Annotated in this window: 48 protein-coding genes, 2 tRNA genes and 3 pseudogenes (2 of these 53 only partly in view); 24 read left to right on the top strand and 29 right to left on the bottom strand. The window is 56.0% G+C overall.

All coding sequences use genetic code 11. From position 1 onward, the window contains the following. Window positions 1-197, top strand: the final stretch of a protein-coding gene (locus F6A13_RS10025; RefSeq protein WP_151528179.1) for a hypothetical protein. The gene continues 247 nt to the left of window position 1, outside the view; the window shows 197 of its 444 coding nt (coding positions 248-444); the start codon falls outside the window, past its left edge; the stop codon is at window positions 195-197. A gap of 176 nt (window positions 198-373) precedes the next feature. Here the strand turns inward: F6A13_RS10025 and F6A13_RS10030 are convergent, their stop codons facing one another. Beyond that, window positions 374-1297 carry a LysR family transcriptional regulator gene (locus F6A13_RS10030; protein WP_151528180.1) on the bottom strand — a complete coding sequence of 308 codons (924 nt, stop codon included), beginning with the start codon at window positions 1295-1297 and terminating at the stop codon, window positions 374-376. A gap of 386 nt (window positions 1298-1683) precedes the next feature. Between F6A13_RS10030 and F6A13_RS10035 the strand changes: the two genes are divergently transcribed. Next, the gene (locus tag F6A13_RS10035; RefSeq protein WP_192796458.1) at window positions 1684-2307 is read left to right on the top strand and encodes a DsrE/DsrF/DrsH-like family protein; all 624 of its coding nucleotides are present in this window, start codon (window positions 1684-1686) and stop codon (window positions 2305-2307) included. 184 nt (window positions 2308-2491) lie between these two features. Here the strand turns inward: F6A13_RS10035 and F6A13_RS10040 are convergent, their stop codons facing one another. The 3 genes from F6A13_RS10040 to F6A13_RS10050 are packed head-to-tail and all read right to left on the bottom strand — an operon-like array spanning window position 2492 to window position 3859. Continuing rightward, window positions 2492-2941 carry a DUF2442 domain-containing protein gene (locus F6A13_RS10040; protein ID WP_151528181.1) on the bottom strand — a complete coding sequence of 150 codons (450 nt, stop codon included), beginning with the start codon at window positions 2939-2941 and terminating at the stop codon, window positions 2492-2494. Next, entirely contained in the window at window positions 2938-3174 is a 237-nt protein-coding gene (locus tag F6A13_RS10045) for a DUF4160 domain-containing protein (RefSeq protein ID WP_151528182.1), read from the bottom strand. Before F6A13_RS10045 ends, F6A13_RS10040 begins: the two co-directional genes overlap by 4 nt. 52 nt (window positions 3175-3226) lie before the next feature. Next, window positions 3227-3859, bottom strand: a complete 633-nt coding sequence (locus tag F6A13_RS10050; RefSeq protein ID WP_151528183.1) for a tyrosine-type recombinase/integrase — start codon at window positions 3857-3859, stop codon at window positions 3227-3229. Between the two features lie 265 nt (window positions 3860-4124). Here F6A13_RS10050 and F6A13_RS10055 point away from each other — a divergent pair, with 265 nt between their 5' ends. Further along, window positions 4125-5459, top strand: a complete 1335-nt coding sequence (locus F6A13_RS10055) for a hypothetical protein (protein WP_151528184.1) — start codon at window positions 4125-4127, stop codon at window positions 5457-5459. Window positions 5460-5569: 110 nt separating this feature from the next. Beyond that, entirely contained in the window at window positions 5570-6013 is a 444-nt protein-coding gene (locus F6A13_RS10060) for a hypothetical protein (protein WP_151528185.1), read from the top strand. Window positions 6014-6272: 259 nt separating this feature from the next. On the opposite strand, the pseudogene F6A13_RS10065 reads toward F6A13_RS10060, so the two are convergent. Next, window positions 6273-6875: pseudogene (locus F6A13_RS10065) on the bottom strand (IS1595 family transposase); the annotation flags it as partial. Between the two features lie 261 nt (window positions 6876-7136). On the opposite strand from F6A13_RS10065, the pseudogene F6A13_RS10070 reads away from it, so the two are divergent. Both F6A13_RS10070 and F6A13_RS10075 read left to right on the top strand, forming a co-directional pair. After that, window positions 7137-7364: pseudogene (locus F6A13_RS10070) on the top strand (Tn3 family transposase); the annotation flags it as partial. Beyond that, window positions 7364-7600, top strand: a complete 237-nt coding sequence (locus tag F6A13_RS10075; protein ID WP_151528186.1) for a helix-turn-helix domain-containing protein — start codon at window positions 7364-7366, stop codon at window positions 7598-7600. The pseudogene F6A13_RS10070 and the gene F6A13_RS10075, both read left to right, overlap by 1 nt. 89 nt (window positions 7601-7689) lie before the next feature. Here the strand turns inward: F6A13_RS10075 and F6A13_RS10080 are convergent, their stop codons facing one another. Then, complete coding sequence (locus tag F6A13_RS10080) at window positions 7690-12258, bottom strand: autotransporter outer membrane beta-barrel domain-containing protein (protein ID WP_151528187.1); 4569 nt, start codon at window positions 12256-12258, stop codon at window positions 7690-7692. Between the two features lie 739 nt (window positions 12259-12997). Between F6A13_RS10080 and galU the strand changes: the two genes are divergently transcribed. The 9 genes from galU (at window position 12998) to F6A13_RS15420 (ending at window position 24949) form a co-directional block, all read left to right on the top strand. Further along, complete coding sequence (gene galU, locus F6A13_RS10085; RefSeq protein WP_151528188.1) at window positions 12998-13984, top strand: UTP--glucose-1-phosphate uridylyltransferase GalU; 987 nt, start codon at window positions 12998-13000, stop codon at window positions 13982-13984. Between the two features lie 38 nt (window positions 13985-14022). Beyond that, entirely contained in the window at window positions 14023-16308 is a 2286-nt protein-coding gene (gene bcsA / locus F6A13_RS10090) for a UDP-forming cellulose synthase catalytic subunit (RefSeq protein ID WP_151528189.1), read from the top strand. Between the two features lie 26 nt (window positions 16309-16334). Then, on the top strand, window positions 16335-18416 hold the full coding sequence (locus tag F6A13_RS10095; RefSeq protein ID WP_151528190.1) for a cellulose biosynthesis cyclic di-GMP-binding regulatory protein BcsB: 2082 nt from the start codon (window positions 16335-16337) through the stop codon (window positions 18414-18416). Beyond that, on the top strand, window positions 18413-21259 hold the full coding sequence (locus F6A13_RS10100; RefSeq protein WP_151528191.1) for a cellulose synthase subunit BcsC-related outer membrane protein: 2847 nt from the start codon (window positions 18413-18415) through the stop codon (window positions 21257-21259). Before F6A13_RS10095 ends, F6A13_RS10100 begins: the two co-directional genes overlap by 4 nt. 29 nt (window positions 21260-21288) lie before the next feature. Further along, window positions 21289-22539, top strand: a complete 1251-nt coding sequence (bcsZ, locus tag F6A13_RS10105; protein ID WP_151528192.1) for a cellulose synthase complex periplasmic endoglucanase BcsZ — start codon at window positions 21289-21291, stop codon at window positions 22537-22539. Between the two features lie 44 nt (window positions 22540-22583). Beyond that, a complete protein-coding gene (locus F6A13_RS10110; protein ID WP_151528193.1) occupies window positions 22584-23930 on the top strand; it encodes a GGDEF domain-containing protein in 1347 nt (448 codons plus the stop codon). After that, complete coding sequence (locus F6A13_RS10115; protein WP_151528194.1) at window positions 23927-24250, top strand: hypothetical protein; 324 nt, start codon at window positions 23927-23929, stop codon at window positions 24248-24250. The genes F6A13_RS10110 and F6A13_RS10115 overlap by 4 nt, the downstream gene beginning before the upstream one ends. After that, window positions 24247-24696: a hypothetical protein gene (locus F6A13_RS10120; RefSeq protein ID WP_225981797.1), complete on the top strand. Its 450-nt coding sequence runs from the start codon at window positions 24247-24249 to the stop codon at window positions 24694-24696. The genes F6A13_RS10115 and F6A13_RS10120 overlap by 4 nt, the downstream gene beginning before the upstream one ends. 103 nt (window positions 24697-24799) lie before the next feature. Next, the gene (locus F6A13_RS15420) at window positions 24800-24949 is read left to right on the top strand and encodes a hypothetical protein (protein ID WP_192796459.1); all 150 of its coding nucleotides are present in this window, start codon (window positions 24800-24802) and stop codon (window positions 24947-24949) included. A gap of 168 nt (window positions 24950-25117) precedes the next feature. On the opposite strand, the gene F6A13_RS10125 is transcribed toward F6A13_RS15420, so the two are convergent. Together F6A13_RS10125 and F6A13_RS10130 are read right to left on the bottom strand one after the other, a co-directional pair. After that, entirely contained in the window at window positions 25118-25900 is a 783-nt protein-coding gene (locus F6A13_RS10125; protein ID WP_151528196.1) for an HNH endonuclease, read from the bottom strand. Between the two features lie 230 nt (window positions 25901-26130). Beyond that, complete coding sequence (locus tag F6A13_RS10130; RefSeq protein WP_151528197.1) at window positions 26131-26448, bottom strand: HigA family addiction module antitoxin; 318 nt, start codon at window positions 26446-26448, stop codon at window positions 26131-26133. Between the two features lie 1700 nt (window positions 26449-28148). Here F6A13_RS10130 and F6A13_RS10135 point away from each other — a divergent pair. After that, window positions 28149-28385, top strand: coding sequence for an antitoxin (locus F6A13_RS10135; protein WP_054608893.1), 237 nt, complete (start codon window positions 28149-28151; stop codon window positions 28383-28385). After that, on the top strand, window positions 28382-28774 hold the full coding sequence (locus tag F6A13_RS10140; protein WP_215878407.1) for a type II toxin-antitoxin system VapC family toxin: 393 nt from the start codon (window positions 28382-28384) through the stop codon (window positions 28772-28774). Before F6A13_RS10135 ends, F6A13_RS10140 begins: the two co-directional genes overlap by 4 nt. 189 nt (window positions 28775-28963) lie before the next feature. Here the strand turns inward: F6A13_RS10140 and purL are convergent, their stop codons facing one another. The 16 genes from purL to F6A13_RS10220 all read right to left on the bottom strand — a co-directional run bounded on the left by purL (window position 28964) and on the right by F6A13_RS10220 (window position 47096). Next, entirely contained in the window at window positions 28964-32818 is a 3855-nt protein-coding gene (gene purL / locus F6A13_RS10145; RefSeq protein ID WP_126604279.1) for a phosphoribosylformylglycinamidine synthase, read from the bottom strand. A 70-nt stretch (window positions 32819-32888) separates the two neighbouring features. Then, window positions 32889-33611, bottom strand: coding sequence for a phosphoribosylaminoimidazolesuccinocarboxamide synthase (gene purC, locus F6A13_RS10150; RefSeq protein ID WP_113526534.1), 723 nt, complete (start codon window positions 33609-33611; stop codon window positions 32889-32891). Further along, window positions 33608-34915 carry an adenylosuccinate lyase gene (gene purB, locus F6A13_RS10155; protein ID WP_126604280.1) on the bottom strand — a complete coding sequence of 436 codons (1308 nt, stop codon included), beginning with the start codon at window positions 34913-34915 and terminating at the stop codon, window positions 33608-33610. Before purB ends, purC begins: the two co-directional genes overlap by 4 nt. Beyond that, entirely contained in the window at window positions 34912-36045 is a 1134-nt protein-coding gene (locus F6A13_RS10160) for an outer membrane protein assembly factor BamC (protein ID WP_126604281.1), read from the bottom strand. The genes purB and F6A13_RS10160 overlap by 4 nt, the downstream gene beginning before the upstream one ends. Before the next feature lie 37 nt (window positions 36046-36082). Further along, window positions 36083-36958: a 4-hydroxy-tetrahydrodipicolinate synthase gene (gene dapA, locus F6A13_RS10165; protein WP_113526531.1), complete on the bottom strand. Its 876-nt coding sequence runs from the start codon at window positions 36956-36958 to the stop codon at window positions 36083-36085. 141 nt (window positions 36959-37099) lie between these two features. After that, window positions 37100-37175, bottom strand: a tRNA-Glu gene (locus tag F6A13_RS10170). A gap of 55 nt (window positions 37176-37230) precedes the next feature. Beyond that, complete coding sequence (gene trhA, locus F6A13_RS10175; protein ID WP_126604282.1) at window positions 37231-37884, bottom strand: PAQR family membrane homeostasis protein TrhA; 654 nt, start codon at window positions 37882-37884, stop codon at window positions 37231-37233. 73 nt (window positions 37885-37957) lie between these two features. Beyond that, window positions 37958-39286: an N-acetylmuramoyl-L-alanine amidase gene (locus F6A13_RS10180; RefSeq protein WP_113526530.1), complete on the bottom strand. Its 1329-nt coding sequence runs from the start codon at window positions 39284-39286 to the stop codon at window positions 37958-37960. 84 nt (window positions 39287-39370) lie between these two features. Then, a complete protein-coding gene (gene trxC, locus F6A13_RS10185) occupies window positions 39371-39805 on the bottom strand; it encodes a thioredoxin TrxC (RefSeq protein ID WP_113526529.1) in 435 nt (144 codons plus the stop codon). A gap of 30 nt (window positions 39806-39835) precedes the next feature. After that, a complete protein-coding gene (gene grxC / locus F6A13_RS10190) occupies window positions 39836-40120 on the bottom strand; it encodes a glutaredoxin 3 (protein ID WP_113526618.1) in 285 nt (94 codons plus the stop codon). After that, window positions 40120-40545 (bottom strand): rhodanese-like domain-containing protein, encoded by a 426-nt coding sequence (locus F6A13_RS10195; RefSeq protein ID WP_113526528.1) that lies wholly within the window; start codon window positions 40543-40545, stop codon window positions 40120-40122. Before F6A13_RS10195 ends, grxC begins: the two co-directional genes overlap by 1 nt. A gap of 3 nt (window positions 40546-40548) precedes the next feature. Continuing rightward, complete coding sequence (locus F6A13_RS10200) at window positions 40549-40770, bottom strand: DUF2892 domain-containing protein (protein WP_113526527.1); 222 nt, start codon at window positions 40768-40770, stop codon at window positions 40549-40551. A 6-nt stretch (window positions 40771-40776) separates the two neighbouring features. Continuing rightward, window positions 40777-44052 (bottom strand): efflux RND transporter permease subunit, encoded by a 3276-nt coding sequence (locus F6A13_RS10205; RefSeq protein ID WP_126604283.1) that lies wholly within the window; start codon window positions 44050-44052, stop codon window positions 40777-40779. Next, complete coding sequence (locus F6A13_RS10210; protein WP_126604284.1) at window positions 44045-45127, bottom strand: efflux RND transporter periplasmic adaptor subunit; 1083 nt, start codon at window positions 45125-45127, stop codon at window positions 44045-44047. The genes F6A13_RS10205 and F6A13_RS10210 overlap by 8 nt, the downstream gene beginning before the upstream one ends. After that, window positions 45124-46545, bottom strand: coding sequence for a TolC family protein (locus F6A13_RS10215; RefSeq protein ID WP_113526524.1), 1422 nt, complete (start codon window positions 46543-46545; stop codon window positions 45124-45126). The genes F6A13_RS10210 and F6A13_RS10215 overlap by 4 nt, the downstream gene beginning before the upstream one ends. A 248-nt stretch (window positions 46546-46793) precedes the next feature. After that, entirely contained in the window at window positions 46794-47096 is a 303-nt protein-coding gene (locus F6A13_RS10220) for an ArsR/SmtB family transcription factor (RefSeq protein WP_012537155.1), read from the bottom strand. Window positions 47097-47209: 113 nt separating this feature from the next. On the opposite strand from F6A13_RS10220, the gene F6A13_RS10225 reads away from it, so the two are divergent. Next, window positions 47210-47283 (top strand) — tRNA-Gly (locus F6A13_RS10225). 112 nt (window positions 47284-47395) lie between these two features. On the opposite strand, the gene ubiD is transcribed toward F6A13_RS10225, so the two are convergent. The 5 genes from ubiD to F6A13_RS10250 form a co-directional block, all read right to left on the bottom strand. Next, complete coding sequence (ubiD, locus tag F6A13_RS10230; RefSeq protein WP_126604285.1) at window positions 47396-48868, bottom strand: 4-hydroxy-3-polyprenylbenzoate decarboxylase; 1473 nt, start codon at window positions 48866-48868, stop codon at window positions 47396-47398. Window positions 48869-48892: 24 nt separating this feature from the next. Next, window positions 48893-49765 carry a phosphate/phosphite/phosphonate ABC transporter substrate-binding protein gene (locus tag F6A13_RS10235; protein WP_113526522.1) on the bottom strand — a complete coding sequence of 291 codons (873 nt, stop codon included), beginning with the start codon at window positions 49763-49765 and terminating at the stop codon, window positions 48893-48895. A 12-nt stretch (window positions 49766-49777) separates the two neighbouring features. Then, complete coding sequence (locus F6A13_RS10240) at window positions 49778-50170, bottom strand: SCP2 sterol-binding domain-containing protein (RefSeq protein WP_113526521.1); 393 nt, start codon at window positions 50168-50170, stop codon at window positions 49778-49780. A 110-nt stretch (window positions 50171-50280) separates the two neighbouring features. Continuing rightward, window positions 50281-51027 carry a ThiF family adenylyltransferase gene (locus tag F6A13_RS10245; protein WP_113526520.1) on the bottom strand — a complete coding sequence of 249 codons (747 nt, stop codon included), beginning with the start codon at window positions 51025-51027 and terminating at the stop codon, window positions 50281-50283. Beyond that, window positions 51027-51842, bottom strand: a complete 816-nt coding sequence (locus F6A13_RS10250; protein WP_113526519.1) for a TatD family hydrolase — start codon at window positions 51840-51842, stop codon at window positions 51027-51029. The genes F6A13_RS10245 and F6A13_RS10250 overlap by 1 nt, the downstream gene beginning before the upstream one ends. Window positions 51843-51971: 129 nt before the next feature. On the opposite strand from F6A13_RS10250, the gene F6A13_RS10255 reads away from it, so the two are divergent. The 6 genes and pseudogenes from F6A13_RS10255 to F6A13_RS10280 form a co-directional block, all read left to right on the top strand. Then, window positions 51972-53204 carry an FAD-dependent monooxygenase gene (locus F6A13_RS10255; protein ID WP_225981799.1) on the top strand — a complete coding sequence of 411 codons (1233 nt, stop codon included), beginning with the start codon at window positions 51972-51974 and terminating at the stop codon, window positions 53202-53204. Then, window positions 53194-54381: an FAD-dependent monooxygenase gene (locus tag F6A13_RS10260; protein ID WP_126604286.1), complete on the top strand. Its 1188-nt coding sequence runs from the start codon at window positions 53194-53196 to the stop codon at window positions 54379-54381. The genes F6A13_RS10255 and F6A13_RS10260 overlap by 11 nt, the downstream gene beginning before the upstream one ends. 11 nt (window positions 54382-54392) lie before the next feature. Further along, window positions 54393-54656, top strand: coding sequence for an accessory factor UbiK family protein (locus F6A13_RS10265; protein WP_113526517.1), 264 nt, complete (start codon window positions 54393-54395; stop codon window positions 54654-54656). Window positions 54657-54659: 3 nt separating this feature from the next. After that, window positions 54660-55550, top strand: coding sequence for a YifB family Mg chelatase-like AAA ATPase (locus tag F6A13_RS10270; protein WP_151528198.1), 891 nt, complete (start codon window positions 54660-54662; stop codon window positions 55548-55550). A 71-nt stretch (window positions 55551-55621) separates the two neighbouring features. Beyond that, on the top strand, window positions 55622-57466 hold the full coding sequence (locus F6A13_RS10275; protein ID WP_012537166.1) for a hypothetical protein: 1845 nt from the start codon (window positions 55622-55624) through the stop codon (window positions 57464-57466). Window positions 57467-57628: 162 nt separating this feature from the next. Next, window positions 57629-57671 (top strand): annotated as a pseudogene (locus F6A13_RS10280) (transposase); its annotated part runs 904 nt beyond the window's last position; the annotation flags it as partial.

Consider the following 57671-nt stretch of genomic DNA (forward strand, 5'->3'; position numbering starts at 1 on the left):
GTTATCGTGACGAAAAGGATGCAGTAGCCGCATCTGACCTTTCTCAGGCAAAATGTAAGAAAAAACGTTTAATCAACACTTCGTTTCTGGACACTTTCGGGGCCATTTCTGACCCTGATTCTGTCCATCAACTTGTCGATTTTTCTATGCGCAGCGAACGTCACCGGGCGATTTACGTGCTGCCCACCAATTTCTGAATGACTGCAAACGCTGCCCTGCCCCCGTTGAGTCCTGTTGGACGGCAGCAGACTGGAAGCAGTCATTCAGCAGCAGAAAAAGCCGAGCTTTGGCGCATGATCAATGGTTGGCGCTGATTGACAAGCGACCGAATGGCGTGGAGTACGCAGTGCAGCGCTGGCAGTGTGTCGTCGGATTAATTATCTGCCATATGTTCCCAATATGGAACATCACCAAATTTATCAATCAGCAAATCAATAAAAATTCTAACCTTTTTCGGCAAATGCCGGCGACTTTGATACACCACTTTTATGTCAAAGGAATGCGGCTTGTATTCAGGGAGTAGTGCAATCATCCTCCCTGATTCTATATCACGCCATATATCCCATTTTGGACGCAATGCGATTCCAATGTCTGCTAATATTGCTTCACGCAAAGCGTCACAATTATTTGTTTCAAAATTCCCTGAAACGTTCACCGTATATAATTTTCCTGATTTATCGTAAAATCTCCACGGGCTAGGCTTTCCGGAACTGCAAAAAAGTAGCGCATTATGATTCAATAGATCATCAGGACTGTTAGGTTCACCAAATTTTCTTAAATATGATTTGGTTGCTACAACAAGACGGTTGTCAACACATAAATTCCTTGCTATGAGTTTTGTGTCTTTCATTTCTCCGATACGAACCGCGACATCATATCTATCCTCAATAATGTCAACGACATCATCGGATAAATGTAAATAAAGGTCCAGGTTGGGATGACGACTCAGGATCATGGGGACCAGCGGTGCGATGTGGAGCCGTCCAAATGCTGCAGGGGCAGTAACACGTAGCGTCCCCTTCAGCTGCTGACTTCCAATCGTTATCAGCGATTCAGCTTCTTCGAGATCAGCCAGAACTCGCACGCAATAATCAAAAAACTCCGCGCCTTCATCGGTTAATCCGATTTTCCTTGTCGAGCGATTAAAAAGCCTAACCGACAACTGATCTTCAAGCCTCTGCAGACGTTTACTAACCACGGCGGCTGAAAATCCCAAGTCTCTGCCTGCTGCCGAAAAATTGCCGGACTTGGCCGCATGAACAAAAATCACAAGATCAGAAATATTTTCAACAAGCATAAATTATGGCTCTACGCTGTTTCATGTGGGTAGTTTGAGATCCAGATTCTCCAGGATCAGGTTTTCTTGGCAGCTCGCTTCTAGTAAAGTGGACGACAGGTCCAACCGTTTCGCTTCACCAGAGAACTCACCCCCGCTCCGCCATCCACGGTGGAAGCGGCCCCAGAGCTGCCAAGAAAACCTGCTTCTGAACCATCGTTCCATCTACCTCGCTCCTATCTACCTACCATACCCTGCATTGTGCACCTGACCTACCTCGAACATCAAGGAGCCACATTCACATTATCAACAATCAGGAGAAACAGCTTATCTCTAGGCGTACATTGTCAACCCATGAGAAGCAATATAACATAATTATTAACAACTATTTTTGAAAGGCTCACCTAATGGCACCTACCGATAAGATCGCAGACAATAACAATACTGTCGAATTGACAAGAGACATTTTTAACGAATGGTTTAAAGAAGAATTCACAACAACAATGGCTGAGCGGGAAGAAACTAGAACTCGTTCCATAGTTATCATCGCAACAAAAGGAACTATTGATTGGGCATATCCACCATTTATACTGGCTACCACAGCCGCAGCAATGGGGTGGGACGTCACAATATTCTTCAGCTTCTATGCGCTAGAGCTGCTTAAAAAAGAGATGTCGCTTGGTATAACTCCAATTGGCAACCCTGCTATGCCAATGAATATGCCTGTCGGACCGACGTGGTTCCGTGATATTAAGTGGCGCATCCCTAATGCTATTATGAGTAATATCCCATGGTTTGAGGAATTCACAAAAGGGTTATTTGAAAGAACGCTTAAACAACATGGCGTTGCTACAATCTCAGAATTGCGCGAATTAGCTGTTGAAGCCGGGGTCAATATTGTTGCATGCCAAATGACCGTTGATCTATTTGGCTATAAGAAACATGATCTTATTGAAGAAATAAGTGAGTGGGGCGGTGCGGCTACGATGTTGCCGGTAGCAGCTGATGCTGATATCTGCATGTTTATATAACATTTAGTCGACAGAGAACGTTACACTGGTGTACCGAGTAAAAAAACGCCACTGATTGGCCTTAGGCCAGTTCCGAGGCCAGTTTTGGCGTTGAGTTTCTACGACTTTGAAATTTGGTTGATGTGTTTCTACAACACATACGGATGACCGCTTACGCTGCAAAATCGCCCATTATTCACCTTAATCAAGCTGCGTGGCGTTCAAGCACCTCATAGCCGATGCAGGCTAGCCACACGGTCTTTGGTATCGGGCGAGAGCCGTTTTTGTAGTAGGCTATCATGCGTCGAGTCATACCGATGGCTTCTGCCGCATGGCTTAGACTGAGATTGTTCCGCTCCATCCACTGGATGAAGTCCTCACGCGTTGGTAATCCTGTCTGTTTCCTCCCCAGGGCATAGAGACGGTCTGCGCCCAGATCCAGTCCGCCGGGCCAACTCAGACCGTCGCCCCAGTCATCTGCATGCCCCTGAGCAAAGAAGGCCGGATCATGAAGCGCGCAAAAGGGATCTTCCTTCCGTGGCGGGCCAATAAGATCCTTGAGATCCGTGGTAAACACTTCGCCAGTGGACCAATGGATTTCTATCTGGAACGGGCCAGTAATCGTCGCCGTTTCAACTCTGGGTGCTTGATTCATGGGTTCAACCTCCGATATTCCGTCAATAGGGCATCCCGATGCGCCTCAATCCAGGTCCGCACCGGTTCCAATCGCTTCCGGGGCGAGACATAGCCGACCAAAAGTGCACCTGTCTCAATGGCCAGCGACACACGGGATCCGTCACGAAACTGCACATGGACGTGGGGAAGCGGATGCTGCTCCCGGCCGTTGATGCGTATACGCCAGTCATCCCCGACTGAGTAGTGGGTCATGACTTCATGATAGGGAAATCATTGCACCATATCAAGGTTGACATCAATTTCGCTACACTTCGGTTTGCTCGGCTATTTCCAGGGCATCGTCGACCTCGATGCCCGGATAACGGACGGTGCTCTCCAGCTTGGTGTGCCCCAGCAGAAGTTGCACGGCGCGGAGATTCTTAGTGCGCGTGTAAATCAATGTGGCCTTGGTTCGGCGCATGGTATGCGTGCCATAGGCGGACGGATCCAACCCTATGGAAGTAACCCAACGTTCTACAACACGCGCATACTGCCGGGTGGAAAGATGAGGTGATGCGTGTTTCCTGCTGGGGAAGAGAAACTGGTCATCCTTGAGTTTGGCATGGGCGATCCATGTGGTCAGGGCCTTTCGGGTTTGCTCGGTGATCTCAAATTGGACGGGCCTCTGAGTTTTTTGCTGGAGCACGATGGCGCGGTGCATGACGGTGTGACCATGTGCGATATCGGAAACATGCAGTCCCACAAGGTCGCAGCCCCGCAATTTGCTATCGATGGCGAGGTTGAAGAGGGCTAATTCGCGAATATATTGGGCCAATTGCAGGCGAATTCTAATGGCCCATACCTCTTGCAGTTTCAAGGGCCGTTTCTGACCTATGACTTTGCCTTTGTTCCAAAGGATTTGTGGGTGCTGGGGGGTGCCGTTGAGTTCTGTTAGCATGACACGGTCTCCATGGTTGTGAGAAGAAGACCATTTTTTGCGAACTCAAACGGCGGCGCCAGACTGGTTGTGGACGCAGGATTCGGCTAGAATGGTCGAGTTCGTATCCGACCTAAAATTGGAGAAATCCGCTGTTTTGTCTGATGGTTGGTCGCAAACAGAAATAAATCAGAAACAATAGGATAGGATCGTTTTGGCAATACGAATATGAGACAGAATGACGCCTTATGGCTGATATCTTGATAAATTGAAGCGAGCAGAAGAAATGATCCATCCCGAAGCCTCATCCGGCACCGGCATCATGACCATATCGCGTGAGCCGGTCGTCTTTCACTGCAACCACTACAATCGCTTTCTTCAATTGGTAATCGAAGACTGCCATTACATTGACCGCGAACCAATTCTGGTAGGCTCTGCTACCGAAGTCAGCTTTCGACAACTTCGGGCGGCCTTTCGGGAACACCCAGAATGGTCCGTTGCAAATCGCCTCAAGTATGCCGAATCCATATATCGCTTTTGCGGATTTGGAGACCTACCCTTGGGCGCGCTGCCCCATTCAGGCGAACCAGAGTTTGTACTCGTCGAAAATCACTCCCATTACGGGGCAGCACTACGCCTGAATTATGGTAAGCGGCGCTGGCCTGGCGAGCATTTTGATCTTGGCTATGCCATAGGTGCCATATCGGCCATTTATGGACAATCTTATGGGGGCAAAATCGATGGAGATGCTCTCTCGATGGGGGCAGAGACGACCCGCTTTCATCTACATCTTTGCAACAGTGGGGATCAATTCCCCTTGGACATACCGGATATCCCCCAGGCAGTTCTGCCTCAGGGTGCCGATCAGGTTCCCCCGCGACATATCGGTCTGCATATAGATGAAGACGCCATTATGACTGCGGTGCGCACTTTGCCATTGACCGGGGATGCTGACGGATTGATTCCTGCTTTTGGCGTCTACCTGACGCGGCACTACGCGGACTACTACAATTTGGTGTCTTTTCGCTTTGAACGGGCTCTTCAGGAAGCACTCAACACGCATCGCTATTTGGGGGAGATGTTGTGGTACGAGTACCCAACCCTGTTTTATTATAAGGAGAAGTTCAAGCATCTTCAGGGCCAGGAACTTGCCAGAACCTTGCTGATTGAAGCGGGCCATATATGTGGGTTCAGTACCATGGGTGGCATCATGCGCTCGGACCCTTGGTATCAGCTGATTGTGCCTCAACTGCAATGCCGTGAAGACTGGTTATCCGGCATCATTGCCTGCATCAATGCGCTCGGTTGGGGCGTATGGCGTATTCAGGAAATCATTCCTAATGAGCGTCTGATACTGCGTGCCTGGTATCCCTACGAGTCGCTTGGACATCTGCGTGCTTTCGGGCAAGCAGACCACCCCATTGATTATTTGATGACGGGCATTGGCTCCTCTCTGATGAACCTGCTCTATACGGCAGACATTACCACAAGGCCCGATCTCACTTTGGAGTTTTACTATCAGGTGAACCGTTCCAAAGCCGGATTCTGGGCCAGACAAACGCGTTGTCTGGCTATGGGAGACCCCTATTCCGAGATTGTGGTGGAGCGCAACATTTTATAATTCCATGTTCTAACAATAGGCATTATCCCAAACGATCGTTTGTGAAACTATGCAGAGTGCCAACATGCAGCGAGGAAAAACGAGTACGATCGAATGGAGGAATGCCCGTTATGAGTGAAAAAGTTTGCGCCATGGATACTCGGGATATTGTCGAATTACTCTGTGATATTGCCACTGAGGTCGGTTCTTTAATTGGCGATAAAGGTGCCGTTAGCGTATTTCGCTATGCCGGCAAGAAAATGGGGAGTAAAATCGGTAAATCGCATAATGGCGGAAGTGTCGATGACGCCCGTGCGATTGTTCAGAAATTTTTTATTGATAAAGAATTTATGAGAAATATAGAACTGGATGGCGACTGCGCACAACTCATGAACTGCAAAATTGGTCTTGTATTACGTGATCGTGGAATCGATATTGGCAAGCACGCTCTGTGTAATTTTGGTTTTGGCCTTATCGACGGTGTCGTCGAGGCCGTGACACAAAAGAAAATTGTTACCATGCATGTTCATTCTGAGCAGCAGGGTGATGTGGTATGCTGTTCTGAAACATGGTAAAAATAACGGTTCATGGTCAATAACAAAGTTCATTGCTGTTGTGAGCAGGTAGATCCGACGTTATCTTCTTCCAGACCACAGTTTTCGAGAGCCTTCAGATAACGGCGATTGTTGCACGGTATATCAAACGGTTGTAATTATCTAAAATTATTCTCAAAAAACTGCTACGGTTCGCAGCCATGGTGACGAGTTTCGAGAACATGATGATCAGTCCGCTGGACGGCTGCTTACGCTGCAAACTTGCCATTGGAAAGCTCACCCGGGAGGCAGCCGCTGGAACCAAGGCAAGCCGAACGCGGCCAGCGTACCGTCCGGTCTTTCGCTTGTTGGAGCTGCTGGTACGCTTCCGCTGCCGAACCTCGACAGCGCCGGCCACCAAGACCATGTCGTGGACGCCACGCCCCTTACCGCGGGTACGCCCGCCCACGTAGGTTTCATCGGCCTCGCCAAGTTCGTCGAGCTTACCACCGATCCGATCCTGGTCAGGGCGCACCATGCCGGCGCGCAGCTTGTGCAGAATCTGAAATGCCGTTTCGTAGCACGACAGTCCCAACTATCGCTGGAACTGAACGGCCGACATGCCAGGCGTCTCACTGGTAACCAAGTACGCCGCCCAGAACCAAATCGATAAGGGTGTGTACGTGCGCTCCATGACCGTACCGGCGGTGAGACTCGTATCGCATCGGCACTCCCGGCAACGCAGTACACCGGGGCGAGTGGCGATACGGTAAGACTCTCCAGATGTGCCGCAACGAGAGCAAGCAAACCCGTTGCTCCATCGGGCGCGCTCAAGGTAGGCTGCGCACGCCGCCTCATCTGGGAACACCCGCTGAAACTCCGGCAGCGAGCGTGGAAACGGCAAATTGGGAGGTTTCTATGTATGATCCTTTTCGGCAGATCAGTCCCTGTCGGCATCCTTTTACTGGTTCAGTGCCTATCGCTCTCTTCGGTGGCGGTAAGTGCCGCGTCACTCACGTCGGCGAAACGGGTCGCACGCATCCAATCCCACCTCGGTCATCTCGAGCATCGGGAAGCCCTTTTGCGGTCCAAAGGCAAAACGCAACGCCTCGCCAAGGTGGATGCGCGGATCGCGAACCTCCAGACGCGGTTCGGCAAATTGCAGGGCCAGTGCGCCATGCTGATCGCCAACGCGGTCATCTTTTACAACTCGGCCATCCTGTCGAGGCTGCTGACGAAGTGCGAAGCGAGTGGGAACGCCAAGGCGCTAGCGCTCATCACCCAGATTTCACCGGCGGCTTGGCGGCACATCCTGCTGAACGGGCATTACACCTTCCAGAACGACGGCAAGATGCTCGACCTGGATGTGCTCGTGGTGGGGCTGGAGTTGGGATGGCGGAAATTTCGGCGGTTCCGGCTTACAACCCTTATCACCAGCTTCTGCAAGTCCTCGCGGAAGGGAAAAAGAGATATATCGCACAGAATACGCTGGTAGTAAAAATTTACCGTTTACGGCGGATATTGGAGGATACGGGGGCACATAGATGGTTGGAAACCATCCCCGGCTTTGGTTATCGCTTCTGTCCACCGAGGCATGTTGCCCGCTTGGCTGAACAGTCAACCCAGTAAAAACGTGGCAAAGCCATACGACACCCAACGGCCGGGGACAGGACCAACGCCGACACGCCATCAAGCAGGAATAGTATCCCCACCCCAGGCTACCAGCGCCAGACTCCTCCTGCCGCAAGTCCATTGCTGCTAATGTTCCCGGCATAACATCCCTCATATTCAGCATACAACGACAGACTATTTGCGATGCGAATGCTGGTCCCCACATTGGTAAGCAATGCTGTCTTATCGGGTGCTACTCCGGTTTCACTCACCGGTTGCAAGTTGCCGAGAGCCTCCCGGATGCTTCGCCTGTTATTGTCCAGATTGCGCTGTACGGCAATATCGGCGTAGGGAATAATCTGCATGGATCCCAGATGGTAATGACGACTCAAACTAAGGCCTGCGCTCACCTCCAAAGCGCTCACGGTTTGATGCAGGTAGTGCAGATCAAAGAGTGTGGTGGCGCCAGTTTCGGAGAATCCGGGTTGTGTTTGCCGATACCAGGCAATACCCAAATTTGGCGTTACAGTCACCACGGGCGTAGCGATAGCATAGCCTCCCTGAAACAATGCGTGGATCATACTGCCGTGGTGGTCACTGATCGCCGCAAGGCCGGTATTCGGCAGGTTGCGCACTCCGTGAATTGCTTCACTGGTATAACCCATCAGGCCTTGCAGTCGCAGCCCTTGGTCTCGATATTTCCCATAAATCATCGTGGTGACGCTACCGATAGTAGATTGGCTTCCCCCGGCATAACCCGTGGTAGGAAGATTTAGAATGGTATGGACATAGCCCAGAGCAATTCCTGCGGTGAGTCCGCCGTCCTGCATATCGGCTCCCCCATACACTCCACTATTCTGGTCATTAAATCCTGAAACCGCTTGCGTCCCCCGCGCATTGCTAAAATCGCCAACCCCCTGCATCCAAAGATGGGGATGATATCCCGCACTTTCATTTTGCCGTGCATGCCTAGTGGTGGGTGCAGAGAATCGTGCAAGTTGTCCGGCGGTGACGGTGTCTGTTGACAGCAGCATGGTACGCGCTATAGCCACTCCGCTGGAGCTCTCGGCATGGTTAAGAACGAGTGCATCCGCTTGTGCAGTCGTACCGATCAGTGCGGTAGGGATATCCGCATAGATTTGCCCGCCCAAATACGCCGGATCCGCATTTCTTCCTGTGGCGTCCGAAGTGGCATACAAACTAATGTTGAGGGCATTGCCATTGTTGGTGAGGGTTGGTGTGACATACGCCGGAAATGGATCATACACTGTCGTGGAGAATGCCCCGGTCACGCCGCCTGCGGCTTGCAGGACCTGATATTGATCGCCAGCCACATAGCTGGCACCGGGATCGACCTGTACGAGCAGTCGTCCGGCAATCGCGGCTGTGCCGGACACTTTGAGGGTGTCATAAGCCGTGGGGGTAACCTCAATAGCGAGGGTGCCATCAGCATTTTGTGTATAGTTGCCCTGAATGGTGAGAGTGCCAATGCTTCCGCCCGGGAATATGGTGCCATCGTTAGTCACGTTTCCGACGATCGTGCCGTGTCCGCGCAACTCGCCTGCCGGGGTGACCAAAACCGGCCCCTGTAAAGATGCTGACGGATGGCTGATGTCGCCGATTTCCAGCAGGGTAGGTGTAGTTGCGGAGGAAACTGCCGATGGACCACCAATAATGGTCTGGGAAGCGCTGTTCGCGGCTCCATCGAGGATCAGTGAACCACCACCGACTATGGTCAAGGGGCCTGCCGTATGGTTGCCGCCACTAACATCACTACTGAATATATCAGCACTCCCATCGGTATCTATGATCCCGCCTGATGCGCCCAGATTGACAGAAAAGGCTTCGTTCTGTGCCGCTGTGGTGATCAGGGTGCCGCCGTTCAGGTTGACAGGACCAGTCCCCAGGGCTGCGGCCGAATCCACCGCCAATGCACCTCCGGCGATAGTGGTACCACCCGCGTAGGTATTATTTCCATTGAGTATCAAAGTTCCCGGGCCTTGCTGCCAGAGCATGCCATAGCCGCTGATCTGGCCTGAGACATTGAGGGTGTCTGCCGTGTTGAAAGTCAAGGTACCATTATCTGTAACATTGCCCGGCAGTGTTCCCGCAGCACCTCCGTCTCCAATCTGCAGGTTGGTATATCCCGCAATAGTGGTGCCGCCCGTGTAAGTGTTGTCGCCAGTGAGCACGGCCGTTCCACCGCCTGTCACGGTAAGCCCACCATCAGATCCGCTATTCATGGGGATGATATTCCCGGTAAAAAGATTGTTGTTCCCATCATTGTTGATGGTTCCCCCTTGAGGACCGATGAAAAATGCCCGGCCATCCAGTAAATCTGATGTTGTGAGGAGAGTCCCTCCATTCAGGGTAATGTTGCCGCTACCCAAGGCGCTCTCCGCCCTCACCCCCAAAGTTCCCCCGGAAATCATCGTTCCACCGGCGAACGTGTTGGTCCCCGTTAATAGCAATGTGCCCGGCCCTTGTTGCCAAAGCATGCCATAGCCACTGATTTGCCCCGGAAAGGTGGTCGTATTGGTGGTGTTGAAGGTAAGCGTTCCATTATCGGTCACATTGCCAGAGAGGGTCCCATCAGAGCCGCCGTCCCCAATCTGGAGATTGGTATATCCAGCGATGGTCGTCCCACCCAGGTATCTGTTATTGCCAGTTAGTACAGCGGTGCCACCACCCTCTACGGTCAGACCGCCGTCGGGGATGCTATTCATGGGCATAAAGTCACCGGCGAACACGTCGTTGTTCCCGCCCGTATTAAGAATGCCTCCGTTGGGGCCAATGAAGAAATCCCGGGCATCGTCCAGTGCTGCTGAAGTTTCAAGCGTTCCGCCATCCAGGGTAATGTTTCCGCTTCCCAGCGCGCTTTCGTTGCCGACACTCAGCGTACCGCTGGTGATGAGCGTACCGCCTGAGTAGCTGTTGTTGCCGGTCAACTGAAGCGTTCCCGGGCCTTGTTGCCAAACCAGTCCAAACCCGCTGATTTGGCCTGGAAAGCTGATGTTGTCAGCGCGGTTGAACGAAAGGACGCCATCAGTAAGAACATTGCCAAGAATGCTGCCCGTGGTACCACCATTGCCCAGCTGTAGTAAGGTGGAGTCTTCGATATAAGTATTCCCGGTATAGGTGTTGTTGCCGGTAAGCGTCGCACTTCCCCCGCCCACCACAAACAAACCGCCCAGGCCCGAGAGGGTACCCGTGAAAGTGTCGGCATTACCCTCCGTATCAATGGTACCGCCATTACTAATGTCCTGTAGGGTTCCAGCGTTGGCGGTACCGTTAACCCAGGCTTGCCCGTTTGCATTGAGTACATAAGGCCCATTCCCGATCGCTGCGGTATTCGGTGCGCCATTACTGTTTACCAGGCCGAAATAGTCGGAAGAGGTGCCAAAATAATCGACGCCGTTGATGGTCGAGTGATTCATGTCATTGAAGAGCTCCATGGCCATGCTGCCAAAGACACCCTGCTGTGCAAGCTCCGGGGAGATCTGCAGTATCTCGGCATAGGCTTTGGCCGCGATAGCACTCCAGTTTTCAGTGTCACCCGCTGGGGTGTAAGGGTTCATCATCATGTATCCCAGCAGCAATGGCTTCCCATAGGCCGCCTGTAAATAGCGGGAAAAGGCGATAACCCGACCGGCGATGGTGTTCATCCCCTCCTGCTGGGCGGTCATGACGGTTCCACCCGTGTCGGCACCGCGCATTTCCTGAAAGGTGATGAAATTCAGATATGGTGCAGCCACGCTCAGCGAGGGATAAAAGCCAGACCACTGGGAGGCACTCTCGGTGCTGCCACTGTAAACCCCAAAATCTCCGACACCGGCACTGGTGAGGATGGTCAAGCCGGGATGCTGTGCGTGTTGAAGTATCTGGGATGCCTGGGCAAGCCACTCGCCGAACTGTGTCTGATTCCCAACCCCGGGAACATTGAATTCAGGTTGCAGTACCACTGACACAGTACCATTTAGTGTGGACAGGTAGTTGGCAAGCAGTTGGGTATTCGCGAGCCAGGCCTGGGCATTTTGTTGAACGTAGCCCCAGGCTCCGGAACCCATTGAGCCGAGGTCACCCAAATAGTAATCGAACAGAACCGGGGCATATCCCTGTTGCATGGCGGTCTGCATTCCGGCCATCCAGTCGGGCTGCCAGCCTTGGGTGAGCCATATTCCAAGAGCCTTGTTGTTGCTGGGGAACTGCATTTGAGTAAGCAGGGAAGGGGTGCTGACGTAGGCGTTACCCACGGTGTTCAGTGTCATGCTACCACCAACCCCGAAACAATAAGCACCACCACATGGAGAGGTCATGGTAACCGGTGCCGCACCCTGATCCAGCTCGATGTTGTTATCGATGGTGGCATTACCGGAAGTGCGTAATGCGCCATTTTGCAGGTCCAGTAATCCGCTGCCCAGACCCGATCCGGATTCCACGTCGAGGGTGGATTCTTCAACGGTAATCCCGGCATTACTGGTATTTCCTAAAATTTCGGTGACCGTGCCACCGCCACTGATGATCTGCGGGTTTGCCAGAGCCGTTACGGGAGCTAGTAAGAGGGGCAAACAGAGACTGCGAAGAAAGGAGCGACGAACCGCCATAGGTGATGTCTTGGCAGAGGAGAGAAAAGCACGATGGGCACGATCGCCATGCTGTCCAGGTGACGCTGACATGGGAGTACTGCTCCTTTCTGGTGCACGGCAGAACGAGTCTGCTGGCGCAGATCTCAGAATTGAAATGAATGACTACCACTGTGCCTCGAAACCCAGTCGAAGCACTTCGAATGTAGTCATATGTTGTGTGACAAGCATCTCATTTATAAAACGATGTGTAACATACTTGATACATCAATTCGATGTCAACTGAAAAATAATGTTTGTAATTTATGTGTTATGTTTTTATTAAATTCTTATTAGCTGACCATCAGCAGACTATACAATCGGGATGAATAACACGTCTGCCAATTGGTATATGGCTCGTAACAGTCATAATTTAGGTCGTGAACGCACGCACCACACTCGCCCACTTTTGGTGCAATCGTTAAAGAAAACACCGATACACGTCAGTGATCGTTTCGAGCTTCATAAAGGAGCTATACATCAGGGAGTTGCAAATTAGTTACAAACATATATACTTGTTTCCAAATAAGAAATATTCACCATCATAAATGAGTAATAGACTTTTGTAGCCAGTCGTCTACAGCAATGGCTTCCTAGGGATGGCATTCAGATGCACGCCACCACCCCAATTTCTGCAAACCATAGATAAAACTTAATATGGCACGGATGTTGCTGGAGAAGGCAGATCATCCTCCTCAGAATGCTTAACTCTGAAAGCAGATGGTTCTCATATCCTGTGATTAACACGAGGATCCGCAGGTACACGATAGGATCAGATCAAGAGAGGCGCGCCATGGAAAATAATGCTACAACTGCTGCATCCAAGAAGGCTACATCCGCAGTGAGGACCGCGGTCTTCCCGGTTGCAGGAATGGGAACACGTTTCTTGCCAGCCACCAAAGCTACTGCCAAAGAGATGATGCCTGTTGTCGACAAACCGCTTATTCAATATGCCGTAGAGGAAGCATTAGAAGCTGGTTGCGATCGTTTGGTCTTTATAAGTGGTCGCGGCAAACGCGCGATTGCCGATCATTTCGACGTCGCGTTTGAACTGGAGCATGAACTGGAGCGCCGAGGGAAGGGGCAACTTCTGAACGAAGTGAGAAATATTGTCCCACAGGGTATTAGCACGGTATTTTTACGGCAACCCTACCCATTGGGGCTCGGTCATGCGGTACTAATGGCCCGTGATGTTGTCGGAGACAGTCCTTTTGCCGTCTTGTTGGCCGATGATTTAATTCTGGCCAGGAAACCCGTTCTTGCGCAGATGATAGAGCAGTATGATCGATATCATACCGCAATCCTGGCTATTCAAAGAGTCCCTGATGAAGAAACGAACAAGTACGGGATTGTCCAATGCAAGTCTTGGGAAAACCAGATTCATCAGGTATCAGGTATTGTTGAGAAACCCATTCCTTTCGATGCGCCATCCAACCTTGGAGTAGTCGGACGATATATTCTTCCCGCAAAAACCTTTGCGTATCTGGACGCACTGCCGACTGGGAGTGGTGGCGAGATCCAACTTACGGATGGCATTGCAAACCTGCTGCACGAGCAACAGGTCATCGGCTATGAGTTCGACGGCAGACGCTTTGATTGTGGCGACAAGCTGGGATATTTGCAGGCGACCATTGAAGTTGGTTTGCGTCATGCGGGTGTTGGCAAGTCATTCTCCGAGTATTTGCATCACCTTGCAACCAATGGAATATGCTCTTATATCAGCGATAAACAACCGCTTAGTCCCTTTTCAGCCCGCAGCGAAGAAACGCGCGCTGCATGAATATGTTACCGGAAAAAATAACGTTAAAGGGGAGACTTATGTCGATCAAAAAAACGATTAGATCCCTGATGACCACTGTGATCATGCTCTTTATTCTGGCAGGACTGTGCGGTGTGTGGTTATTGGCAGCCAGCCCCGTTTCGACCATAGCAGAAGGCTATATTGGCGGTGTCATGCTCTTGGCGATGATCATCATTCTGCTCCTGGGACGTAAACTTCGTTTTCAGGAACCTTGGGTCGGACCGCTGCGCATTGTCAGTATCTTTCTCGCCATCTTTCTCACCGCGCGTTATTTGGTGTGGCGTATTGAATTTACCATTGGTGGTTATGGAATCATCAGCCTTATCACCGGACTCACCCTCTTTGCCGCCGAAGTATACTCAGCGGGATTTGCGCTGTTGGGTTATTTCGTAAATGTGAACCCGCGTCGCCGCACCTCAGTATCGTTGCCTTCGGACAAGTCGCTGCTCCCGTCAGTGGATATTGTCATCCCGAGCTACAACGAGCCTGCAGGTTTGCTGGAGGTTACTCTACTGGGCACATTAAATATTAACTATCCGCCAGACAAGTTTCAGGTCCATCTCTTGGATGATGGAGGTACGGATGATCGATGTAATAACCCGAAAATTGCGGAACAGTCGCGTGCGCGGCGTCGCACTCTTCAGCAACTCTGCCAGAAATTAGGTGTTGTTTATCATACGCGGGTGCACAATGATCATGCCAAAGCGGGCAATATTAATGCCGCCCTGGATACTCTTAGCGGCGCGTTGATGGTAATCCTCGATGCTGACCATGTTCCTACTAAAGATTTTCTGAGGAAAACGGTCGGTTTCTTTCTGCAGGATGATAAATGTTTTCTCGTGCAGACACCGCATAGCTTTATCAATCCGGATCCCATTGAGAAAAATCTGGGTACGTATAAGGACTCGCCACCGGAAACCGAACTTTTTCACAACGTCATTCAAACCGGCCTGGATGGCTGGAATGCGTCTTTCTTTTGCGGATCTGCCGCAGTCATGCGCCGCAGCATGCTGCTAGAAGTCGGTGGTATTCAGGGCGATACCATTACGGAGGATGCCGAAACCGCGATGATTCTGCATGCCAAGGGATATCACAGTGTTTTTCTGAATGAGTCACTCAGCATTGGTCTGCAACCGGAAACCGTTATGAGTTTCATCGCACAGCGGGTACGCTGGGCTCAGGGTGCGTTGCAATTGCTGCATTTCAAAAACCCCCTTACGCTCCCGGGCCTCAAACTGACACAACGTATCTCCTATCTGGCGAGCTTTTCCTACTGGTTTTTCCCATTCTCACGGATAATTACCATTTTGGCACCCTCCATGTTTCTCTTGTTCGGGATCATGGTCTATAACGCGACCACGGAACAGTACGCGATATACGGTGTACCTTATTTTCTGTCCACCATGATTTTCTCCGATTTCATCTTTGGGAAAATCCGCTGGCCACTGATCTCCGACGTATACGAAATGGTGCAAACACCGCTGGCAGCACCGGCACTTGCTGCAACCATTCTACGGCCTGGAAAACTTACGTTCCGGGTGACTCCCAAAGGTGAGCAACTGGATCAGGATTTAATAGCCCCTACCGCGTGGGTGCAGTATCTCCTGTTGCTAATTGTTTTCGTATCATTGATTGCCGGTGGCTGGCGTTGGCTTGACCATCCCGGCGAGCGCCCGCAACTCATCTTCACCATGATGTGGGAGGGGATCAACTTCATGATCGTGGCGGCAGCAGTGGGCGTCACCCTGGAGCGCAAACAGCGTCGGGAGGTGTTTCGTATTACGCCTCGAAATCCTATTCCCGCAGTCCTGCACGCGGCGAATGATCGGCGCGTGGTGGTACGCATCACCGATCTGTCCACCGGAGGGGCCTCTTTGCAGATTACCAGCCCGACAGGTGCCCCTGAAAATTTCCGGCCACAAGAAAAACTCGTGCTCTGGCTGGAGAGTTCGCGCAAGAAAGGGCGGGTCATTTACGTGCCTGCAACAGTAAAGAACGATGTTGCCGGGCATGTAGGCGTGCAATTCCAGTACCAGGATATGCAACAGAAGGCGGAGATAGTCGACCTGATTTACGGCGACAGCCAGCATCTTGAAGCGCGTCTTGAACGGCGTCGCAAGCGCATCTCTTTTTTCGCAGCCTATCTTTATATCGCCAGAAAATCAGCTGCCGGCCTCGGAAATAACCTGCAGTTTGTACTGAACCAGGGGGTACATGGGGTGCTGCACGGAGCCCGTCAACTGTTCATAGTAGGGCCACGCTCGTGGTGGACGCTGGCTTTTTCCGGCCGTTCTGACCGCTGATAAAACGATTAGGGACGAGAATCTCCATGAAACGCAAATACATCATCGCGGTGTGGTCTGCAGGCCTTGCCTGCCTACTTTCAGGTACCGTGCCCGCGATCGCGCAAACCACCGCTGATCCAGTAAGCCTGCCCCTATCGGCGCTGACGCCGGGTAAAAATGTGGTCGTACTCCGTTCCGGGCATGAAACCACTCAGATCATCTGGAAGGTGCGGCCCCATTACACCGCACAAAACGCCGCTCTCCAGGTCCGTTATCTGACCAGCCCGGATACCACGGCGGGGTCCCAGCTGGTGGTCTCCATGAATCATAAGATTGTCGGTGCGGTCTCCCTGAACGCCCAGCTTCCGCGGGGGAGTTTCACGGTCCTGCTCGGCCATCAGACCTTTTCTGCAGGCCGTTACCTCCTGCAGATACAGGCCATCCCCGGACCCGCTGCAGCGCACTCCAAAACCACTCCCCCGGGGGCCTGGACCCAGATTGACTACAGCGCCTCACAACTGACCTATACACCTCAGCGCTTACCGTGGCAGCATTTGGACTTTGCGCATTTGCCGATGATTCTGAGCGAGTCTGCGGCAAAAGGTGTTTTACCCTTACCGATCCAGTTGTATGGGACCCCCAACCCCACGCTGCTCACGGCCGCGCAAGAGGCGGTGGCGGGCCTGGCGCTGCGCTCAGCCGCCGTGCTTCATGTTGAGGCGCACATGGGTCCGTCCGTGATCTTGCCTACGGTATCCGGCGATTCTGGCGTCTCTGCCTGCCTTGCCCCAGCCTCTGATTTACCCGCCTTGGTGCAGCCGCACACGCCCATTACGGGTCCGACGGTGCTCCTGGCGCGCAATCCTGGCAATCCGCTGGGCGTCATTGTGATTTTCACCGGCACCGACGATGCCCAGGTGCTCGAGGCCGCCCGCGCCTTTGCCATGAATCGCAACATGCTGCCGCTCGATCATCGCTGGAGCGTCATCGGTAGTGCACCGGTGACGGCCATGAATTTTGGTCCCCGGAATGCCGTGTATCCGGGACAGGTGGTGAGTCTGCGTGCGCTTCAGGGGGCCAGCTCCGTATTGAACACGCCCCACGGTACCGCGGATATCGGTTTCTGGATGCCCGGAGGGCTCTTTGCCGCGCGGCAGAGCAATTTGAAAATGAAATTGACCATGGCCACGAAGCCGCTGACGCAACCTGTCACCCAGCCCATCATCACCGTCATGGCCAATCACCACTGGATATCCGAGTGGAAACTTACCCCGGGGGTGGCCGATTACCAAACCACCATCCCCTTTTCGGCATTGGTCGGCGGCGAAAACCATGTCACCTTTCAGATTGCGGGAGGCAAGGTATCCATTTTTCCTGATTCCACCCTGCAGTTGCCCACCACGCACCGTTATACGGTGTTGCCCGATCTGGCCCTCTTCCAGCGCACCGGCTTTCCCCTGGTGGTCCATGGGGTAGGACGCCATCTTTCCGTATGGTATAGCGAAAGCACTCTGGCGAACTGGTCCGCGGGCTTGACCTTGTTCGCACGGCTGGCCCAGTCCGCGCACTCTCCTCTGCCCGGCGCGCAGGCGACCTTTTCGATGCCCACCAAGGGCAACGTTCTGGCCGTTGGGACACTGGCCTCCATCCCGGCATCCTGGCTTTCTGCCAGCCCCGTGCGTCTGCGGCAAAATGCCATTCAGTGGCAGCTGACAGCCCGTCAGGGTACAGTCCATCCGTGGATGGGGGCGACGCAGTCCCCGGCCACTGCCTATCTGGTGGAAGCCCACACGCCCTATAAGGATCACGTGGCGGTCACCTTTCTCACAACCAACACCCAAAATCTGCAAGCGGCAGCCTGGTATCTGGCGGCAGCGCCCAACTGGAATCGGTTGCAGGGGGATTTCGCCTGGCAGAACCGTCAGGGAATTTATCAGTCCACCATGGTGGGTCCGCATTTCATGTATGGCAACCGGCACAGTAGCTGGTTCTGGATCTTTCTGTTCTCGGCCAGGCCCTGGCTTTGGGTGCTGGCGGGCTCGTCAGCGGTCTTGTTTGCATCGCTGACCGTGTGGATATACACCCTTCGTAAAAAAGCACAATGGCGCGCTGAGGAGGCCCTATGAAAAAGAATAACCGCAAAATGTCCAGTATCCGCGCGTGGGTCACCCTCATCGTTGCCGGTGGTGTCCCTCTCTATGCCGCCGGCGCCTATGCCGCACCGGTGGCGGATCAGACCCGCGCCGCCAGCAATGTGCTGCAGTCTCGGCAAAGCCGGCCCAACGATGTGATCAGCAACATCTACACCCAAAAGAACCGTTCACTTGCCGCCATCGGTACGGCTGAACAAAAGATCTGGGCGGCCATCAACAGTAACCACCTGCGTACGGCGCAGGCGCTGATACAGCGGACCACGACGCAATTTCCCGGCTGGCAACCGCAACCGACCATGGGTTTTGTGCTCCTGGTAAAAACGATCTGGGCGGAAATCCGGGTGGGTCAGGTCGGGCTGGCGCGAATGAATATGGAGCAATTGCAAACCCGTTACGGACAGGGTGCCCTCGCCGATAAGACGCGGGTCTCGCTCGTCTCCATGCGCAATGTGCTGGAAGAGAACCGGCTCTGGCACCTCTTGGGTGAAGGTCATCTGCAGGCCTTGCAGTTCGCCATACAGCAAATCCAGAGCGAAGATCCCGGTTATCAGCCGCCCCAGAAAATGCTGGAGATGATGCATCAAGGGCTGGCCGCTCGCGCGGTAGGTCGACTGGAGCGCCAAAAAGCCTGGACTCAGATTGTCGCCCTGCACGATCAGACCCCCAGCGTGTTCACACTCGCTTATTCAGGCAACCGGCAGGCATGGGCAGAGGCCCTGGCCGCGACCGGCCATCCCCGCCACGCCACTCTGATCTATATTTCCCTGCTGCAGCACTGTCAGCACGCCGCACAGGCCCAGGGTATCCTGAATCAGGCCGCCAATCGGTTGCCGCCTCAGGAGATGCAGGTGCTCTATACCCGGGCACAGGCACAGTTCCGGGGCCATCAGCAGACCTTGGAGAAACAGCACCTACAGTACGTGCTGATGATGGCTTCACGAGCGCACAGTGCGCATCAGAACGCCGAAGCAGCCGCCTTGGTAGTCCCCGAGTCCGTGGCCATCAACCAGTTACACAAGGCGTCTGATGCGCGGCTAATGGGCGCTATATTGGGTGCCAACCATCAATCGCATGAAGCCTTGCAATGGTGGATACGGGCGGCGCGATGGTCGGGCAAAGCCGCCGACTGGCAGACGGTGGGCAACATCGCCATGGCCGACAATGATGTGCCCGTCGCGCGCGAGGCGATGGCCCATCTGCCGGCAGGCACCCCGGCATCGGAGCATTTTCGCCGTCATAATGACATCATGGCCGCACTGCGCGATTACAAAAACCGTGATTATAAGGGTACCCTGCAACACCTGCATGCCGCGCAACAGTTTGGTCCTTTGTCTCCGGGCATGGACACCATCAAAGCCTGGTCTTTGGTGCATACCAAAGACTACGCGGCCGCCAGTGCCTTGTTCACGGCACTCTACCGGCAGGATCCTTCTTCGGGCAATGCCGTAGGGGTGTTGATCGCGGATCAGCAAACCCACAATCTGGCCCACACCTACCAGCTGGCGGCCACGACCAAGGGTCCCCTGGCATCGCATTTGCCAATGACGACCATGCGCGATCATCGGGCCGATATCAACACGATTCCCTGGCGTTTTATGCCGCCCGATCAGATCGTGCCGCCCCTTGCCCGCTCAAGCTACCTGGCCTTGGGCGGCGCCTGGGAAGAGCGAGGTGGAAGCAACAGCGGCATGACCAAAATGACCGAATACCTGCCTTCCCTGCAGGCCCAGTGGGGGATCAATTGGCATCTGGCGGCTTTTGCCCAGTTGTCATCGCCTAACCTGTATGGTGGCCAGCCGACCAGCGGACAATTGCCGACCTTGAATGTTGCCTCAACGACTTCGGGAAATGCGACCGGGCATGTCTGGCAAACACCCCAATTCCTGCTTGGAGTGGATAACCGTGAGCCCCATCAACACTGGCGTGCAGCTCTGGGTTGGACATCACCTTCGGGCATTGGGGGTGGAACCGTACAAGGCTTGCTGCGGTATACCTTTATACCCTCCAGCACCGGAAGTAACTGGAGCGTTCACCTGCTCCGTGACAGCGTGCGGCAAACCCTCTTGTCCTACAACGGGGTGCAGGAAAATATTCAAACCACCACCACCGCTGGCCGCACCTTGGACCTTCCCTATACGTGGGGAGCTGCCATTCGCAACCAGGTTGGAGCCAGCGGATATCTGAGTGGCGGGAAACATGGCTGGTCTTTAATTGGTACCTTGCACCTCAATGCCGTCACCGGGCAAAACATTCAGACCAATTTTGGGGCCAGTACTTATCTGGCCGCGATGAAACCGGTATTTACCGGAGCTGGTTGGTGGGTCACGGTAGGACCTTCTGTTTATGCCGAAACTTACGCGCGAAACGCGGATTTCACCTCACCGGGATATGGCGGCTACTTCAGCCCGCAAATGATGGTACAACCCTCCCTCAGCGCGAGTGCCAGCCATTGGTGGCATGGCGGTGGAGTCAATATAAGCGCGGCTGTCGGCTATCAGTGGCTGCATCAGGCGGGTGGACCATACCTCGGTTTCAGCCCCTTGCGAAGTCAAGTGGCCGCTTCGTTGGGAACGCAGGGGCTGGTTTTATCCCCATACGCGAGTTCCAGCGGGCACAATATAGCCGGATCGGTCAATGTCGTGCTAACGCAGCGGCTCTCGACCCACTGGTATCTCGATGCCGGCGCTGCCTATCAGGCCAACCCCGCTTTTCAGCAGGCCCAGGCGGGCCTCGATATCCGTTATGTCTTTGGCGAAAACCATGCCCGCACGTTTATACCCGCTCAGTATGTGGCCGGGATGGGGCGCTATGAATAAAAGCCACGACATCCATAGGGAGAACCGCCATGCGTGAGTGGAACCTTCAATCGGAGCCTTCCGGGAGTGCGTCCTCATCCTCAACGCGCAGCAGGAATCTGCGTCGTTGGTTGCAGTCGCGGGCCCGGTGGCTGGGACTGGGGTCGCTGGCCATGCTGTTCGCGGTGGAAGGCTGCGCGATGCTGCCCACCACTGGCGATTCAGCGCCCAATCCCGCACCTTGGTACCAATTTTGGATCAGCTATCAGGCTAAGTTTATTGATCCGCAGGGACGGGTCATCGACTGGGAAGACGGCGGAATCACCACGTCAGAGGGGCAGTCCTACGCCTTGTTTTTTGCACTGGTAGCGAACAATCCCAAACTGTTCCAGAACATTCTGAGCTGGACCCAGGACAACCTCGCGCAAGGAAGCCTTGCCGCGCACTTGCCCGCCTGGCGCTGGGGCGAGCGCCCCAACAAAACCTGGGGCGTGCTCGATACCCACTCGGCAGCGGACGCGGACTTGTGGATCGCCTACACCTTGATTCAGGCCGGGCGCCTGTGGAACCGCAATAGCTACACCGCGATAGGCACGCTGCTGGCCAAACGCATCGCCCAGCAAGAGGTCGTCACCCTACCGGGCACCGGACCGATGCTTATACCCGGAAATATGGGATTCCACATCGCCCCGAATACCTACGTCTTCAACCCCAGTTATCTGCCGCTGCCCGTCGTGGAGGGCTTGGCCCACGCCTTGCCGCACGGCCCCTGGCGCAGCATGGCCGCGCATCTGCCCGACTTTATCAAAGCGGTCAGCCCTCATGGCTTCGCGCCAGACTGGGTGGCCTATTCCCCGCAACAGGGGTACCACATAGCCCCCCAGGGACCCAATGGCAGCTACAACGCCATCCGCGTATACCTCTGGGCCGGCATGAGCAACCCCGACACCCCGGGCGCCCAACGTATCCTGGACAGTGTTTCGGGCATGGCGAACTACCTGCAATCGCATCTGCTGCCACCCGTGAGTGAAAACTGGCAAACGGGCACCACCACCGGGACGGGTCCTGCGGGCTTCTCTGCAGCCCTGATCCCCTACCTGATGCAAAAAAACAGGAACACGGAAGCGCACAACCAGTGGCTCAGACTCAATGCAGACTATGACCGTGCCGATGGTCTCTACGGCAAAACACCCCACTACTATGATCAAAACCTCGCCCTCTTCGCCCTGGGATGGGCCTACCACACCATACACTTTAACCATAACGGCGAACTGAAGCCTTCTTGGTTAAATCTGAAATAGTGAAAATACGCCACGTTGCATGACATAAGCTCAATGGAGGCACCATGACTATTAACAGGCACCCGACACACAGGCAACAAAAAAAACCAAGCGCCCACATAAATACGCTATCTTTGGTAGGCGTACAAATACCTATTATCCAGCCATCCTGGACGGCAGTTCCTGGTTGCTATCAATTTCAGAAAGATGAAAGTGGCTATGGGTCCCGATCCCATGGTACAAATCAGGACGATGGAAAATGTCAAATGGGAACAGGTGCATCAAGGGTAGGACCGACGACAAATCGCCACATTGGAAATGCACCCAAGTTGATTGACCTTGGTCATCTCACACATAGGTGGACCATTTTACGGTCCCCTTCCACCGATGAGCGCCCTGTAACTGGTGAGGATTATCACCAATTCTATGATCTGCTAGGTGATGTTTTTCGAACTGCGGTGCACCTCGACGTAAATAACGAGCGATTGTTTAATGATTTTTGCAGAAGGCTGTTGGGTGCAATGGCTCCTTTGAAATGGTCCAGCCTTGTCAGTTTAACTGATACACAAAAACCGTCGCAGGTAGCACATCGCATGCTCACCTTGCGCAGCGATGCCCACAATAGACGACCGATTACCCCAGTGATTGGAGAGAAATTACCTGAAAAAGCAGATATATACGATTTGTCGCTGCCAGAAACTCCCGCCGGCTTACGTATGCTGCGTGATCTTGTCCAGGAGGCGGCCATACTTCCCGTTCGCCTGGACCACCAGAGAGCGCTATGGATACTTGGAAGCAATCAGTCTGGATATCTTAACCGCCTTGGGCTAAAGCATCTACTCATGGTGCCGAAAATGCTGGAATTGGTGGCGTCCGCCAAAGAACAGGCTCACCGTGATCCGCTGACAGGATTACCTAATCGGGCGTACCTAAAACCACGACTGGCGGAAGCTAAAGCCCGAAGCATTCGCCAGAATACATTATTTGCGCTGGGTGTACTTGATCTGGATGATTTCAAGAAAGTGAATGATACACTCGGCCATAAAGCCGGAGACTGGATATTGCGGGAGATGGCGAAGCGACTGAAAAAAGTACTGCGGTCATCCGATGCCTTGATTCGGCTTGGTGGTGATGAATTTATCATACTATTGGAAAACATCAATGATTGTGATGGCCTGGATATCATATTGGATCGCATCAAGAATGTGATGAATGAATCCTACATTTATCATGATCATAAAATGCAAATAGATGTCAGCCTGGGCTTAACCATATATCCTTTCGATAACAGCCCGGATGACACCTTAGTACATCATGCAGATCATGCACTTTACGCCGCGAAAGCCACCAAAACGACCAGGAGGCGGTTTTTTACGTTATACAGTGAACTATATGGGAGGTCAGTTTCATGAAAACTCAAGCAATGCATACGAGTCGCCAGAATAACGGGCAATCGGTAGCGCAACGACTCGGCGCACAAAGAACATCCTGCAGTGATGCATCTCAACCTGAGTCCGCACTAAATGCTTTGCCAGCCGAGTTGATCAAAGTCTGTTTTTCCCTGGAAAACGCTCGCTATGATCTAGGCAATGGACACCATGGCGCTGCGGAGGCCACACTCACCAGGCTAATTATTCGACTGACAAGCCTTCTAGAACATTTACCACCATCAAAAAAAGAGATTCAGTTGAAAGATACCAATACAACGGAGCTTATTGGCAATGCTCTATGATGCACGATCAAAAAATGTGGACACCCATCCTGTTCATTAAGGAGATAAAAATGCGTTCAATTACATTGCCGACAACAGTTACTCGCGGTGTTTTCCATGTGGGTCTGGTTGCGCGTATGCATGAGGATAGTTCACTGATTCTGATCAACGCACTGCGCGAACTGGCTGCTGGACTTAACGATATAATTAGCGCTTATCCGGCGGATGTTGAGATCTCCAATGCCCATGACTTGACTAGAGACCTACTGGATATGGAGTATTTACTGCTATTGATGCTGGAGGAGGCCCGTACCCAGGGACAGAACATTCATAAACAGTGTTCAGTAAGTCAGTTGCTTGATAGCCTCATGGGGTTACGTTGGGAGATTGGGAGGAGGTCATCTGATCATGACATGATGGCAGCTGAAGATCGCGTGTATTCGCCTGTAGCAAAGTTTCTTCAGTAAATAGGTGGGAACGCAGGCAACGATCGCCAACTGCTATTATTGTAACCACTTCGTGGAAATCTGTATTAAGAAATTACCGGCTGGTAATAAGCACGGTGGCCGGATGTTCATGGAATCGGTGGCCGGATCACCGTGGAATCAGTGGCCGGATGCGCCAGAATACGCACGGCTGTCCGTGCAGATCAAAAACGCCAGATTATTCCTGATGATGTTCTACATTGAGGCTATTGCTGGACTGGGTGGGCTGGACTGACTTCTTGTTTCTGGTTGCTGCCCTGGCCTAATACTGGCCCTGCCTTCCGCCCACGACGGAACCGCACCAGAAAACACAGCCCAGGATTTATCCTCGCACCATCACCCCATCTCTCCACCACGACCAGCCTATCCAGCGCCGGTTAGCACCTAATTAGCGGTCCAATTCCTATTGGATTGGTTGGGAGTGCTCCTGCATGCGCGCACGGTGAAATTGCAAATAGGATTGATGCTCGGGGGCGAGCCAGCGTAGTCGGAGTTCCGGTGAAATGCCCAGCAAGTGCAGATCGGCAGTTGCCAGTACTGGGGATAGTAGCAGGCGGCCCTGCGCATTGAAGCTGATCAGGAAGCGGTCGAAAAGGGCATCGAGGTTGGTGGTTAGCAAAAAACCGTTGAAGACATCCAGCCGTTCCGCATCTGACTCGCATTCTGCCCAGGGTTTGGCATGGCTGGCGCGGAGCACGTCGGGCAGGGCCAAGCCGGTGACCGCGCAGGTGCCGCCCCAGTAGGACAGCATCGCTTCGCGGAATTTTTGTTGGCCGATGCGCTGGCGGACCATGCGTTCGACCTCCGTGTGCAGCGTCTCTGGCGGCAACGCGGCTAGTTCCTCGCTCACGGCATTTTCGTAGCTGCGGGCAACCTGATTGGGCAAGGCCCGCGACAGACCGGCGGCACGCAGCAGCAGGGTGGCGAGTTCCGTATTTCCGGGGATCAGAAAATGGTTATCGACCGGCGTCCACTGAGGAAAACTACGGGCCAACTCTCCCGATAGTGTGGCTGACGTTGTCTCGAAATAGACTTGGTACCCGTCATCCGCAGTACCCGTAACCGTGACGCGGGTGGGGTGTCTGGCAGAGGCGAGGCAGACGGCTTGCGGGTTGGCGGACAGGACATGCTCAAAGCCGTGGTCATGGCCGGTTTTTTCAAGCAGGGTTATTTTCAGCGAGTCCATCTCCAACGCTCCGGAGCGGTAATGATCTGATCCAAGTTTACTTTCTTCCATTACCCAGCGGTGCGAGAAGCCCTGCCTGAAATCCTGGTTGTTCACCTGAAATAGCTATTACAATGGACGCACTCATCAACCCAAGGCTGAGGGAGTTGGGCCAAGGCCATGCGCGTTGGCCTTTTCGTTTTCGGGCAGCTATAACTGTCTATCGTATTTTTGTGCGCTCGGGTTGTCGGTCAGGCGGCTTGCTCGGGCTTGTGAATGGCCGCCAGTTCTTCGACCAACCGACGTTCCGCAACGGTCAAATCGTAAGCCTGTTGCATGCGTAACCATATCCCCGGCCCGTTACCCAGATACTTGCCGATACGCAAGGCCATCTCCGGGGTGATGCCCTTGCGCTCAGACAGGATGCCGTGAACGGTCTGGCGCGAGACCCGCAGGCCACGGGCAAACTCTGCTACAGAGATATCCAGTGCAGGCAGTACCTCCTCCCGCAATATCTCGCCAGGATGCGTCGGTATCCGGTCCATCTGCTCAACGGTCATTTCGTCCATCGGACACCCCCGATCTAGGGCATAGCGCAGATGCTCGGAGGTGAATCTCACGCCGAGGGCTGTTTTGATCGGAGGGGGAAATTCGCCGCGACTGACTTTATTGCGGAGCGTTTTCGGAGATGAGCCGAAAAGGTTGGAGAATTCGTTGTACGACCAACCGATTCTTGGGGATGCTTCTAGCTGCTGGAGCAGTGCTGATGGGATGAGCGATCGCGTGGGGTCGCTGTCCCCACCATCGCCGTCTGGATCTGAAGACGACTTGGTGCCGCTGGCTTGGCGTCTGGACTTCGATGCAGGGCCAGTTTGTCTTCCGCAAGGATGGCTCGTCACCGCTTCCGCCTTGGCGCGAGCCTTCGAGAGGTTTCCAATAGCGCCAAGCTCGCAGGATGGAGATCTTTCCCTCCATCGCATGAAGACGGCAGCACGCGTCCTGCGGGCATGCTCGGTCACTATTCGAACAGTGCGAGACATCTCCGAGGCGGCCACCTCTCTAATCTCGGGGTCATCACCAGCCCCGGACCAATATGTCCGCATGGCGTGCAAAGCGAAGAATATAGCCAGCAGGTTTATGCCTATCATGGGGGCCAAAACAGTGTAATCCCCAGTAACCGCATTGAAGATGCCATGTAGGGCAGACAGGGAACCACACACCCAGATGCCAATCATGGACCTAAATAACCTAATCCCGACCAACCTTTTCTGTTTCGTCATCGTCGTCTCCTTTCTGACGGGTTGCAGGTGGGGATGTCCCAGGATATCCCCTACAGTGAGGGTATAGATCGGGACTGGGCCAGATAATGATTTGACTTATAAACGCGGGGGTGTAATTGGACAGCCCATAAATATAACTAACTGATTATGCTTACCTTGTAGATTTCACGGGTACCGATGGAGTTCCGAGGCTTGCTCACACCCGATTGGCGCACTGCACAAGGTCCCGATGGCCTACCGGCCCTCGTCACGCGACTACACACGTTGGCCAGGTTGCCGAAGGCTCCAGGTTTATCAGATTTATGCATGTCGAAGGATGCGATTCTGCGGCGCAGAACTTCCTTATATAACATGCACGAAGAGGCTCGTAATAGCGATATTCGCGCTGCAATTACGCTGCACCAAGAGGCAGGATAGGGCGTGATCCCTTGGGATATGGCGGGATATTACGGTGTTCAACATATTGAGTATAAATAATAATGAAAAATGCTTATATTTCAAATATCCGCGAAAACCGTCTGTTTTGCATTCGCAATGCGAAGGTCGGGAGTTCGATCCTCCTCTGCTCCACCAAAATTCAGCGCCCAACTGTTCTCAGTTGGGCGTTTTTATCTGTGCTTCCCGCATGACACGCAGGGTTCCCGGTCATTCTGCGTGTGCGACCAGGGGTCTGTGGCCTGGCGGGAACATCCCCGGTTGCCCTCCGTTCCGCCCTCTCTTCTCTCGAAATCGGCGCTAACTTCTTCGCCTTGGCACACGCAGACTCCGGGAGACCTACTCCCATCTTCAGTACAACACCGCAACCTCGCGTTTGCGTTCGTAAAACACAACCGACGGGCGGCTAGGAATCCAGAACATGAAAACCAGCAAGGAATCGGGCTCATGCTTGGCAAGCGTCTCCCAACCAGCCGTTTTTGAGAAAACGTGGCATGCCATTGCGACGGCCCCATCGTCGTGATAACGTGACGTTATCACCTCTGGAGATAGTTATGCGTAAAGTCTTCCATACCAGCCAATTCATGGCAGGTAATTCACCTGCCGTCCGCATCCCTGTGAGCATGGCATTCCCGAAGCAGACCAAATTGGTCGTGATTCGAGAAGGAAACAGGCTCATCGTGGAGCCTGAAGAAGATTCGCTCGAATCGCTTCCGGCGCTGTTCGCTGCGCTGCGTCCGCAGCACACCGGCGAGCGCCCAGAGTTTGTCGAAACGGAAAGATCTTGGTGATACTGCGCTACTTGCTGGACACCAATATTTGCATCTACCTCATGAAGGAGCAGCCCGCATCAGTCATCCCGCGGTTCGCGGCCTGCAAGCCCGGTGAAATTGGGATCAGTTCGATCACCTGGGCTGAATTGTGCTGTGGCCTAGACGTGCATAACAGCCAATTGGAAATGGCCACGCTCTTGGGCAGGCTGATCGTCAAGGATTTCGACGTGGATGCAGCGGCCCTCTTTGGAAAACTCTCCCGGCGCTTCCCAGCCAGAAAGAGCAGCTTTGACCGTATGATTGCCGCGCATGCTTTATCGCTGGGGGTCACGCTGGTGACCAACAACAGGGCCGATTTCGATCTCTATGCCGGTGCAGGACTGGTCGTCGAGAACTGGGTGACATGATGGCGAAGTTGCACTTCCTGATCCTCAACGGGCCTTTTTGCCAGGCAAGTTTGGATCATATCCGCAGAAAGCCACACCAGGCGTCCCCGCGTAATCGACGAGGCGCAAGAAACCAGCGGCAGGTGGAGGTCGGGCTGACGCCTTCTATCCGATTCCGCCTGAACCATGAGATATCCCTTGCTCCAAACATTACTCCAACGCCTTCCGCGCGTTGACAAAAATCTGCATCCAGGGTGTAGCCTCACCCCACTCCGGCGGCCGCCAGCTCATCTGCAGGCTACGCACGACCCGCTCCGGGTGCGGCATGAGGATAGACACTCGGCCGTCCTCATTACAGAGGCCGGTAACGCCTTGCGGGGAGCCGTTGGGATTGGCTGGATACTGCACTGCGGGCTGTCCCTGGGCATTCACAAAGCGCATGGTAACAGGCCCCCCTGAGCCAGGCTGATCCCCGGCGAAGTGCGCCCGCCCTTCGCCGTGGGCAATAACGATGGGCGCATAAGTGCCCGCCATACCCGCAAATAACAGCGACGGCGAATCCACGACCTCGACCATGGCCAACCGCGCTTCGAACTGCTCCGAGCGATTGCGCGCAAAACGCGGCCAGTGCGCCGCGCCGGGGATAATGTCGCGCAGCTCCGCCAACATCTGACAGCCATTACAAACGCCCAGGGCGAGGCGCGAGGTATCGGCAAAGAAGGCGGCGAAATCGTCCCGCAGACGATCGTGGAAAAGGATCGATTTGGCCCAGCCCGCACCGGCGCCCAGCACATCTCCGTAGGAAAAGCCGCCGCCAGCAGCCATTGCCTGGAAATCCGGTAAGCGATGACGACCGGCCGCAAGGTCGCTCATATGCACGTCCACGGCGGTAAAACCAGCACGATGGAAAGCCGCCGCCATCTCGATCTGGCCATTGACACCCTGTTCGCGGAGAATGGCCACACGGGGCTTGACCCCAGTTTGAATCATCGGCATCTGCGGGGTAAAAGACAGATGGGAAAACAACGGTGCGTCCTCGCTGGCCACCACAGCAAAAGCCTCCTGGGCGCAAAGCGGATCATCGCGCAGGGCCTGCATCCGGTTACTGGTCTCCGCCCAGACACGCAGTAGATCAGCGCCAGCTTCCTTCAGGACGGATTGGCCATCCTGCTGTATTTGTAAACGCCAGTGGTCGGCCTTTACCTGACCAATGACCTGCGCCCGTCCAGCGAGGCCGGCATCGGCAAAAATCTGCATCATTCGCTCGCGCTGGGCGGCTGGGGTCTGAATGACCACCCCCGGTTCCTCGGCAAAGAGGAAGGACCAGCTATCCGCTCCCGAAGGCAGTTGAATGTCCGCTCCACAACGGCTGGCGAAAGACATTTCGCAGAGAGTCGCCCACAGACCACCGTCGGAGCGGTCATGGTAGGCCAGCACCAGTTCCTGCATGCGCAACACCTGCAATGCGGAGAACAGGCCGCGCAACCACTCGGGAGCATCCAGATCGGGCGTACTATCGCCCATCTGCCCCAAAGTCTGGGCCAGAATGGAAGCGCCGAGCCGGCCGCACCCCAAGTCCACCAGCCAGAGATCCGTATCGGGTTGAGCAGACCACTGGGGGGTCCAGCTCTTCCGCAAATCCGCCACTGGCGCGAAGGCCGAGATGATCACCGACAGGGGCGACACGACGGTCTTTTCCACGCCCTCCTCTCGCCAGATAGTGCGCATGGATAGGGAGTCTTTGCCCACCGGGATGGCAAGGTCCAGCGCCGGACAGAGTTCCAGTGCCGCCGCGCGTACCGCGTCATAGAGTGCCGCGTCTTCTCCCGGATGATCCGCCGCCGCCATCCAGTTGGCCGAGAGCTTGATATCTCCCAGCGCGGCCACATCGGCGGCAAAAAGATTGGTGAGGGCTTCGGCAATGGCCAGCCGGGCGCTGGCTGCAGGATTCAACACCGCCACCGGGGCACGTTCGCCGATGGCCATGGCCTCGCCGTGGTTATTCCAGAAGTCCGCTGCCGTAACGCCGCAATCGGCCACCGGCACCTGCCACGGCCCCACCATCTGGTCGCGGTGAATCAGGCCGCCGACACTGCGGTCACCGATGGTGATCAGGAATTCCTTGCTGGCTACCGAAGGATGGCGCAGGACGGCATAGGCGGCAGCGCGCAGGTCGGCGCCGGACAGGTCCAGTGGCCGCAAATCGGGCCGCACATGCCGGCTGTCCCGCTCCATGCGCGGCGGGCAGCCCAGCAGGGCGCTGAGGGCCATATCCACCGGCCGGTCATGGAGCAGGGAATCCTCCAGAATCAGGGCATCCTCCGCCGTGGCTTCTCCCAGGACCGCACAGGGGCAGCGCTCGCGGGCGCAGATCTCCGTGAAACGCGGCAAGTCTGCTGCCGCCACGGCCAGCACATAACGCTCCTGCGCCTCATTACTCCAGATCTGCATGGGCGACATGGCCTGTTCTTCATTGGGTACCGCCCGCAGTTGCAAACGGCCTCCACGACCACCATCATGCAGCAACTCGGGAATGGCGTTGGAGAGCCCGCCCGCCCCGACATCATGGATGGACAAAATGGGGGAGTCCTCTCCCAGGGCAATACAGCGCTCGATCACTTCCTGGGCCCGGCGCTGCATTTCCGGATTGCCGCGCTGCACCGAGGCAAAATCCAGTTGCTCATCCCCTGCCCCGCTGGCCACACTGGATGCGGCGCCCCCCCCCAGACCGATGAGCATGGCCGGGCCGCCGATAACCAGCACCTTGGCGCCTTCCGGCAGGGGCTTCTTCTCCACCAGCGAGGGGCGAATCTGCCCCAGACCGCCGGCCAGCATGATGGGTTTGTGGTAGCCGCGGTGCAGCCCGTCCTGATCACATTCGAAGACCCGGAAATAACCGGCAATGGCCGGGCGGCCGAATTCATTGTTGAAGGCCGCAGCACCCAGGGGGCCTTCGCGCATGATGTCCAGCGCCGAGCGGATACGCGCCGGCTTTCCGTAAGGATTCGACTCCCATGACTGGATATAGCCGGGAATCCGCAGATGCGATACCGAGAACCCAGTCAAACCGGCCTTGGGCTTGCCGCCCCGCCCGGTGGCGCCCTCATCGCGAATCTCGCCGCCACTGCCCGTAGCCGCTCCGGGAAAAGGCGAAATGGCCGTCGGATGGTTGTGGGTTTCCACCTTCATCAGAATGGCGGTGCGCTCTTCCGCTACGGCATACGCTCCCGACACGCCCACCGCGAAAGGCCGGCTCAGCGCGCTACCCGCCATGACCGCGGCATTGTCCTTATAGGCGGATAGCGTACCCTGCGGATGCAGGCGGTGAGTTTCGCGAACCATGGCGAAGAGGCTGAGGGCCTGATCCTGGCCATCCAGCCGGAAAGCCGCATTGAACACCTTGTGCCGACAATGCTCGGAGTTGGCCTGCGCAAACATCATCAGTTCGGCATCACTGGGATCGCGGCCCAAGCCGGAAAAATAATCAAACAGATAATCCAGTTCCGCCGGAGCGAGAGCGAGCCCCATACGGTTATTGGCCGAAAGCAAGGCGGCACGCCCCTCTTTGTGCAGAGGAATGCGGGTCAGCGATGCGGGTTCCGGGTGCGCAAAAATGGTCTCTGCCGCCGCCCAGTCCGGCAACACCGACTCGGTCATGGGATCGTGCAAAAGCCCGCTCATCGCCTGTAACTCCGCCACGCTGAAGGTCGCACCGCCGACTTTGCGCAAGCGATATGAAACCCCCCGTTCAATACGCCGCACCGCACCCAATCCACAGCGTCCGGCAATATCCGTCGCCTTGCTGGACCATGGCGAGATGGTCCCGAGGCGGGGCACCACACAGACTTCCGCTGCGTCCTCTGCACGTCCTTCCGCAGCTTCCCCGTAATGCAGCAAAGCCGTCAGCACCCCCATTTCTGCCGACGTCAGGGGCGCGCCGAGATCCATCAGATGGACGTATTGAGCGACTGCGCTCTGGACGGGAAAGCCCTCGGCAACGAGGATGCGTAGCAAGTGTTGCACACGAAAGGCGGACAGCGCCGCAGGGCCGCGAAGCAGCAGCATGGGATGGTCCCTCATTCAAGAAACGCGGCAGGACGAGCCAGAAGACTATCCCGCTGGAAAGATTACGACTTTATGATGTTGCCGGAAGCGGCACACCCAGGCGGCGCGCGACTTCCACATAGGCTTCCACCACCCCGCCCAGGCCGCGACGAAAGCGATCTTTATCCATTTTCTCCAGACTCCGGGCGTCCCAGAGTCGGCAGCCGTCGGGGCTGAATTCATCGCCGAGATAAAGCTCACCGTCAAAACGCCCGAACTCCAGTTTAAAGTCCACCAGAATCAGGTTCGCTTTTGCAAATAGTGCGGACAGCAGCACATTGACCCGCATCGTCCACCGGCGCATGGCCTCTACTTCTTCTGCCGTCGCCCAGCCAAAGGTGCGAATATGGGACGTGTTGATCAGGGGGTCGTGCAGCGCATCGTTCTTCAGGAAGAATTCCAGCGTCGGCGGCTCCAGGACCCGGCCCTCCTCGATACCCAGGCGCTTGGACAAGGACCCCGCAGCCCGATTCCGCACCACACACTCCACCGGGATCATCTCCAGACGGCGCACCAGGCTTTCTCGCGCATTGAGGCGGCGGATAAAATGGGTCGGCACACCCTCACCCTGCAAATACTCCATGATGAAGGCATTGAACGCATTGTTTATCTCTCCCTTATGGGCGAGCTGCTCGACCTTTTCGCCGTCAAAAGCCGAAGTGTCATCCTTGAAATGCAGGATCAGCGCATCGGGTGATTCGCTGGCATAGACGATCTTGGCCTTGCCTTCGTAGAGAGCGATGCGTTCATTCATTGGGGTTGTCCTTCCGGGAAAACGCGAGCGAAAATGGCGTCCACATTGCGGGTGTGATAGCCAAGATCAAACAACGCCGCCAGTTCCGGCGCGCTCAGATAAGGCTGAATCTGCGGGTCCTCTGCCAGGAGAGATTTGAAGTCCGCATTCGCCTCCCAGACCTGCATCGCGTTGCGCTGCACCACCCGGTAGGCGTCTTCGCGCAGCATGCCCTTTCCGGTGAGCGCCAGCAGCACCCGCTGTGAGAAAATCAGGCCATGCATCTTGTGCAGGTTATCCAGCATCCGCTGCGGATAAACCACGAGCCGTTCCAGCAGGCCGCTCGCCCGATGGAACATGAAGTCCATGATGATGCAGGCATCGGGGCCAATCACCCGCTCCACACTGGAGTGGGAAATATCGCGCTCATGCCAGAGGGCGATATCCTCCAGCGCCATGCCCGCATAACCACGCAGCAGGCGGGCGAGACCGGTCAGGTTCTCGGAGAGGATGGGATTGCGCTTGTGGGGCATGGCGGAACTGCCCTTCTGCCCGGCGGAGAACGGCTCCTCCGCCTCCAGCACCTCGGTGCGTTGCAGATGGCGGATTTCCACGGCGATCTTCTCGATGGATCCGGCAATCACCGCCAGGGTGCCGAAAAACTCGGCATGACGGTCCCGGGAAATCACTTGCGTACTGGCCAGTTCGGGGGCCAACCCCAGATCCGCACAGACCGCTTCTTCGACACCGGGGTCGATGTTGGCGAAGGTTCCGACGGCGCCCGACAACATACCCACAGACACTGCGTCTATGGCACTGATCAGGCGTTGCCGGTTGCGCTGCGCTTCGGCACACCACACCGCCACCTTCAGACCAAAAGTGATGGGCTCCGCGTGAATGCCGTGGGAGCGGCCGATCATCACCGTGTCCTTGTGCTTCCAGGCCAGATGCACCAGTGCCTGATACAGGCGATCCATCCCTTCCAGCAGCAGTGCCCCGGAACGCTTCAACTGCAGCGCAAAACCCGTATCCACCACGTCCGAAGAGGTCAGGCCAAGGTGGATGAAGCGGCTGGACGGTCCCACATGCTCGGCCACGGACGTCAAAAAGGCAATGACGTCGTGTTTGACTTCCCGCTCGATTTCCGCAATACGGGCGCTATCAAAAGCCGCTTTCGCCTCGATCTCGGCCAGGGCGTCGGCAGGAATCTGTCCCTGCACTGCCAGCGTCCGGCAGGCCGCCAGTTCCACGTCGAGCCAGGCCTGATATTTGGCATCCTGCGTCCATAAGGCACCCATTTCCGGGCGAGTGTAGCGCTCGATCATGCCTTATCTCCGTTTTTGGGAGACAGGCCCGACTGCAGCTTGTCGAGAATTTCTGCAGACCATTTGGGCGCATCCTTGCCCACGCCCGGCGTCGTCTCCAGGACGCTGCCCGTATCGTCTTTCATGCGCAACAGCGTCACCCGGACAGAAACGGGCTTCTGTTTCTCCCGACTGCTCCAGATTGCCTTGATATTATCCCAGGTCCGCTGGAAGATGCCGCCGATGAAACTCTGTTTCTGGCCTGCCTGTGCACCGCCCTCCCGGACTTGCACTTTCCATACCCCCGTGCCTTCCCTTTGCACGGGATAGCCCAGACCCTGCAAGACCACTTGTACTGCGGGCTCCGCCTTGGCGGGGACGGCATTCAACACCAGATAAGGGCCGCGGTCATCCCGGTAGCGGGTCACTTTGATCTCCGGCATTTCTGCGAGAATGGATTCCTCGCTCAGACGTTTTTGCACCGCTTCCATAAGCTGACGATTATGCCCGGCGTCGGCGGGCACCTTCTTCCACCCCACGCTGCTGCCGTTGGGATTATTCCAGAGGCGTTCCTGTTGTATCGTCAGGATTTCCGCGCCCTTTTCACCAGCACTCAGGTGAAAGGTGTATTTCTCCCGATAGGTTGGTGCGACAGTATGCCCCAGCACAAAGGCCAGACCACTGCGGAAATCACGCCAGTCAGTGACCAGTTCACCTTGTTCAGGAGAAAATTTCGCCACCGAGGTATCATCTGCCGCCAGTACCGCTTTCAGAGCGGCCCAAATCCGCTCTGGCCGGGCGGTCGTGCTCAACCGTAAGTCCGCGCCGCTACCCAGAATCTGCGCCCCCACGCCAGCGAGGGTTTTTTCCTCTACCGGCTTCTGCCCGGCCGCCTCGTGAGGTTGAAACAGTCCATAGCCACCGGAGGCGCTATTCGTATTCGTCGGCAACTCGCTGGAAGTTACCGCTCCCCCCGGTATGGTAACCCCCGGTTGCGGCGCGTGGACCAGTAGGTCCGGCGGGATCTTCAGGGGTTCCATCACCTTGGAATCCTGGTATTGGGGCCCGTTGTTGGACTTGAAGAAGGGAATGTACGAGCACCCCCCCAAACCCAGAGTGGCAACCACGGCAAGAGCTACGTAACGGCGCATGCAAAACTCCACTGAACGCGACCAGGCGCGAGAATGATCAGATACATTGCGCCCGGCGCAAACTTTCGCGCAGACGCTCATGATGAACGGTCGAAAGGGTGGTCAGGGGCAGGCGCAGAACGGACTCCATGCGGCCCATTTCGTGCAGGGCCCACTTGACCGGGATGGGGTTGGACTCCAAAAAGAGATCCCGGTGTAATCCTGTCAATTGCACGTTGACCGCACGGGCGCCCACAAAGTCTCCAGCCAGTGCCAGGTCACACATCCGTGCCATCAGTCGGGGCGCCACGTTGGCGGTAACGGAGATCACGCCGCGCGCACCTAACGCCATGGCGGCAAGGGCAGCACCATCATCACCGCTGTAAACCTGCACCTGATCCCCGCACAAGGCCAGAATTTCGGCGACCCGTTCGACTTTGCCGCTTGCTTCCTTGATGCCGACGATATCCGCACGCGGCGCCAGGCGCGCCACCGTCTCCGGTAAAATATCACCAGCAGTGCGACCAGGAACGTTGTAGAGGATGATGGGGAAATGGCAGTGCTCAGCGATCGCCGAATAGTGTTGGAACAGTCCTTCCTGAGTGGGCTTATTGTAATAGGGGGAAACCAGCAGCGCTGCATCGGCCTTGACTTCCATGGCCGCACGGGTGAGCTCTATGGCCTCATGGGTCGCGTTGGCCCCGGTTCCGGCGATCACCGGAACGCGCCCCCTGGCCTGTTCCACCACCGTCTGGATCGCCGCCACATGTTCCCTCATTTCGAGGGTGGCGGATTCTCCCGTAGTGCCGACGGCAACCAGCGCGTGCGTCCCTTCGGCGATGTGCCACTCCACCAGTTCGCGAAGTGCAACATCATCTATTGCCCCGTCCACCTGCATGGGCGTCACCAAAGCTACCATACTGCCATGAAACATGATCCAGCTCCCGCTTTATCGCATGCCATTTCTGCCAGGGATGGTACTTGCCCGACGGCGGGCTTGGCAAGGCAAGAAACCCGCACCGTCCGCGGACGGCCATTCAGCGCATTCGGAATGGGACGATCAGAGAAAAGAAAGTGGCGCTCCCAAGGGGGTTCGAACCCCTGTTACCGACGTGAGAGGCCAGTGTCCTAGACCACTAGACGATGGGAGCGGAGCGCAGATTATAAGCTCTTCTTCCCCAAAAGCAAGACCAAGCCGATGCTCCTTCAGCCAGCATATTGAAGAATAGCCCAGAACTGCAACGCCGTACCGGCGATGACAAAAACATGCCAGATAGAATGGAAATATTTCCAGCGATCCAGCAGAAAAAAGAGGACGCCTATGGTATAGGCCAGCCCGCCAGCGGCCAGCCACCACAAAAACCAGCCGGGTGCGGAATTATAGAGCGGCACGGCGGCGAATACCGCCAGCCAGCCCATGATGAGGTAGAGCCAGAGAGAAATCGATTGCGCGCGCGTCCCAGCCATCGCCAGCAGAGAGATGCCCAGCGCCGCCAGGCCCCACTCAACAATCAGCAGCGTCCAACCCCACGAGCCATGGAGCACCATCAGCGTCACCGGGGTGTAAGTGCCGGCAATAAGGAGGTAGATGGCGGATCGGTCCACCAACTGAAAAGCCCGTTTAAGTCGCCCCGACGGCAGAATGTGATAGACGGTCGAAGCGCCGTACAGCATCACGATGGTAACCACGAATATACTGATAGTGACTACCGCGAGAGGGGTGCTGTGGAGACCTGCGCCAACGATCCACAGCACAAAAACCAGCGAGGCACCGACCGCGCCTGCGCCGTGCAGCAGACTGTTAATCCATTCTTCAACACGGGTCTGATCCCGCACCATACCGCCCGAATTCAGCTCCATCACCCGTCCGCCATTCTGCATCATGCATTTGGGTTAGTTATAACATAGTCACCCGGATTCCCGCCATGACGCGTCAGGCTCCCATGATGGGAACACGCAGATGTGCTCCCGGCTGACCCTCTCCGTGCGGCAGATTGTTGGCCAGACGCAAAGCCTCTATGCTCAGCCCGTAACGGTGCGCCACATCCGCCAGGTTTTCCGCTTTTCCCAGCACATGCCGCGTCGCAGACCACGCGCTGTCCGCCGGTGGTGCGTTCACGAAGTGGGCGAGGACCGCGTCATGCATGGTGCGCGCAAGCAGTTGACGGAAATCCGGATCACGCAGGCGTTGTTCCTCCTGCGGGTTGGAAATAAAGGCAGTCTCCACCAGCATGGACGGCACATCCGGGGCGCGCAGCACTACGAAATTGGCGTGCTGCACGGCCGCGTTGTGCAAATCCTCCACCCCTGCCAACCCGCGAATCATCATATCCGCAGCCGCAGCCGCCGCGTTCATGGCAGCCGTCTGGGTCATATTGATGAGTACCTCGTTAAGCATAAGATCATGCACCCCCGATTGTACGTGGCCGAGGAGAGGATCAGCGGCATTCTGCGTTCTGGCCAGCCAGCGGGCCGCCGCACTGGTCGCCCCCGTTTGCGACAGCGCCCAGACCGTCGAACCGCTCACTGTTCGCTCCGGAAAGGCGTCCGCATGAATGGAGACGAAGAGGTCGGCACGCTGCGCCAAGCCCAGGTGCATACGATCCATGAGCGGCACATAACGATCGGTATCACGGGACATGACCAGACGCATTCCGGGGGTGCTGCGGATCAGTCGGGCCAAAGACAGAGCAACATCCAGCACGACATCCTTCTCGCGGGTCCCCCTGGCGCCGATGGCACCCGGATCGTGGCCACCATGGCCAGGATCCAGGCAGACCACAATGGGCCGCCCCGCCCCGGCAACGGGATACGAACGGGAAGACTCCACCGCAGTTCCAGCGACGGGCATCAAATCCAGCACCAGGCGATGTGAAGCACCACCACCAGGCCCCAGAGAGAAACTATGCCAGCGTACCGTTTCCCGCAAAGGCAAGCGCAGCACCACCCCGGCGGCGCTCTCGTTCATCTCCGCGCCGCCCTGCAGTGGTCCCAGCGCAGGCACCACGGGACGGCCAAGCCAATGCTGTATGCCGGGCAACTCGATATGCAGCACTTCACCCACGCTACGGATCACCGGTGCAGCCGACAAACGCCGATTGAGATCAAAGACCAGACGCACACCGTGCCCGTAGCGGCCCACCCGCAATCCACGGAGCTGCGCAGCGGCGGCAAGATTCCAGCCGCACAACAATGCGCCGCCCAGCGCAGCCTGTCGCAGGAACTGCCGCCTTGAAGAACCCGCATCAGACATCCCGGCCATAGCGCCCCCACTATCCTTTATAAATGCTGAGTTATAGTGGTAAGTTAGAGCTTATCCGGAAGAAGTCAAGCTAATGCTTGGGTCTCAGACTCCCTGTCCTGCCAACCAACGCTGAAGTTCCGCTGCACTCATGGCGCCGCTCATCCGCGCCAGCTCTTTTCCGGCCTTGAAAAGCACCATGGTGGGGATGGAACGAATCTGAAAGCGACCACTGATTTGCTGTTCATCTTCGGTATTCACCTTGGCAAAGAGCACACGCCCCCGCATCGCCCGACCCGCCTGCTCAAACTGCGGTGCCATGGTTCGGCACGGTCCGCACCAGGGGGCCCAGAAATCGACCAGCACCGGCAATTCGTTTTTCTGAATATACTCGGAAAAACGGCTACTGCCGAGATTGACGGGGTGGTCAGGAAAAATCTGTGCGTGGCATTTGCCACACTTGGGGTTTTCCCCCAGACGCTCTTTGGGCACCCGATTGACGGCGCCACAGGCAGGACAAAGCAATATCACGGATGTCATAACTTCCCCCGATGTTTCATCGAACCGCTATTATCCATCCCCCTGGCCATCTTCCTGCAACAAGGCATCCAAGGCACCGCGACGATCCAGTGCGGCAAGGTCATCATAGCCGCCGACATGTCGGCCATTGATAAATACCTGCGGCACCGTATGCCGCCCATGTGCGAGTTTGAGCATGCTCTGGCGCAGCGCGGGGTCCCGGTCCACCCGGAGGATTTCAGGTGTGACCCCCTTACTGCACAGCAGCGCTTCGGCGCGTCGGCAATACGGGCAGGTGCCCGTCGCGTACATTCGCACTACCGCCCCTTTCACGATCACTTCTCTATCGGCAGCCCGGCACTCCGCCACGCGCCGATCCCGCCTCTCAGACTGTAAATCTTATCAAAACCGGCTTTTTTCAGGCTCGCTGCGGCGCGCGATGAACGCATGCCACTCGCACACTGACAGATGACATGATGGCCACGATGCTTCTCCAGATCCTGCATATATTTGGGCAAGTCACCCAGAGGAATGTGCCGGGCACCGGGCAGATGCCCCTGCGACCACTCTTTCTGCTCCCGCACATCGATGATCACCGCATCTTCATGGTTGATCAACTGTACCGCGGTCGCCGGGTCTACTTCATGGATACCGACCGCCCTTCGCGTCAATGGCCCCTTGAAAATCATGATGATCAGCGCCACGGCCCCAAGCAGCAAGGGCCACTGCGACTCGATAAAGAAAAGAATTTTATGCTCCATGGCTTAGCGTCCGCAGGTCCCGGAACCAGGCACTCCGAACTTGAGCAGAATGCGATCCAGTGGGCAGAAACAGGTGAAACCACTTTGCAGCAGGTTGAAACCCACAAAGAGGGTGACGACCAAAAACCACTCGCTCACAAAAATCGGGCTGCCCGAAGCCCCCAGCGCCACGCTGAGCAATACAAAAAAACCGGCAACCACCCGCACCCAACGTTCCGTATTCATCCGCAGTCAAACTCCTTGTGTATGTTTTTCCAAGCGCCGCTCCCAAAGGAAATAGAGCAGCGGAATCACGATCAATGTCAGCAATGTGGAGGCGAAAGTGCCAAATATCAAGGAAACTGCCAGCCCGCCGAAGACCGGGTCGGTCACCATGATGGCAGAGCCGAACATGATGGCGAGTGCCGTCAGGAGAATGGGGCGGAAACGCACCGCACCGCCCTGTAGCACAGCCTCTTCCAGGGTGTAGCCCTGGCGCCGGTAGTCTATAATAAAGTCAATCAACAACAATGAGTTGCGCACAACGACACCGGCCAGGGCGATGACCCCGATCATGGAGGTGGCGTTAAACGGCGTGTTCAGCAGCCAGTGCCCGGGGAAAACCCCGATCAAGGTCATCGGAATGGCGCCCATGACGATCACCGGCATCATGAAAGACTGGTAGTAGGCCACCAGCATCAAGTAGATGAATACCAGGGCAACGATAAAAGCGGCGCCGAGGTCACGGAAGACGTCGAGGGTCAGACGCATGTCACCGCCCCAGAGAATCTGGTAATGGGTAATATCATCGGGCTGGGCGGGCGAAAAACCCAAATTGGCGGTACTGAGATGCACACCGTCGATGGTCTTGCCGTCCAGCCAGTGATTCAGCGATAACACCGCGTAGACCGGGCTGGAACCCATCAGATCCCCGGTCACGTATACCACGGGATGTTGATCACGGTCATAAATTGGCTTGGCCAGCGTCGTCCGTTCGATCTGCACAATACTCGCCAGAGGCACCTGCTGCCCGCTTCGGCTCTGCACATGCAGGTCGAGTATCTGCTGCCGCCAGGCGCGATCCGTCGGAGGCATGCGGAGGACGATATCCACCGGCTCGCGGGCATTTTTCACATGCAGGGCACCCAGTTTGGTACCCGCCACGTAATCATGCACCAGCGCCGCCACCTGAGCCGGTGCGACCCCGGCCAACATGGCCTTCTGCCGATCCACATGCAGCAGGTATTCAGGTACCGTCGCCGTCACCGAGTCATCCACATTGATCATGTCGTAGACTTTACGAAAATATTGCTCGACCGAACCCGCCACCTGACGCAGCTTCTCATAGTTGGGCCCGTAGAGTTCCGCCACCACCTGAGCACGTACCGGGGGCCCCGGCGGCACCTCGAAAATCTTGATGACGGTGCCCGGGAAACGCTCCCGGACGGGTTGCAGCGCCTTATAGATTTCCACGGAAACGGCATGGGACATGGGTCGCTCATCCCGCGGCACCATGTTGATCTGGATTTGAGCGTAATTGCTGCCTTCGCGCATCATGTCACCGCGCACCAGTCCCGCGAAATCCACAGGTGCAGAACGGCCCAGGTAGGTCTGAAAATTTTCGACATAGCGATTGCGGCTGAGCACATTGCCGATCGCTTCCGTGACCTGTCCGGTCTCGGCCAGCGCAGTACCCGCTGGGGTATCTACCTGTATCATGAAATCACTGACATTACCCTCCGGCAGCATCTTCAGGTTCACCCCGAGGGCACTCAGGGGACCATTCATGCCCTGAGGGCGGATGAACTGCCACATCGGCATCAGCATCGCCAGCAGAAGTAGCACGACGACCACAATGAAAAAGACATTGCGACGCACGGAGGATTTCAGCAGGGGCGTAAACACCCGGAGGTAACCACGCTGCAGGGCGTCCGGCAGCATCGCATGCCCACTTTTCTCAGCGCTGGCCTGCCGGTCGGCTTTACTCCGCAGAAACCGGTACGCCCCCCAGGGCACCACCGTATAGGCGAGCAGAACCGACGCAATCATGGCAATTGGCACAAAAATAGGGATGGGCAACATGAAAGGCCCCATCATCCCCGTCACAAAGGCCATTGGCACGAAGGCGAGAATCACCGCCAGCGTCGCTATATTCGTTGGATTGCCGATCTCATTGCTGGCATTGATGATACAGCGCGCGAAACCATCCTTGCCGCAGCCATGCAAATGGCGATGTATGTTTTCGATGACAACGATACCGCCATCCACCAGCAACCCCAGCGACAGAATGAGCGCGAACAGGGTGATCCGGTTGATGGTCTGCCCGAGCAGCCAGCCGATGCCCAGCACCATACCCAAGGTAAGCGGCACCGTCAGAATAACGATCCCCGCCTCCCGCCAGCCGAGGAATATCATCAGGATAACCGCGACGACCGCGACGGCGATGCTGAGGTGCTCGAAAAGGGTACTGACCGCATCATCGGCACGGGCGCCGTAATCACGGGTGACGGAAACATGCACACCCTCCGGCAGTGCCTCCCGCTCCAGACGATCCAGTTTCGCCTTGATCGCGTCCGCGACGGTCACGGCATTGGTCCCCGGGCGTTTGGCAAGGGTAATGGTAACAGCCTGCATGGTCGTGCCCGCAGGCAGGCCGACCCGGTTTGCACGCCCAAGGGTATTGCTGGTCGCGATGTGATTTTCCGCGGCCCCTTCTTCCACCCGGGCCACGTCCTTCAGAAATATCGGTTGCCCGTCATGGCTGCCGATAATGAGGTTACCGACCCCCCGCGCCGAACCTATCGCCCCATTGATACGCAGGGGAATTTCCTGATTGTCGTGCACTAGGTGGCCACCCGGAAGAATGACGTTGCTCCCCCTCAGCGCCTGCTGGATATCCTGCAGACTGAGGCCGACACCGGAAAGCTTGGCCGGATTCAGCCACACATTGATGGCCAGAGGACTGCCGCCGATCACTTCGGCGTTCGCCACGTCCGGCACACTCTGCAGCCGGTTCATCAGCCGCACGCCGACCTGGCGCAATGCCAAAGGCGTCATCTGGCTGGAGCTCAGAGTCACCGACATGATCGGAACATCATTGATGCCTATGGATTTAACCAGGGGTTGTTCCGTACCGGGGGGCATTTTGTCCATATTTCGGCTGAGCTGGTTGTAGACTTCCAGCAGGCTTTTTTCTTCGTTGGCACCGACTTGGAACTCGACGGTGACCACCCCCATATCATTGATTGCGTAACCATAGGTGTGATGGACACCAGGCAGGGAAGCCATCAGGGCTTCCAGGGGCCGTATCACCAGATGGTGGACTTCCTCGCTGTCAGAGCCGGGTCGCATGATGAAAATTTCAGCAGCGGGCACTACGATCTCCGGGTTATACAGACGCGGCGTGACAAGAATCGCCAAAGCCCCGAACAGGGCAATGGCCACCATGATCAACACCGTGATCTTGGACTTATAAAACGACTGAGCGAGCCGCCCTGCCAGATTTTGCCGCTGCTCGGACTCAGCCATGGGTAGCTCCCGCTGGCTCGATGTGATCTCCGTTATTCACGGCGGCGAGATTGCCCACGACCACCGTCTCTCCCGCACTCAGCCCCGACAGAATTTCCACACCCTCCGGCGTGCTCGGACCCGGTCGCACCATGCGATAATGCGCGACACCTTGCGCGTCAACGACAAAAACACCGGGGATTCCGGCCCGATCCAGCAAGGCAGCCGCTGGCACTGTCATCACCTGCCGCTGGGTGACCGGCACTTCCACGCTGACATAGTCGCCGGCCTGTAGTGCACTGTCGGCGGGTAGGCTGAGTTTGACCGTATGGGCATGGGTCATCGCGTCCGCAGCCCCGACCAAATCCAGAACCGTTGCGGGAACACGTTTTCCCTCGGCGAGGACCGCGACTTTCTGACCGATCTGGAGGCTGCGATACAGCGTCCCGCTGACACTGCACTGGACTTCCAGTCGGGAGGTGTCCGCGAGCGCCAGAATGGGCTGACCAGGTGACGCGAGGTCTCCGTTCTGCAGGAACTTACGGGTGATGATCCCGGAGAAGGGCGCCGTTACCCGGGCATAGCGCAGTTGTGACTGCGCCGTGCCGACCCCGGCGCGGGCGGCTGCAACACGGGCCTGCGCCATGCCATAGGCCGACTTTGTCTGGTCCCACTGTTGCTTGGGAATCGCCTTTTGAGCGTACAGGACCTTGAACCGCTCATAATTGGAGCGGGCGTCGGTGAGCGCCGACTGCGCCTCAGCCAGCCCCGCCTGCGCCTGTTGCACCTGCCCCACGACATCCGCCGGATCCACCTCAAAAAGCAGTTGTCCCGCCCGTACCGGCTGTCCGTCCCGCACACTCATGGAGTGGATGTAACCACTCAGACGCGAGCTGAGCTGCACCTGCTGATGGGCAACGACCGTACCCGGCACACGGGCGAAGGCAGCCATACTTTGATTCCGCATCTGCAGCACGGGCGCAGAAACTTTACCCTGCGCCAGGGGCGCCTCGGGAGGCGATTTACTGCAGGCGGCGAGGCTTGCCATAGCGAATATCAGGGCCGCAATCCGCGCGGTTCGCTTCGGGGTGTTCATTGGGAGACTCCTTCTGCGGTGGGCACACTGCTCACACCGACGATTTCCTGAGGGTTCAGTTTGCCGATGGCCAGCAACAGGGCGCCACGGTCTGTCGCTTCCGCATAACGGGCGGAGACGAGCTCGGCACGCGTCTTATCCAGTTCCGCCTGTCCGCGCAGCAGGCCCGTCACAGTCTCTATGCCATTTTCGTAACGCAGGCGCACCATATGCTGCGCCTCCTCCATCTGCCTGACCGCAAGCTCCCGCATCCTGACACGCAACGCTGCCTCCCGCGCACTACGCCAAACCTGCGCCACCTCCAAACGCAACTTATCTTGCGCTTCCTGTAACGCGGCCAGAGTCTGCTCATGTTTCGCCCGTGCGCGATCCAGACTGCCGCCCCGCGCGAAGTCGAGCATATTCCAGGTTACTTCTCCACCTACCGTGTAGGACGGCGCCGCATTGCCGAGAGTGCGGCCATTCCATTCCTGATTGGCCATCGCGTTGATATGCGGCAGATATGCGGCGCGGGCGATGCCGATACCTTCCTGCGCCGCTTTGACCTGATGGCGGAGGGCGACGATACCCGCATTCTGCGCCATCGCATCGCTCTGCAGGCTGCTGAGCGGCGCCGCAGGCAATATGGGCCGGACAGGGCCGTTCACGGTGAGCGTCTTTTCTTCCGGCCAGCCGATCAACGTGGCAAGATTGTCCAGGGCGTTAGCCCGAGCATTCCGCGCACTTTCGACGGCCAGTTCCGCCTTTTCCAGATAGACTTCCGCGGACAACAGATCGCTTTTTATCAGTACCCCGCGCGCCAGCAGGGAGCGGCTGGTTTTGACATACGATGCGGCTGCCTGCCTGGCTTTATCCGCTACCTCAATAGACGTGTCCGCGGCGACCACACCGTCATAGGCCTTGAGGACGGCATAAACCAGCTTCTGCCGGGCCATGGTATTTCCGCTCTGGGCGGCCTCCAGCATGGCCCGCGCCTGATCGATGCGCCCCCGGATTTCCCCGCCATTCCAGATCGGAATTTCCATTTGCAGCTTGGTACCGAAATTATGGTAGCCACCCGGTTGATCCAGCCCTGTCGGCGCCACACCCAGCGCATTCGGGTTGAACTGTCCCGCGCCAAAATCGTTGAACGTTGCCTGCCGCTGCGACAGCTTCATGCCGAACACCGTCAGGGCATTGTTCGACTGGCTGGCAGAGAAAGAGGCCGCGAGTTTAGGAAGCAGATGACCACGCGCCTCGGAAACTGCGCCCTGGGCTTCTGCTTGTCGGGCATGGGCCACGAGCATTTCCGGATTTTGTCTGAGGGCAAGATCAACGCACTGATTGAAGTCGAGGGCTGCGGCGGGTAGCGACGCACCGGTAGCCATGAGCAGAACGATTGAAATGGAGCGTATTTTTTTATGAGGACGAAAGGGCATATCTTTCCTCGCCGCGACAGGCGACACCAAAGCTCGGACAACCCAATGTTGCAAGGTCCGCGCATACCAGCACGAATCCCCACCGTGGACGAACCGTCGATTCCGACCGGGCATCAATGGCTGCGCCCACAGTGGCGAACATAAGCACATCAGAATATTATTCTATAATGTAACTCATGCACATTCAAGTGCCTCCCTAATGGCCAGGGTTCCATCCTTCCCGCCATTCGGTACTGATGCGGCAGCGTTCAACGGACGCTGCAGAAAACATCGCTCATCATGGAAATCAGCCGCAGGGTACGGGGGTCACCCACACGGTAATACACCTTGTTGGCATCCTTACGGGCACGAAGAATGTCTTTCTCACGCAAAATGGCGAGATGTTGGGAGATGTTGCTCTGGGTAGTGCCGACAGCGGACACGATATCCTGCACACTCATCTCTTCCGATCCCAGCACGCACAAAACCTTGAGGCGCAGCGGGTGCGCCATAGCCTTCAGGGAACGGGAGGCCTGCTCAATATCCTCTTCACGGGTTGGTAACTGTTCCATAATCATGCCTCTTGGTGTATAGTATCTTATTGACTTCGCTTATAATTACCAAAAACCGCGGTGCTTGCGGTCACCTTGCCTTTTGTTGTCTATCCGCATAGAATCCACCACAAGCGGGTGTAGTTCAATGGCAGAACCTGAGCTTCCCAAGCTCATGGCGTGGGTTCGATTCCCATCACCCGCTCCACTTCACATACAAGGTTCAGGTCACCGCCACAACGCCTGCTTTAATACTCATCAATGATTAAGAATAACCCCATATGAGTATTTAAGGAACCCCGCACCCCTTCAATGCGCATTTAGAACAGCGGCCGATCCAGCGCCAGCAACAGGTCATCCACTCGTTGGCGCACCACGGCAGTCATCTGGATGGGGCGACCCCATTCCCGGGTAGTCTCTCCGGGCAGTTTATTGGTGGCGTCCATGCCCACTTTACCACCAAGTCCGGCAACCGGCGAAGCGAAGTCGAGATAATCGATGGGTGTATTTTCGACGGGGGTAATGTCGCGCACCGGGTCCATCCGGGTGGTCATCGCCCAGATCACATCTTCCCAACGGCGCACATCGATGTCTTCGTCCACCACGATGATAAACTTGGTGTACATGAACTGTCGCAAAAAGCCCCAGATACCGAACATGACTCTTTTTGCATGACCGGGGTAACCCTTGCGGATACTAACAACGGCCAGACGGTAGGAACAGCCCTCCGGCGGCAGATAAAAATCCACGATTTCCGGGAACTGTTTCTGCAGCAGGGGCACGAAGACTTCGTTGAGGGCCGCACCCAGTATGGCCGGTTCATCGGGGGGTCGGCCGGTATAGGTGCTGTGGTAAACAGGATTTTCGCGGTGGCTGACGGTTTCCACGGTGAACACCGGAAAACGCCCGGCCTCATTGTAGTAGCCGGTGTGGTCTCCAAAAGGTCCTTCCACCGCCATGTCATCCGGGTAAATATGCCCTTCCAGGATGATCTCGGCGCGCGCGGGCACCTGTAGCGGAACGCTCAGGGCATTGGCGAGCTCAGTACGCCCGCCACGCAACAGGCCGGCGAATTGGTGCTCGGAAATGGTATCGGGAATAGGAATGACCGCCGCCAGGATCGTTGCCGGATCGGCGCCGTAGGCTACGGCAACAGGGAATGGCTCGCCCGGGTGCGCTTTCTGGAATTCACGCAGGTCCTGGGCCCCTCCCCGGTGCGCCAGCCAGCGCATGATCACCCGGTTACGACCAATGACCTGTTGCCGGTAGATACCCATGTTGGCCCGTCGCTTGTGTGGCCCTTTGGTCACGGTCAGGCCCCAGGTCATGAGCGGCGCAGCGTCTTCTGGCCAGCAGGTCTGCACCGGCAGGGCCGCAAGGTCGACCTCATCTCCGCGCAGGATGATTTCCTGGCAGGGAGGGCGACTCAGGGTGGTCGGTGCCATGTACAGGATCTTGCGCAGGGTGGGCAACTTGTCCCAGAGGTCGCGCAGGCCGCGAGGCGGGTCAGGTTCCTTGAGATAGGCCAGTAACTGACCGATCTGCCGGAGATCCGCCAGGGATTCGCCCCCCATCCCGAGCGCCACGCGTTCCGTCGTCCCGAACAGGTTGCCCAGCACCGGCATGTCGTAGCCGATGGGCTGGGTGAACAGAATGGCCGGCCCTGCCGCCCGCAAGGTTCGGTCGCAGATTTCCGTGATCTCCAGTTTGGGAGAGACGGGCACGCTCAACCGGCGCAATAGATCGCGCTTTTCGAGATCGGCCAAAAAGGCGCGGAGGTCACGGTAGCTCATGGATACATTGTAACCACAGCCAGGTTAGTTTGTCCCGCTATCGGGGTCCTCACGGGCAACGACAAAGGCACTGTCATCGATGGCCAGAGACGAAGTCGTGCGCAGATCGATGGCCTCGTGGCCGCTGATGTATTCTTCGGTAAGCATGGTCAGGCACGCCACCTCTTCGGCGCTTACCGGCACAAAACCGGAAAAACCGATATCCTGCAATAATACCTGCCCCCGCGCCTCCTGGTCCATTTGACAAAGTATCCGGGTAAGCAGATCCCGCTGCGCCGATAATCGTGGGCCAACACAGAATGCATGGAACGCGAAGGCATCGTCAGAACGGTCTATAATGCGCAGACTATCACGAATCAGGCCGCTTGCGCCGGCATAGACTTCGTCAAACAAAAAACCGACATCCGCCTGCCCCTGTAGTATGGCCTTGAGCACCCCCTGGTAACTGCCGGTAAAGACAAATTCCAGGCGTGCCCGGTCGATCTCTGCTTTATCCAGCAGAAACAAACCCACCATGTGAACCAGTGTGGCGGGATGGGCAGAGGCTATGCGGATACGCGGCGACAAATCCGCAACCTCCCGTACCGGACCGGCCGCTGCGGTGCATAAGTATACTTCATCAAAATGGTCCCGGGGTTTGGCGATGGGTATAAAACCCCTTTTTTGTACGTATTGCACCCAGTCGAATGGGTTGGCGTAAACCAGATCGTAATGGTTGTCGAGCACTGCGGCGCGACAGGCGTCAAAGCCGTCATACGGCTGGAAATGCATTATCTGACCCAGATGCCGCTGCAGATAGGTGTTCATCAAAAACCACCCCGGGAGATTCTTTCCGGAGTAATTCGGATCTACCGTAAAATTCAGGGTGGCCCCACTAGAGATTTTAGGAGATGGCATACGTTATTATCCTCAGATATCAAAATCTACCGGTATCTCACCGAGAATATTGAGGTGGATATTAAACGGCGTCATATATTTCATGGCCGTCATCATGGATCCCTTAAACTTCAGTCGTCGAGTCATCAAGGCCGATTTCCCGCTGATCTCTCCCGACAGGATTTTCTGCCAGTAGTCCATGCTTGTCCACATGATGAAGTCGCGGCGCCGCCCGTCGGAAGGTCCCGCATAGATAACCTTCCCCGCCTTGCAGAACAACATGACGTGAGGGATATCCGGGCGATCTTCAATATAATACTCCCAGGTGGCATTGAAGTTTTTCAGATCTTTCTGAATTTCCGGATGAGTATCCCACTGCTTGCCGACGAGACGAATCCACTCTGTACTCATAAATTTTGCTACCATAATCAGAGTCCTCGCGCTCAATACTGTTACCATCAAAGCATCCGATGACATCATCACTTTCACAATATTAGTAAATATGAATTTACCGGATGGCCCCTACGGATTCCTATTTAGACGTCATTGAGGTTTTCGCCAGTTGCCAGCAAATGCTGGAGAACAATACCGGACAGTACCACCCCGAAGAGCGCGGGCATGAAGGAAATGGTGCCGTTGACCGTTTTAGCTCGCCCGCCCGCGCTGGATACTTCCACGGGAGGGGCTGCCCGGCGCGGGGATTCATCGGAAAAGACGGTCTGCACGTCGAGGGACGCGCCATTCTTGCGTAGCAGCGCGCGCAACTCACGGGCCAGGGGGCATTTTTCCGTCTGGTTGAGTCTTGCGACACGGACCCGGCGGGGATCGAGACGATTGCCCGCCCCCATGCTGGAAAAAACCGGTAAACCCAGGGTCTGCGCCGCCTGGATAAGAATCGCTTTGCAGGCGATGGCATCAATGCAATCCACGACCATTTCCGCACCGCTGTCCGCCAGCAGGCGTGTGGCATTGTCTGCGCTGATGAACTCCTGACGGGTTTCAAGCACACAGTCGGGATAAATATCCCGAATCCGCGCCGCCATTACCGCTACCTTGGGCTGATTCAGCGTGGAATGCAGGGCGACGACCTGCCGGTTGATATTGGAAATACTGACCACGTCGTGGTCAATGAGCGTGATATGCCCTATCCCGGCACGGGCAAGGTTTTCCGCGACATAACCGCCAACGCCACCGACGCCGGCAAGGAGCACATGGCGGTCACGCAAATCTGCGACAGCGGAAGCGCCCAGGAGAATTTCGGTACGAGCAAAAGGATGGGGCATTATGACATGTCCTGAAGATGAAATAAGGTAAGGGCATTTTGCGCGGTAATCCGGGCAATTTCCTGAACCGGAGTATGGCGCAACTGCGCTAGTTCAGCGATGATTTCGCGAAGATATGCGGGTTCATTGCGAGCGCCGGGATGCGCATGGGGCGGTTGCCACGGGGCATCCGTCTCTACGAGTAGAAATTCCGCCGGAAGTGTGGCCGCCATCGCCCGCAAACGCTGGGCGCGAGGATGCGTAAAGGCACCGCCGAGCCCCAGTAAAAACCCCATATCCGTCAATCGCTGAGCCTGAACGAAGCTGCCTGAGAAGCTGTGCAACACCCCGCGCAACCGGGGAAAACGGCGCAGGGTCAGGAGCATTTCTTCCAGGCTCTGCCGCGCATGCAGAATGACAGGTAAGCCCAGTTGCTGCGCCATGGCGAGCTGAGTCGTGAAACCGGCACGCTGACATGCGGCGTCAGGCGCGCCCGCGCTGGCGTCGAGTCCGATTTCCCCCAAAGCGACCGCATCGGCGAGGAAAGTTGCCAGGGTCGCTTCCCATTGGCCATGCCGATCCTCCAGATAGAGGGGATGCACACCATAGGCCGGAAAAAGTCCGGGCCAGCGGTGGCAGGTTTCCCTGAGTCGCCTCCAATACCGGGGAGTATAGGCGGGGAGGACCATTTTGCGGACCCCGGCCATGTCTGCACGGCGCAGAACCGCATCACGATCATCGTCGAAGGCTGCGTCATCCAAGTGGCAATGACTGTCTACCAGACCATGCACGGACAGGTCCGCGAACTTTTCGGCGCCAGCATCAAACGAAGACATCTGCCGATCTTACGGTGGCAGAACCCGGGAGTAAACGTGCCCCCTTTGCTGGACCAGGAAATTCAGCACTTGCTGCAAAGGGCATCTTGGTCTTAAATGGCTGGATAAAATAGAGACCATGCGGGGGAAATGATGCGTACGTTGACGACAGACCTGGCCATTCTGGGTAACGGTCCAGTGGCGCGCAGTCTGATTCTGGCACTGGCGGACAGCCCGCTGCGGGTGCTGATGCTGGATACCTACCCTCTTGCCCAGGCACGACCGCGGCTGACGGAGCGAACCCTCGCCCTGGCCCTGGGCAGTCACCGTCTGCTCCGCCGTCTGGGAGTGGCCATGCCTCTGGCCGATGCCGCCGCTATTCGGACCGTGCAGATCACCCAACAGGGCATCAGTGGACGGGTACTTCTGGAACACAGTCTGCTGAACGCGCCCGAGCAAAGGCTGGGAGAAGTGGTCGGTCTGGAGACCCTGACTGATGCACTGGCCATGCCACTGGCAACTTGTCGCACCCTTCAACAGGAATCGCCGGGGCCGTTGCAGGCCCTACAGTGGTTTCCGGACCGGGTCCAGTTGGACTGGCCGGATTTGCGGGTAGAGGCGGCACTGACGGTGGTTGCGGATGGCGGCCATGGCGAGATCGCACGGCTGGCCGGTCTGCGACGCATGGGCTGGGATCACAACCGCCACGCCATCATTGCCACGGTGACCCCGCAGCAGCCCCTGCCCGGCATCGCTTTCGAACATTTTCTGGAGAGCGGACCGCTGGCGTTCCTGCCCATCGGCAAGCACCAGTTCTCCATCGTCTGGAGTCTGCGCCCAGGGGATGCCAGTCGCGTCCTGGATCTCTCCGATGCGGATTTCCTGGTGGCCTTGAACCGCCAGCGACCTTCGTCACTACCGCCACTGGTCACAACCGGTCCGCGCAGTGTCTATCCTCTGTTTTTCCAGCGGTTATGGGCTGAACCCGGCCAGCGCCTGGCGTTGGCGGGGAATGCCGCACAAACCCTGCATCCTTTGGCCGGGCAAGGCTATAACCTGGGATTGCGGGATGTGCTGACTTTGGGCGCCCTGTTACGGGAGGCAGCTGAACGTGGTGACGACCCGGGAAGCAGATCCCTGCTGGCCGATTACTCCCGTACTCGTCGCCGTGACCGGCTGGAGACCATTGCCTTTACCGAGACCATGAACCGTCTGTTCAGCAGTCCACGTCTGCCGCTGCGTTTGGCACGGGCTGCGGCTCTGACTCTGCTGGACCAGACATCGCTGGGCAAACGGGAACTGGCGGCGCGACTGGCTGGCATTCATCTCCCGGTACAAAGCGCCATACCGGATCTGGTTACGGATGGCTACCATGTCCGATAATGCTCGCTATGATCTTGTCATTTCCGGCGCCGGCATGGTCGGTGCCAGCTTGGCCCTGGCAGCCCAGCAAGCGGGCTTGCGTATCGCGGTGTTTGAAAAGCGCAGTGCTGCGGCATGTGCCGCGGCAGACCCCTTCGACCGCGCCAGTTTGATCGCCACCGGGTCCGTGCGTTTTCTGAGCAGCCTGGGCGTTGATCCCGCATTGCTTGGCAGTGCCGTGGAACGCATGCGGGTATGGGATGCGGAAGACTCCGGCGGTATTCATCTGGACGCCGAGGAAGGCGGGGAAGACCTGCTTGGGTACATTATCGAGAATCGCCGCCTGGAGCAGGCCCTGCATACGGCGCTGGAAGAATCCGGGCTATATATTCGCTACGGGCGGGAAATCACCGGCGCTGCCCCCGATGGCAAGGCCATGTACATCACCGATGCCTCTGGAACACAATCCCGCGGCACTCTGCTGGCCATTGCGGAGGGTCGGCAGTCGCCGTTACGCAAGGCGCTCATTCAGGCACCGATATTCCGGGAAAGCTATGGGCAGGACGCCATCACCGCCACCGTCTGGATTGAAAAGCCTCATCGCCACATCGCCTATCAACGATTCCTCTCCACCGGCCCGCTGGCGGTACTGCCGTTCAGTGACGACGCCCACGGACGTGCCCGCGCCTCCATCGTCTGGAGTGCCAAACAGGCCCGTGCGCGCCACCTGATGGCCCTGGATGATGCGCGGTTTCTGCGCGAACTGCACGAGGCGTTTGGACCGCAACTGGGGCATTTCCAGGAGATCGGACGACGCAGCAGTTATCCGCTTTCTGGCCTGCACAGCAGCCGTTATATCGGGGAGCGCAGCGTATTGCTGGGGGATACCGCCCATGGTGTTCATCCATTGGCGGGTTTGGGGGTAAATCTGGGATTTCGTGATGCGGAACAACTGATAGCGGCCATTACCACCGCCCGTGAGCATCACGACGACTGGGGCGAAGCCTCCGTACTGCGCCGCTATCAAAGCGCTCGGCGGCCTGATAATCTCGTCACTGTACTGGCTTGTGGTGCCCTCAGTCACCTCTTCTCCAACCGCAGTCGCGGCCTCGCCCGGCTGCGCGACCTGGGGATGCTGGGAACTGGTGTCATCTCTCCGGTCAAACGTTTTCTTATCCGTCAGGCCATGGGCCTTTAAGGAGATTGCAGATGCAACACCGTATTGCCGACGATATCGCCGCCGCCATTGGCGACACCATTGCCCGACTGGGGACCGTCAAGGAAGACGTGGACAAGCAGGCGCGTGCCATGCTTGCCAATACGCTGGATCGTCTGGATCTGGTTACCCGTGACGAATTTGATGTGCAGCGGGAACTGCTCTCCCGCCTCGCCGCGCGGGTTGCCGCGCTGGAAGCTCGCCTCGACGCCCTGGCACCCAAGGCCGCTTTGGACGAAGACGCCAGCAAGGATTGAGCCTTGCCGCTGGCGATAGTCCACAGCCGCGCCCTGACCGGGATACAGGCAGCAGGCGTCGCCGTGGAATGCGATCTGGGTCCCGGCCTGCCAACCTTTGCCGTCGTCGGTCTCGCTGAAACGGCGGTCAAGGAAGCCCGGGACCGGGTGCGTTCCGCCATTCAAAACAGCGGCTTCGAGTTTCCGGCACGACGGATGGTCGTCAATCTGGCCCCCGCCGACCTGCCCAAGGAAGGTGGCCGCTTCGATCTGCCCATGGCCATCGGTATTCTCGCCGCCAGCGGGCAACTTCCTGCGGCCGCACTGGAAAAGCTGGAGATGATCGGTGAACTGGCGCTGGACGGCAGCCTGCGTCCGGTGACGGGCACGCTCTCCAGCGCACTGGCGGCGGGACAGGCCGGACACGCCATTCTGGTGCCGCAAGGCAATGCCCGGGAAGCCGCCTTTGCCCAAAGTACTCCGGTCTTTGCCTGCGCGAACCTGGCACAGGCCGCCGCCCACCTGCGCGGTACGGATCGCCTACCTGAAGTCGTCTGCGATGCGGAAAGCCTCGAATCGGCCCTTCCGTACCTCGATCTGCGCGATGTGCGTGGTCAGGAATCGGCCAAGCGGGCACTGATTGTTGCGGCGGTGGGTGGTCATCACCTACTCCTGTCGGGCCCGCCCGGCACCGGGAAAAGCATGCTGGCAGCACGACTACCCGGCCTGTTACCGCCCCTGCACCGCAGCGAGGCGCTGGAAGTAGCCGCCATCCACAGCCTGCAAGGGGACGGCTTCGATATCCGTCAGTGGGGCAGACGTCCGTTCCGCAGCCCCCACCATAGTGCCTCTTCAGCGGCGCTGGTGGGCGGTGGTTGTGATTTCCACCAATTGTTGCAACATTCCATCAAATAATGCTACAAACATATACGGTGAGGCTGTCCCACGGCAGAAACTAAAGATTAGTAACAGAAGACAATCAAAGTATGAAAATTTTCGACTTCGAACCCATCGAGCCTCAATCAGATCTACTTGTGATGGATTCGCTAAGAGGTCATCCGTTCGCCGATCGTCAAAGAGCGGTTATGTGGTATGGTGCCATTCACCAAAATAAAAATGACCGTTCACAGCCCCTGGCAACTGTTCTTTTCCATGATGTTAATGATGGCAGATTCTATGGTGAATTCCGCTGCCGCAAAGTATCCGCACTGAATTTAGGGCTTCTCCCCATTGGTAGTGTTTGGTATGAAGGAAGGATGGTTTCACAGGCTAGATTCATGACAAAGCAATTCAAGGTTGATTTTTCACATCGCGGGTGGGAATACTACACCTTAAATGGAGACAAAGAGCCTTTAGTTCCACCCAATGTTTATCCTCTGTTCTACCCCTGCAAGAATGATCTTGCCGGAAGTTGGATGCTAAAGTTCTTCCTTGGCAACGATCAAATCCTTCTCATTCCATCTCTGGTGTTTTTTACGCGTTGCTATGGCAGTTCGGCTTTGCGCCGTCACTTCCTGACATTACCGTGGGCGGAGATAGAAAACAGACTGTTCTCTAAATCTGAAGAACTAAACGGTGAAGAAGCAAATAATAATTGGGCAATTTTCTTACCCAGCACAGCGCACAAGTCTGATGTTCACATTCTTGCTCATATCAAGTATGACAACTATGCTGCGCTTCAGGTAAAACATATTGCTGCACAGGCTTTATCAAGCGATGAAAACAATCGGATTTTTCTAAAGGTAGCACCCTGGTTAACCCAAAAAGGTAAAATAAGTGTTTCAGGTTTTTACATTAGGGAAACAAAAACATTTCTTGCATTAAACATACTTGGTATTGGCCCTGACAGATATCCGCCGTATCTAGTTTACAAGTACCACACAAAAACTACCAACTTACCAGAAGATGAATTTTCTTACCCATCTTCCTCGACCCAGACACCAAACGATGAATATTCAGATCCAGAACTACTTGATAACAAATCACCGAGCATAAATAGCAGGTTAAAGAAGTTTTCAGAGCCAGATTTTGAATGGATCAATGAACCAATTATTAAATCAAAAAAACTAGCGCGCGAACGTTTATCAAGGAAAAATAACAGCAAATCGGAAGATAAAAAATTAACAAACTTAGAAACTCCAACATCCGATGACACGTTTTCAACTAGCGAAGCTTACGGTTCTAGTGGCAATACCACAGAAGCACTAACACACAGCAAGCAACCAACAGAATCCATTGATAAATTATGGTCATTATGGAAAGCTATCAATGATATTGCTGAAAAAAACAAAGAACACATCACAGCCGTATATCACTACGACATCACAAACGGATTTTGCAATTCAGGTATCCCGAGACTCATAAATTTTCCTCTTAAAAGAGAAAATAATAATACCGCAAAAAACAACAACACCAAAGAACAGCACAACAGAACGCTCCCTCGTCGATTTCCGTTAACATATGGGAACCCCGAAAAAAGAAGAGGTTTATTGCTGATTAAATTATCATTAGCTAACACTGATATATATGTCATTGACATTCAACATCGCACGGATGTGTCCGGAGAATCATTTGCAGGTTTGGCTTTCACACTTACGTCAACCGAGAACCTTGACGATTTTTTGCGTTTGCTTATTGATAGTATCATAGCTAATAACGGACATGTAAGATCAATAGCTAAGAATTGGAGAAACGGGAAAGCATTTGCCTATTATCACGTAGATTCACCAGGGAAGAAGGTTACAATGCCAGAAAACACGGTGAGAATTATTTTAGTAAAAATGATGAAATTTCTTGGGATTAATTTACCTCTTAAATTCAGGAACAATTGAGCAGAAGATCCATGCAAGAGCAATACTAACAGTGAAACATACAATCCCTGCAGAAGGTCTGTACTGTCGGCGTTCAGGGATTATTCCCCCCCCGGTGTCAGGGTAGTTGTCGCCTCTCTGAAATGGAGCAAGGCATAGGCCGGGGGCGGAAAGTTGGTCGATATGAAGCATTATTCAGCAGAACGTAAGGCTGCTGTATTGCAGA

The sequence above is a fragment of the Acidithiobacillus sp. 'AMD consortium' genome (genome assembly GCF_008926505.1).
GTDB lineage: Bacteria > Pseudomonadota > Gammaproteobacteria > Acidithiobacillales > Acidithiobacillaceae > Acidithiobacillus > Acidithiobacillus ferridurans.

Excerpts from the sequence above, each read along its gene's own strand:
- dapA (WP_113526531.1), bottom strand. The coding sequence starts at position 36,958 with ATGTTTCATGGCAGTATGGTAGCTTTGGTGACGCCCATGCAGGTGGAC.
- F6A13_RS10035 (WP_192796458.1), top strand. The coding sequence starts at position 1,684 with ATGGCACCTACCGATAAGATCGCAGACAATAACAATACTGTCGAATTG.
- F6A13_RS10040 (WP_151528181.1), bottom strand. The coding sequence starts at position 2,941 with ATGAATCAAGCACCCAGAGTTGAAACGGCGACGATTACTGGCCCGTTC.
- F6A13_RS10215 (WP_113526524.1), bottom strand. The coding sequence starts at position 46,545 with ATGCCCTTTCGTCCTCATAAAAAAATACGCTCCATTTCAATCGTTCTG.
- F6A13_RS10095 (WP_151528190.1), top strand. The coding sequence starts at position 16,335 with ATGAAACGCAAATACATCATCGCGGTGTGGTCTGCAGGCCTTGCCTGC.
- purB (WP_126604280.1), bottom strand. The coding sequence starts at position 34,915 with ATGATCGAGCGCTACACTCGCCCGGAAATGGGTGCCTTATGGACGCAG.
- F6A13_RS10200 (WP_113526527.1), bottom strand. The coding sequence starts at position 40,770 with ATGAATACGGAACGTTGGGTGCGGGTGGTTGCCGGTTTTTTTGTATTG.
- F6A13_RS10240 (WP_113526521.1), bottom strand. The coding sequence starts at position 50,170 with ATGGTAGCAAAATTTATGAGTACAGAGTGGATTCGTCTCGTCGGCAAG.
- F6A13_RS10180 (WP_113526530.1), bottom strand. The coding sequence starts at position 39,286 with ATGGCCGGGATGTCTGATGCGGGTTCTTCAAGGCGGCAGTTCCTGCGA.
- F6A13_RS10135 (WP_054608893.1), top strand. The coding sequence starts at position 28,149 with ATGCGTAAAGTCTTCCATACCAGCCAATTCATGGCAGGTAATTCACCT.
- F6A13_RS10080 (WP_151528187.1), bottom strand. The coding sequence starts at position 12,258 with ATGTCAGCGTCACCTGGACAGCATGGCGATCGTGCCCATCGTGCTTTT.
- bcsZ (WP_151528192.1), top strand. The coding sequence starts at position 21,289 with ATGCGTGAGTGGAACCTTCAATCGGAGCCTTCCGGGAGTGCGTCCTCA.
- purL (WP_126604279.1), bottom strand. The coding sequence starts at position 32,818 with ATGCTGCTGCTTCGCGGCCCTGCGGCGCTGTCCGCCTTTCGTGTGCAA.
- F6A13_RS10110 (WP_151528193.1), top strand. The coding sequence starts at position 22,584 with ATGACTATTAACAGGCACCCGACACACAGGCAACAAAAAAAACCAAGC.
- galU (WP_151528188.1), top strand. The coding sequence starts at position 12,998 with ATGGAAAATAATGCTACAACTGCTGCATCCAAGAAGGCTACATCCGCA.
- F6A13_RS10130 (WP_151528197.1), bottom strand. The coding sequence starts at position 26,448 with ATGGACGAAATGACCGTTGAGCAGATGGACCGGATACCGACGCATCCT.
- F6A13_RS10245 (WP_113526520.1), bottom strand. The coding sequence starts at position 51,027 with ATGCCCCATCCTTTTGCTCGTACCGAAATTCTCCTGGGCGCTTCCGCT.
- F6A13_RS10235 (WP_113526522.1), bottom strand. The coding sequence starts at position 49,765 with ATGCCATCTCCTAAAATCTCTAGTGGGGCCACCCTGAATTTTACGGTA.
- trxC (WP_113526529.1), bottom strand. The coding sequence starts at position 39,805 with ATGACATCCGTGATATTGCTTTGTCCTGCCTGTGGCGCCGTCAATCGG.
- F6A13_RS10195 (WP_113526528.1), bottom strand. The coding sequence starts at position 40,545 with ATGGAGCATAAAATTCTTTTCTTTATCGAGTCGCAGTGGCCCTTGCTG.
- purC (WP_113526534.1), bottom strand. The coding sequence starts at position 33,611 with ATGAATGAACGCATCGCTCTCTACGAAGGCAAGGCCAAGATCGTCTAT.
- F6A13_RS10075 (WP_151528186.1), top strand. The coding sequence starts at position 7,364 with ATGGCGGAAATTTCGGCGGTTCCGGCTTACAACCCTTATCACCAGCTT.
- F6A13_RS10115 (WP_151528194.1), top strand. The coding sequence starts at position 23,927 with ATGAAAACTCAAGCAATGCATACGAGTCGCCAGAATAACGGGCAATCG.
- bcsA (WP_151528189.1), top strand. The coding sequence starts at position 14,023 with ATGTCGATCAAAAAAACGATTAGATCCCTGATGACCACTGTGATCATG.
- F6A13_RS10030 (WP_151528180.1), bottom strand. The coding sequence starts at position 1,297 with ATGCTTGTTGAAAATATTTCTGATCTTGTGATTTTTGTTCATGCGGCC.
- F6A13_RS10250 (WP_113526519.1), bottom strand. The coding sequence starts at position 51,842 with ATGTCTTCGTTTGATGCTGGCGCCGAAAAGTTCGCGGACCTGTCCGTG.
- F6A13_RS10045 (WP_151528182.1), bottom strand. The coding sequence starts at position 3,174 with ATGACCCACTACTCAGTCGGGGATGACTGGCGTATACGCATCAACGGC.
- F6A13_RS10220 (WP_012537155.1), bottom strand. The coding sequence starts at position 47,096 with ATGGAACAGTTACCAACCCGTGAAGAGGATATTGAGCAGGCCTCCCGT.
- ubiD (WP_126604285.1), bottom strand. The coding sequence starts at position 48,868 with ATGAGCTACCGTGACCTCCGCGCCTTTTTGGCCGATCTCGAAAAGCGC.
- F6A13_RS10050 (WP_151528183.1), bottom strand. The coding sequence starts at position 3,859 with ATGCTAACAGAACTCAACGGCACCCCCCAGCACCCACAAATCCTTTGG.
- F6A13_RS10055 (WP_151528184.1), top strand. The coding sequence starts at position 4,125 with ATGATCCATCCCGAAGCCTCATCCGGCACCGGCATCATGACCATATCG.
- F6A13_RS10120 (WP_225981797.1), top strand. The coding sequence starts at position 24,247 with ATGATGCACGATCAAAAAATGTGGACACCCATCCTGTTCATTAAGGAG.
- F6A13_RS10060 (WP_151528185.1), top strand. The coding sequence starts at position 5,570 with ATGAGTGAAAAAGTTTGCGCCATGGATACTCGGGATATTGTCGAATTA.
- F6A13_RS10210 (WP_126604284.1), bottom strand. The coding sequence starts at position 45,127 with ATGAACACCCCGAAGCGAACCGCGCGGATTGCGGCCCTGATATTCGCT.
- F6A13_RS10160 (WP_126604281.1), bottom strand. The coding sequence starts at position 36,045 with ATGCGCCGTTACGTAGCTCTTGCCGTGGTTGCCACTCTGGGTTTGGGG.
- F6A13_RS10265 (WP_113526517.1), top strand. The coding sequence starts at position 54,393 with ATGCAACACCGTATTGCCGACGATATCGCCGCCGCCATTGGCGACACC.
- F6A13_RS10275 (WP_012537166.1), top strand. The coding sequence starts at position 55,622 with ATGAAAATTTTCGACTTCGAACCCATCGAGCCTCAATCAGATCTACTT.
- F6A13_RS10260 (WP_126604286.1), top strand. The coding sequence starts at position 53,194 with ATGTCCGATAATGCTCGCTATGATCTTGTCATTTCCGGCGCCGGCATG.
- F6A13_RS10255 (WP_225981799.1), top strand. The coding sequence starts at position 51,972 with ATGATGCGTACGTTGACGACAGACCTGGCCATTCTGGGTAACGGTCCA.
- F6A13_RS10100 (WP_151528191.1), top strand. The coding sequence starts at position 18,413 with ATGAAAAAGAATAACCGCAAAATGTCCAGTATCCGCGCGTGGGTCACC.
- trhA (WP_126604282.1), bottom strand. The coding sequence starts at position 37,884 with ATGGAGCTGAATTCGGGCGGTATGGTGCGGGATCAGACCCGTGTTGAA.
- F6A13_RS10205 (WP_126604283.1), bottom strand. The coding sequence starts at position 44,052 with ATGGCTGAGTCCGAGCAGCGGCAAAATCTGGCAGGGCGGCTCGCTCAG.
- F6A13_RS15420 (WP_192796459.1), top strand. The coding sequence starts at position 24,800 with ATGTTCATGGAATCGGTGGCCGGATCACCGTGGAATCAGTGGCCGGAT.
- F6A13_RS10125 (WP_151528196.1), bottom strand. The coding sequence starts at position 25,900 with ATGGACTCGCTGAAAATAACCCTGCTTGAAAAAACCGGCCATGACCAC.